The 55,968-nt window shown below is 65.8% G+C and carries 53 protein-coding genes (2 of these 53 only partly in view); 14 read left to right on the top strand and 39 right to left on the bottom strand.

Features of this window, described 5'->3' with window-relative positions; genetic code table 11:
- From ASC93_RS21865 to lptF, 4 genes are all read right to left on the bottom strand, one after another.
- A protein-coding gene (locus tag ASC93_RS21865; RefSeq protein ID WP_056447424.1) for a DUF4214 domain-containing protein crosses the window boundary here: on the bottom strand, positions 1-2,329 show its 5' portion. The gene continues 359 nt to the left of window position 1, outside the view; the window shows 2,329 of its 2,688 coding nt (coding positions 1-2,329); it begins with the start codon at positions 2,327-2,329; the stop codon falls past the left edge of the window.
- Between the two features lie 175 nt (positions 2,330-2,504).
- Positions 2,505-2,882, bottom strand: coding sequence for a sirohydrochlorin chelatase (locus ASC93_RS21860; protein WP_056447422.1), 378 nt, complete (start codon positions 2,880-2,882; stop codon positions 2,505-2,507).
- Positions 2,882-4,066, bottom strand: a complete 1,185-nt coding sequence (gene lptG / locus ASC93_RS21855) for an LPS export ABC transporter permease LptG (protein ID WP_056447420.1) — start codon at positions 4,064-4,066, stop codon at positions 2,882-2,884. Before lptG ends, ASC93_RS21860 begins: the two co-directional genes overlap by 1 nt.
- Positions 4,063-5,217, bottom strand: coding sequence for an LPS export ABC transporter permease LptF (lptF, locus tag ASC93_RS21850; RefSeq protein WP_056447419.1), 1,155 nt, complete (start codon positions 5,215-5,217; stop codon positions 4,063-4,065). The genes lptG and lptF overlap by 4 nt, the downstream gene beginning before the upstream one ends.
- A gap of 113 nt (positions 5,218-5,330) precedes the next feature.
- Here lptF and ASC93_RS21845 point away from each other — a divergent pair, with 113 nt between their 5' ends.
- Positions 5,331-6,827 (top strand): leucyl aminopeptidase, encoded by a 1,497-nt coding sequence (locus ASC93_RS21845; protein WP_056447416.1) that lies wholly within the window; start codon positions 5,331-5,333, stop codon positions 6,825-6,827.
- 57 nt (positions 6,828-6,884) lie between these two features.
- Here ASC93_RS21845 and ASC93_RS21840 read toward each other — a convergent pair whose 3' ends face one another.
- The 3 genes from ASC93_RS21840 to ASC93_RS21830 all read right to left on the bottom strand — a co-directional run bounded on the left by ASC93_RS21840 (position 6,885) and on the right by ASC93_RS21830 (position 7,991).
- A complete protein-coding gene (locus ASC93_RS21840) occupies positions 6,885-7,355 on the bottom strand; it encodes a hypothetical protein (protein ID WP_056447414.1) in 471 nt (156 codons plus the stop codon).
- A gap of 91 nt (positions 7,356-7,446) precedes the next feature.
- A complete protein-coding gene (locus ASC93_RS21835) occupies positions 7,447-7,641 on the bottom strand; it encodes a DUF1653 domain-containing protein (protein ID WP_056447412.1) in 195 nt (64 codons plus the stop codon).
- The gene (locus ASC93_RS21830; RefSeq protein WP_056447411.1) at positions 7,641-7,991 is read right to left on the bottom strand and encodes a hypothetical protein; all 351 of its coding nucleotides are present in this window, start codon (positions 7,989-7,991) and stop codon (positions 7,641-7,643) included. The genes ASC93_RS21835 and ASC93_RS21830 overlap by 1 nt, the downstream gene beginning before the upstream one ends.
- Positions 7,992-8,301: 310 nt before the next feature.
- Here ASC93_RS21830 and ASC93_RS31060 point away from each other — a divergent pair, with 310 nt between their 5' ends.
- Both ASC93_RS31060 and xth read left to right on the top strand, forming a co-directional pair.
- Positions 8,302-8,532 carry a hypothetical protein gene (locus ASC93_RS31060; protein ID WP_157202068.1) on the top strand — a complete coding sequence of 77 codons (231 nt, stop codon included), beginning with the start codon at positions 8,302-8,304 and terminating at the stop codon, positions 8,530-8,532.
- Positions 8,529-9,293 carry an exodeoxyribonuclease III gene (gene xth / locus ASC93_RS21825; RefSeq protein WP_056447410.1) on the top strand — a complete coding sequence of 255 codons (765 nt, stop codon included), beginning with the start codon at positions 8,529-8,531 and terminating at the stop codon, positions 9,291-9,293. The genes ASC93_RS31060 and xth overlap by 4 nt, the downstream gene beginning before the upstream one ends.
- Here xth and ASC93_RS21820 read toward each other — a convergent pair.
- The 5 genes from ASC93_RS21820 to prpB form a co-directional block, all read right to left on the bottom strand.
- Entirely contained in the window at positions 9,290-12,166 is a 2,877-nt protein-coding gene (locus ASC93_RS21820; protein WP_082548248.1) for an EAL domain-containing protein, read from the bottom strand. The two genes, xth and ASC93_RS21820, sit on opposite strands and share 4 nt — an antisense overlap.
- A 126-nt stretch (positions 12,167-12,292) precedes the next feature.
- Positions 12,293-13,495: a 2-methylaconitate cis-trans isomerase PrpF gene (prpF, locus tag ASC93_RS21815; RefSeq protein ID WP_056447406.1), complete on the bottom strand. Its 1,203-nt coding sequence runs from the start codon at positions 13,493-13,495 to the stop codon at positions 12,293-12,295.
- A 111-nt stretch (positions 13,496-13,606) separates the two neighbouring features.
- Complete coding sequence (acnD, locus tag ASC93_RS21810) at positions 13,607-16,207, bottom strand: Fe/S-dependent 2-methylisocitrate dehydratase AcnD (RefSeq protein WP_056447404.1); 2,601 nt, start codon at positions 16,205-16,207, stop codon at positions 13,607-13,609.
- A 169-nt stretch (positions 16,208-16,376) separates the two neighbouring features.
- Positions 16,377-17,537: a 2-methylcitrate synthase gene (gene prpC / locus ASC93_RS21805; protein WP_056447401.1), complete on the bottom strand. Its 1,161-nt coding sequence runs from the start codon at positions 17,535-17,537 to the stop codon at positions 16,377-16,379.
- Between the two features lie 9 nt (positions 17,538-17,546).
- A complete protein-coding gene (prpB, locus tag ASC93_RS21800) occupies positions 17,547-18,437 on the bottom strand; it encodes a methylisocitrate lyase (protein WP_056447399.1) in 891 nt (296 codons plus the stop codon).
- Between the two features lie 253 nt (positions 18,438-18,690).
- Between prpB and ASC93_RS21795 the strand changes: the two genes are divergently transcribed.
- On the top strand, positions 18,691-19,809 hold the full coding sequence (locus tag ASC93_RS21795) for an alpha/beta fold hydrolase (RefSeq protein WP_082548247.1): 1,119 nt from the start codon (positions 18,691-18,693) through the stop codon (positions 19,807-19,809).
- A 50-nt stretch (positions 19,810-19,859) separates the two neighbouring features.
- On the opposite strand, the gene ASC93_RS21790 is transcribed toward ASC93_RS21795, so the two are convergent.
- Together ASC93_RS21790 and ASC93_RS21785 are read right to left on the bottom strand one after the other, a co-directional pair.
- Entirely contained in the window at positions 19,860-21,527 is a 1,668-nt protein-coding gene (locus tag ASC93_RS21790; protein WP_056447397.1) for a cation acetate symporter, read from the bottom strand.
- Positions 21,524-21,853, bottom strand: coding sequence for a DUF485 domain-containing protein (locus ASC93_RS21785; RefSeq protein WP_056447396.1), 330 nt, complete (start codon positions 21,851-21,853; stop codon positions 21,524-21,526). Before ASC93_RS21785 ends, ASC93_RS21790 begins: the two co-directional genes overlap by 4 nt.
- Positions 21,854-22,020: 167 nt before the next feature.
- On the opposite strand from ASC93_RS21785, the gene prpR reads away from it, so the two are divergent.
- Complete coding sequence (gene prpR / locus ASC93_RS21780) at positions 22,021-23,640, top strand: propionate catabolism operon regulatory protein PrpR (RefSeq protein WP_056447394.1); 1,620 nt, start codon at positions 22,021-22,023, stop codon at positions 23,638-23,640.
- Positions 23,641-23,707: 67 nt separating this feature from the next.
- On the opposite strand, the gene ASC93_RS21775 is transcribed toward prpR, so the two are convergent.
- The 3 genes from ASC93_RS21775 to ASC93_RS21765 form a co-directional block, all read right to left on the bottom strand.
- Entirely contained in the window at positions 23,708-24,256 is a 549-nt protein-coding gene (locus ASC93_RS21775) for a hypothetical protein (RefSeq protein ID WP_056447392.1), read from the bottom strand.
- Between the two features lie 47 nt (positions 24,257-24,303).
- A complete protein-coding gene (locus ASC93_RS21770; protein ID WP_056447391.1) occupies positions 24,304-25,260 on the bottom strand; it encodes a sensor domain-containing diguanylate cyclase in 957 nt (318 codons plus the stop codon).
- Positions 25,261-25,342: 82 nt separating this feature from the next.
- Positions 25,343-25,780: a hypothetical protein gene (locus ASC93_RS21765; RefSeq protein ID WP_157202067.1), complete on the bottom strand. Its 438-nt coding sequence runs from the start codon at positions 25,778-25,780 to the stop codon at positions 25,343-25,345.
- Between the two features lie 160 nt (positions 25,781-25,940).
- Here ASC93_RS21765 and ASC93_RS31780 point away from each other — a divergent pair, with 160 nt between their 5' ends.
- Positions 25,941-27,563 carry a hypothetical protein gene (locus ASC93_RS31780; protein ID WP_200958384.1) on the top strand — a complete coding sequence of 541 codons (1,623 nt, stop codon included), beginning with the start codon at positions 25,941-25,943 and terminating at the stop codon, positions 27,561-27,563.
- 362 nt (positions 27,564-27,925) lie between these two features.
- Here ASC93_RS31780 and ASC93_RS31055 read toward each other — a convergent pair whose 3' ends face one another.
- From ASC93_RS31055 to ASC93_RS31050, 3 genes are all read right to left on the bottom strand, one after another.
- Entirely contained in the window at positions 27,926-29,281 is a 1,356-nt protein-coding gene (locus ASC93_RS31055; RefSeq protein ID WP_157202066.1) for a hypothetical protein, read from the bottom strand.
- Positions 29,282-29,387: 106 nt separating this feature from the next.
- Entirely contained in the window at positions 29,388-29,786 is a 399-nt protein-coding gene (locus ASC93_RS30135; RefSeq protein ID WP_082548246.1) for an N-acetylmuramidase domain-containing protein, read from the bottom strand.
- A 55-nt stretch (positions 29,787-29,841) separates the two neighbouring features.
- Positions 29,842-30,087 (bottom strand): hypothetical protein, encoded by a 246-nt coding sequence (locus ASC93_RS31050; RefSeq protein WP_157202065.1) that lies wholly within the window; start codon positions 30,085-30,087, stop codon positions 29,842-29,844.
- A gap of 180 nt (positions 30,088-30,267) precedes the next feature.
- On the opposite strand from ASC93_RS31050, the gene ASC93_RS31045 reads away from it, so the two are divergent.
- The 3 genes from ASC93_RS31045 to ASC93_RS21750 all read left to right on the top strand — a co-directional run bounded on the left by ASC93_RS31045 (position 30,268) and on the right by ASC93_RS21750 (position 33,507).
- Entirely contained in the window at positions 30,268-30,558 is a 291-nt protein-coding gene (locus ASC93_RS31045) for a hypothetical protein (protein WP_157202064.1), read from the top strand.
- A gap of 379 nt (positions 30,559-30,937) precedes the next feature.
- Positions 30,938-32,314: a cystathionine beta-synthase gene (locus ASC93_RS21755; protein WP_056447387.1), complete on the top strand. Its 1,377-nt coding sequence runs from the start codon at positions 30,938-30,940 to the stop codon at positions 32,312-32,314.
- 8 nt (positions 32,315-32,322) lie between these two features.
- Complete coding sequence (locus tag ASC93_RS21750; RefSeq protein WP_056447640.1) at positions 32,323-33,507, top strand: PLP-dependent aspartate aminotransferase family protein; 1,185 nt, start codon at positions 32,323-32,325, stop codon at positions 33,505-33,507.
- 122 nt (positions 33,508-33,629) lie between these two features.
- Here the strand turns inward: ASC93_RS21750 and ASC93_RS21745 are convergent, their stop codons facing one another.
- The 3 genes from ASC93_RS21745 to clpS form a co-directional block, all read right to left on the bottom strand.
- Positions 33,630-35,261 (bottom strand): methyl-accepting chemotaxis protein, encoded by a 1,632-nt coding sequence (locus ASC93_RS21745; RefSeq protein WP_082548244.1) that lies wholly within the window; start codon positions 35,259-35,261, stop codon positions 33,630-33,632.
- A gap of 179 nt (positions 35,262-35,440) precedes the next feature.
- A complete protein-coding gene (clpA, locus tag ASC93_RS21740) occupies positions 35,441-37,741 on the bottom strand; it encodes an ATP-dependent Clp protease ATP-binding subunit ClpA (RefSeq protein ID WP_056447385.1) in 2,301 nt (766 codons plus the stop codon).
- Positions 37,738-38,040 carry an ATP-dependent Clp protease adapter ClpS gene (gene clpS, locus ASC93_RS21735; RefSeq protein WP_027864722.1) on the bottom strand — a complete coding sequence of 101 codons (303 nt, stop codon included), beginning with the start codon at positions 38,038-38,040 and terminating at the stop codon, positions 37,738-37,740. Before clpS ends, clpA begins: the two co-directional genes overlap by 4 nt.
- 326 nt (positions 38,041-38,366) lie before the next feature.
- Here clpS and ASC93_RS21730 point away from each other — a divergent pair, with 326 nt between their 5' ends.
- A complete protein-coding gene (locus ASC93_RS21730; RefSeq protein ID WP_036165387.1) occupies positions 38,367-38,570 on the top strand; it encodes a cold-shock protein in 204 nt (67 codons plus the stop codon).
- A 161-nt stretch (positions 38,571-38,731) separates the two neighbouring features.
- On the opposite strand, the gene icd is transcribed toward ASC93_RS21730, so the two are convergent.
- On the bottom strand, positions 38,732-39,985 hold the full coding sequence (gene icd / locus ASC93_RS21725) for an NADP-dependent isocitrate dehydrogenase (protein WP_056447638.1): 1,254 nt from the start codon (positions 39,983-39,985) through the stop codon (positions 38,732-38,734).
- A 145-nt stretch (positions 39,986-40,130) separates the two neighbouring features.
- Here icd and ASC93_RS21720 point away from each other — a divergent pair, with 145 nt between their 5' ends.
- Positions 40,131-40,697: a pseudouridine synthase gene (locus ASC93_RS21720; RefSeq protein WP_056447383.1), complete on the top strand. Its 567-nt coding sequence runs from the start codon at positions 40,131-40,133 to the stop codon at positions 40,695-40,697.
- A 132-nt stretch (positions 40,698-40,829) separates the two neighbouring features.
- Positions 40,830-41,039 (top strand): hypothetical protein, encoded by a 210-nt coding sequence (locus tag ASC93_RS21715; RefSeq protein WP_056447381.1) that lies wholly within the window; start codon positions 40,830-40,832, stop codon positions 41,037-41,039.
- A gap of 184 nt (positions 41,040-41,223) precedes the next feature.
- Here the strand turns inward: ASC93_RS21715 and rpsT are convergent, their stop codons facing one another.
- Positions 41,224-41,490, bottom strand: a complete 267-nt coding sequence (gene rpsT / locus ASC93_RS21710) for a 30S ribosomal protein S20 (RefSeq protein ID WP_056447379.1) — start codon at positions 41,488-41,490, stop codon at positions 41,224-41,226.
- 199 nt (positions 41,491-41,689) lie between these two features.
- On the opposite strand from rpsT, the gene murJ reads away from it, so the two are divergent.
- On the top strand, positions 41,690-43,234 hold the full coding sequence (gene murJ, locus ASC93_RS21705; protein WP_056447377.1) for a murein biosynthesis integral membrane protein MurJ: 1,545 nt from the start codon (positions 41,690-41,692) through the stop codon (positions 43,232-43,234).
- Between the two features lie 115 nt (positions 43,235-43,349).
- Here the strand turns inward: murJ and ASC93_RS21700 are convergent, their stop codons facing one another.
- From ASC93_RS21700 to gspG, 11 genes are read right to left on the bottom strand one after another with little or no spacing between them, the layout of a single operon-like run.
- Positions 43,350-44,099 (bottom strand): type II secretion system protein, encoded by a 750-nt coding sequence (locus ASC93_RS21700; protein ID WP_056447375.1) that lies wholly within the window; start codon positions 44,097-44,099, stop codon positions 43,350-43,352.
- Complete coding sequence (locus ASC93_RS21695; protein WP_056447372.1) at positions 44,086-44,466, bottom strand: type II secretion system protein; 381 nt, start codon at positions 44,464-44,466, stop codon at positions 44,086-44,088. The genes ASC93_RS21700 and ASC93_RS21695 overlap by 14 nt, the downstream gene beginning before the upstream one ends.
- Before the next feature lie 4 nt (positions 44,467-44,470).
- Positions 44,471-44,950: a type II secretion system protein gene (locus ASC93_RS21690; protein ID WP_056447369.1), complete on the bottom strand. Its 480-nt coding sequence runs from the start codon at positions 44,948-44,950 to the stop codon at positions 44,471-44,473.
- Positions 44,947-47,046 carry a secretin N-terminal domain-containing protein gene (locus ASC93_RS21685; protein ID WP_307189023.1) on the bottom strand — a complete coding sequence of 700 codons (2,100 nt, stop codon included), beginning with the start codon at positions 47,044-47,046 and terminating at the stop codon, positions 44,947-44,949. Before ASC93_RS21685 ends, ASC93_RS21690 begins: the two co-directional genes overlap by 4 nt.
- Entirely contained in the window at positions 47,043-47,636 is a 594-nt protein-coding gene (locus ASC93_RS21680; protein ID WP_229412832.1) for a hypothetical protein, read from the bottom strand. Before ASC93_RS21680 ends, ASC93_RS21685 begins: the two co-directional genes overlap by 4 nt.
- Entirely contained in the window at positions 47,633-48,220 is a 588-nt protein-coding gene (locus tag ASC93_RS21675) for a hypothetical protein (protein WP_056447368.1), read from the bottom strand. Before ASC93_RS21675 ends, ASC93_RS21680 begins: the two co-directional genes overlap by 4 nt.
- Positions 48,217-48,768: a PilN domain-containing protein gene (locus ASC93_RS21670; protein WP_056447366.1), complete on the bottom strand. Its 552-nt coding sequence runs from the start codon at positions 48,766-48,768 to the stop codon at positions 48,217-48,219. The genes ASC93_RS21675 and ASC93_RS21670 overlap by 4 nt, the downstream gene beginning before the upstream one ends.
- Complete coding sequence (locus ASC93_RS21665; RefSeq protein ID WP_082548243.1) at positions 48,765-49,586, bottom strand: hypothetical protein; 822 nt, start codon at positions 49,584-49,586, stop codon at positions 48,765-48,767. The genes ASC93_RS21670 and ASC93_RS21665 overlap by 4 nt, the downstream gene beginning before the upstream one ends.
- Complete coding sequence (locus ASC93_RS21660; RefSeq protein ID WP_056447364.1) at positions 49,579-51,279, bottom strand: GspE/PulE family protein; 1,701 nt, start codon at positions 51,277-51,279, stop codon at positions 49,579-49,581. The genes ASC93_RS21665 and ASC93_RS21660 overlap by 8 nt, the downstream gene beginning before the upstream one ends.
- Positions 51,276-52,463: a type II secretion system F family protein gene (locus tag ASC93_RS21655; protein ID WP_056447361.1), complete on the bottom strand. Its 1,188-nt coding sequence runs from the start codon at positions 52,461-52,463 to the stop codon at positions 51,276-51,278. Before ASC93_RS21655 ends, ASC93_RS21660 begins: the two co-directional genes overlap by 4 nt.
- Positions 52,464-52,487: 24 nt before the next feature.
- Positions 52,488-52,931 carry a type II secretion system major pseudopilin GspG gene (gene gspG, locus ASC93_RS21650; RefSeq protein WP_056447359.1) on the bottom strand — a complete coding sequence of 148 codons (444 nt, stop codon included), beginning with the start codon at positions 52,929-52,931 and terminating at the stop codon, positions 52,488-52,490.
- A 493-nt stretch (positions 52,932-53,424) separates the two neighbouring features.
- Here gspG and ASC93_RS21645 point away from each other — a divergent pair, with 493 nt between their 5' ends.
- Positions 53,425-53,691 (top strand): hypothetical protein, encoded by a 267-nt coding sequence (locus tag ASC93_RS21645; protein WP_056447357.1) that lies wholly within the window; start codon positions 53,425-53,427, stop codon positions 53,689-53,691.
- Positions 53,692-53,707: 16 nt separating this feature from the next.
- On the opposite strand, the gene ASC93_RS21640 is transcribed toward ASC93_RS21645, so the two are convergent.
- The 3 genes from ASC93_RS21640 to ASC93_RS21630 form a co-directional block, all read right to left on the bottom strand.
- On the bottom strand, positions 53,708-54,463 hold the full coding sequence (locus tag ASC93_RS21640; protein WP_056447355.1) for a LuxR C-terminal-related transcriptional regulator: 756 nt from the start codon (positions 54,461-54,463) through the stop codon (positions 53,708-53,710).
- A 1-nt stretch (position 54,464) separates the two neighbouring features.
- Complete coding sequence (locus tag ASC93_RS21635; protein ID WP_056447353.1) at positions 54,465-55,163, bottom strand: winged helix-turn-helix domain-containing protein; 699 nt, start codon at positions 55,161-55,163, stop codon at positions 54,465-54,467.
- Positions 55,164-55,532: 369 nt separating this feature from the next.
- Positions 55,533-55,968 carry the 3' portion of an NF038129 family PEP-CTERM protein gene (locus ASC93_RS21630; protein ID WP_056447351.1) on the bottom strand. The gene runs 131 nt beyond the window's last position, so the window shows 436 of its 567 coding nt (coding positions 132-567); its start codon lies beyond the right edge, outside the window; it ends in the stop codon at positions 55,533-55,535.

Here is a 55,968-nt window from a genome sequence, read left to right as displayed (position 1 = left end):
CCTCGCCCGCCGTGCCGTGCACGTCCAGCGCGACCATGCCGTCGCTGAACGCGAGGCGCTCGACGTTCGACAGCGTCGCGTGATTGCCCGCCCCATCCGTCACCGAGACGCTGCCGCCATCGTCGACGATGGTCGCGCCGGCACGCGCGCTCGCGTACACGAGCGTATCGAGGCCGCCATGTCCCGCCACCTTGCTCTCGCCCGCCACGGCGGCCAGCGCATGCGTGGCGCCGCTGAACGCGAGGCTCGTGACGGCCGCCGGCACAGGCGCGCCGGCCACCGGCGTGGTGGTAGCGGACGTGCCGGTAGCGGACATGCCGGTAGCGGACGTGCCGGTCCCGGACGTGCCGGTGCCGGACGTGCCGGTCGCGGACGTGCCGGTCCCGGACGCGCTGGCGACGGAGCTGCCGGCCGCGGGCGTGCTGGCCGCGGGATGGGACACGGGCGCGGCGACGTCGCCCGCACCCGCCGTCTGCGCGCCGCCCTGGACCGTCGCCATGGCGCCGGTCGTGTCGGCCGCGCCCGACAGCGTACGCATCTCGATGGCCACGCCGGATGCCGACGTGTCCACCCAGGCGCCGGCGAAGCCGCCACCTGCCAGCGCCGTCACGTCCGGGCTGGCCTGGTCGCCGCTGCGCAGCTGGCTGATGGCGAATTCCTGCGTATCGATGGCCGTGCCGTCCGCGCCGAAGCGGCGGCCGAAAATGCCGTTGCCGTCGCCGTCGGCGCCCTGCCAGGCGATGAGGAACGTACCGTCCGACAGCGCCGCGACGTCGGCGTCGTAATGGCCGCCGCCCGAGTCGACGTTCGCCTGCGTGACGGCGCCGGCCTTGTTGCCGGCTGCGTCGAAGCGCTGGAAGAAGATGTCGCTGTTCGAGAAACCCAGCTGGTCGTTGGCATAGCTGTCCCACGCGACGACGAAGCCGCCATCGGCCAGCGCCGTCACGTGCGGCAGCGGCGCGGCCGTCGTGATGCTGGCCGCGTAGCCGTCGCCGCTCGCCACGACCACGGCGGACGGCGCCCGGCTCGATGCGGCGTAGACGTTGCCGTCGTTGATCTCGCCCCACGAGACGACGTAGCCGCCGTCCTTGAGACTCGCCACGGCCGGGCTGTAGGCCGAACCGAGCGCGCCGTAGACCTGCTGCGCGCCGATGATGCTGCCGTCCGCCGCGGCCTGCTGCACGTGCACGGCCGCGCCGCTGCGCCAGCCGACGGCGAACGTCCCGTCGGCGAGCGTGGCGACGGTCGGCATCGCTGCGTCGCCGCTGGCGCCCGCATCGAGCACGTGCTCGGCGCCGGCGCTGCCGTTCGCGTCGACGACGCGGTAGGCGATCTTGTTCGCGCCGCCGTCGTTCAGCGCGTAGGCGACGACGAAGCGGCCGTCGGCAAGCGCGCTCACGGCCGGCTGGCCTTCCACGCCGGCGTCGCCGTCCGGCGTCAGCGCGAACGCGGCGCCGAGCGCATTGCCGCCCGCGTCGCGCAACTGGGCCCACAGCCCGCTGCCCGCGCCGCCGGCGGCCGTATCCGGGCCGTGCCACACGGCGACGAAGCCGCCGCCCGCCAGCGTCGCGAGCGCCGGGGCGGAACCGTAGGCGTCCAGCGCGGCGCCGCCCTTCGCTTCGTTACCGAAACCGGGCAGGTCGCCCGTCATGCCGTTTTCCACCGAATAGATCAGGGTCTGCGTGACGCCGGAATTCGCGACCGGATTGCCGTTGGTATCGAGCTGGTAGCGGTCGTAGAAGTGCACGGTCACCGCGGCCGCCTGCCCGTCGGCCGGCAGCAGGCTCGCGTCGGCCACGACCAGCCGCGCGCTCGTGTCCACGGCCGGGTTGTAGTCGATGGCGAACAGCCCCGGCTGCGACTGGCCGTCGATGACCCAGCGGCCGCCCGTCTGGTCGCCGGTGTCGATCGGCTGGAGGACGTCGACGACGTCGCCCGCGTGCGCCGTCGTGAACACGATGTCGTTGCTGCCGACGGCGCCCACGGGCTGGCTGTCCGGGAACACGGTGTCCACCGCCGTGACGACGCTGCCGTCCGCCAGCTTGTAGTGGACGTTGAACATTTGCGGCGACGCCGCGTCGCTGCCCAGGTTGTCCTGGAAGCGCCACGAGGTGCCCGCCGTCGCCACGTAGGCGCCCTGGGCGTCGAGCGGCATCGTGTAGGCGATCCAGGTCCGGCCGCCGTCCTGGCTGTACTGCATGGCGCCGCGCGAAAACGTCTGGCCCAGCGCGGTCGAGGTGTCGAAGGCGACGGCGGTGACGCCGGTATAGCTCCAGGCCGAGCTGGCCCAGCCCGGGCGGACGTAGAGGGAAGTCGTGGGAGTGGTCATGGCGTCGGAATTGGGTGGCAACCCTGAACGCATATGATTCCTCACAGAAAATTAAAATGCAATGAGGAATTACTTTTCGAGCGTAGCCACCGCCAAAAACCAACGAATTCTTAGCACCGGATCAATCATATTGATACGAAGGGATGCATCCGCGACAACAAAGATGACGACCAGGTCAACTTGGTATTTCTGCCACACCCGCGCAATAGGCGGCCATGGCGGCCAGTACGCCCGGGTCCTCGCCGACGGCCGGCACCGTGCGGAACGTCGCCTGCGGATGGCTGGCGCGCAGCTGCTCCAGCAGCAGCGGCAGGTCGCGCAGCAGATGGCCGCCCTGCCCCAGGAAGATCGGGACGATGGTGACGTCGCGCGCGCCCAGCGCCACGAGGGCGCCCACCTCGTCGGGCAAGGTCGGCGTCATCAGCTCGAGGAAGGCCAGCGACACGGCGCAGTCGGGACGGCGCGCGGCGGTCAGGTCGCGCAGGCGCTGGAACGGCGCGGCCCACGCGGCGGCACGGGCGCCGTGGGCGAACAATACGAGTGCTTTTTCCATCAATGTCTCTCCACCCAGCGCAGGGCGCCGATCGCCAGCAGCAGGAACAGCAGGCTGGGCGCGGCCGCCGTCACGAAGGCCGGCCAGGTCGACAACATGCCCACGTGCGAAAACAACGAGTTAATCAACAGGAAGCTCACGCCGATCATGATGCCGATGAAGATCTTGAGGCTCACGCCGCCGCTGCGGGTGTGCAGGTAGCCGAACGGCAGCGCGAGCGCCATCAGCACGAAGATCGAGAGCGGGTCGAACAGCTTTTTCCAGAACGCGATCTTGAAGCGCTCCGTCTCCTGGCGGTTCTCGGCCAGGTGGCGCGTGTACACGGCCAGCTCGTTGGCCGACATCTGCGCCGGATCGGAACGCGACACGGACAGGATCTTGGGCGTGATCTCCGACACGAGGTCGAGGCTGGCGACCTTGCGCGTGGAGACGGACGCCGTGTCCTGGCCGAACCGGCTCTGGATGGTCAGGCCGGCCGCGACGGGCGTGTCCGGCGCCGGCAGCTCGCGGCTGTTCGCGAACAGCGTCTCCGTGACGTCGTTCAGGCGCCACGTGCTGTTGCCGCTGAACGTGGCACTGGCGGCCGTGATCAGCGACCGCATGCGCATGGCGGTGTCGAACTCGTACAGGCGCACGTCGACCAGCTGGCCGTCCGGGCGGATCTGGCGCGCGTTGAAGAAGCGCGAGCCCGTCACGGGGCCTTTCACGCCGTCCGCGTGGATCGTGTCCTTGGTCCACATGCCGGAGCGGAATTCGGCCGACACCGTCGCGCCCTTCGCGGACAGGCGCACGCGTTCCGCGATCGGCGCCGTGCGCGGCGTGATCAGTTCACCGAAGATGAACGTGAGCGCGACGAACAGCACGCCGATCTTGGCCAGGATGATGCCGGCCTGCTGCGTCGACATCGACGACGCGCGCATGATCGTGAATTCCGAACTCTGCGCGAACTGCGCCATCGTGTAGATGGTGCCGATCAGCGCGGCCACGGGCATCACTTCGTACACGTGGCCGGGAACGAGCAGCAGTACGTACAGCACCGCGTGCTGGATCATGTAGCCGCCCTTGCCCACCGCCGGCAGTTCCTGGGTCAGGTCCATGAACGCGATGAGGCCGAGGAAGGCCACGAGCACGAAGGCGACGGCCTGCGCGATGTTGACGAAGAAGTAGCGCTGCAGGATCTTCATTGCGCGCCTTCCCGCGCCGCGCTGCGCGCGTCGCGCAGCAGGCGGCGGCGCTTGAAGGCGCCCAGCAGCGCGAGCGGGTGCCAGCGGTGGTTGACGTTCAGGCGCCAGGCGAACAGCCCGGCCACGACGAGGATCGCGAACACGTGCAGCGGCCACCACGCCATGCCGAAGCCCATCTTGCCCTGCTTGACGCTGGCCTCGAACAGTTTCGACAGGTTGCTGTACGTGAAAAAGATCAGCAGCGCGAGGATCAGGTTCGCGGAGCTGCCGGCGCGCGGATTGACGAAGCCGAGCGGAATCGCCAGCAGCATCAGCACGACGCACGTGATCGGCGCCGAGATGCGGTACAGCAGTTCGGCGTTCGTGAAGCGGTTGTCCGGCAGCGCCAGCAGCGCGGGCGTGGACAGCGCGTCGGCCGGCGTGTCGGTGCCCATCATGGGCACCTGGCTGCTCACGCGCATGCGGTAGCGCTCGAATTCCATCGACTGGAAATCGGCCCGCCCCGGATGGCCCAGGTAGCGCCGGCCGTTCTTGAGCACGAGGTACTGGCCGCCCTTGCCGTCCGGCTCGATCACGCCCTCCTTGGCGACGACGATCGAGCTGCCGCTCTCGTCGACGGAATTCACGAACACGTTCTGCACGACGGTCGATCCGCGCGTGCTGCCTTCGACGAAGAACACGCGGTTGGTCGACGTCGACTCGCGGAACTGGCCGGGCGACACGCGCTTGAGGTCTTCGCGCTTCTCGAAGCGCTCGACGAACTCCGCGCTCTTCATCTTGGCCCACGGCGTCGCGACGAAGGACAGCACGGCCACCAGCGCCACGAGCGGCAGGCCGAAGACGAGCACCGGCCCCACCCAGCGCATCAGCGACCGGCCGGACGCGAACCACACGACCATCTCGGAGTCGCGGTAGCTGCGCGTGATGGTGACGATGACCGCGATAAAGCTGGTAAGAATGAGGATAGTTGGCAGATAATTCAGCACCGAAAAGCCGATCAGCGCCAGCACGTCGCTCGAGGCGACCTTGCCGCCCGCGGCCTTGCCGAGGATGGAGATCAGGGTCCAGGTGACGAAGATCGTAAACAGGACCGTGAAGGTGGCACCGGCCACACTGGCCAATTCACGCTGTAGGGCGCGTTGGAAAATCATTCGATAGTTATAATTGCTGGTTTGAAGGAACCCCGGGGAACCGTCACGAGCGGGCGCCATCACGAGGGTTCCTTGGACAGCACGCGCGTCAAAAACTCGAAACGGAGAATCAAATGGACTTTAGCATAAAAGCATTCGACACAAAAAACACGCTGACCGCAGCCAAATCGGGCTGTGTGGCAGTCGCGGTGTTCGAAAACAAGAAATTGTCGGAGGCGGCCAAAGCCCTCGATCTGAACGGCGCCGTCAGCGCTGCCGTCAAGTCGGGTGACATCTCCGGCAAGCCCGGCTCCACCCTGCTGCTGCGCGGCGTTCCCGGCGTGAGCGCTGCCCGCGTGCTGCTGGTCGGCATGGGTGCCGACGAAGCCGTCAGCGAGAAAAGCTTTGCCGGTGCCGTGTCCGCTGCCCTGAAAACCTTCGCTTCGCTGGGCGCGCAGGATGCCATTATCGCATTCCCGCTCGATAATGTGAAAGCGCGCGACCTGAACTGGGCCCTGCGCAGCATCGTCGTCGCCGCCAGCGACCTCGAATTCCGCAGCGACGCGCAAAAGAGCAAGAAGGACCCTGCCCCCACGGGCGTGCGCAAGGTGGCCGTCGCCGTCCCGCAGGCGACGCCCGCGCTGAAGGCCGCGCTGGCGCAGGCCCAGGCCATCGCGGGCGGCATGAACCTCACGAAAGAACTGGGCAACCTGTCGCCGAACGTCTGCACCCCGACCTACCTCGCGAACACGGCGAAGAAGCTGGCCGGCGACTACGGCTTCGACGTCGAAGTCCTGGACCGCAAGCAGCTCGAAGCCCTCAAGATGGGCAGCTTCCTGTCCGTGACCCGCGGCAGCGACGAGCCGCCGAAATTCATCGTCCTCAAGCACAACGGCGGCAAGAAGAACGATGCGCCGGTCGTCCTCGTCGGCAAGGGCATCACGTTCGACACGGGCGGCATCTCGCTCAAGCCTGGTCCGAACATGGACGAGATGAAGTACGACATGTGCGGCGCCGGCTCGGTGCTGGGCACCTTCCGCGCGATCGGCGAGATGGGCCTCAAGCTGAACGTGGTCGGCATCGTCGCCGCCTGCGAGAACATGCCGTCGGGCCGCGCCACCAAGCCGGGCGACATCGTCACGGCGATGAACGGCACCACCATCGAGGTCCTGAATACGGACGCCGAGGGCCGCCTGATCCTGGCCGACGCCCTGACCTACGCCGAGCGCTTCAAGCCGGCCGCCGTCGTCGACATCGCCACGCTGACGGGCGCCTGCATCGTCGCCCTGGGCCACCACACGTCGGGCCTGTTCACCCGCCACGACGACGCCCACGACGCCCTCGCCCAGGAACTGCTGGACGCCGGCACGCAGGCGAGCGACGCCGCCTGGCGCTTCCCCATCGGCGAGAACTACAGCGAGCAGCTCAAGTCGAACTTCGCCGACCTGGCCAACATCGGCACGCCGGGCGGCGCGTCGATCACGGCCGCGTGCTTCCTGGAGAACTTCACGCGCAACTACACGTGGGCGCACCTGGACATCGCCGGCACGGCGTGGAAATCGGGTGCGGCCAAGGGTGCGACCGGCCGCCCAGTGCCCCTGCTGGCCACGTTCCTGCTGAACCGCGTGTAAGCGGCGCCGTAGACGACGTCACGACGGACGCCGCGGCGTCCGTTGTTCATTGCGTGGTCAGAAGACGACGTTGCCGGTGTCCGAGGGCGCATCCGGCGCGCCGGACCGGGTCGCCGCCGGATGCATGAGCACGGTCAGGGTCGATTCGTACGCGACGCCCGAGCCGTCGTACGGGTCCGCATGGGTGCCGCCGACGCGCACGATGATGCTGCCGATCAGCCGGCCGGTGTCGAACAGCGAGGTGTTGCGCGCCTGCGTCACCTCGAGCGCACTGCCCGCGCCGTCGCGCGCGCAATCGATCGTCAGCGGACTGCGGCTGCGCTCGACCGTGACCCGGCCCGGCGCCACGACGAACCAGCGCCCGGCCGCGTTCGACAGCACGCAGCCGACGCCCGTCACCTCGCGGTGGTCGAGGATGGCGTGGACTTCCAGCTGCTGCGCCGATGTCTCGGCCGGAGCCGTCACACAGCCGCCCAGGACGGCGGACAGCGCCAGCGCGCAGGCGATACGGAAATAAAGATGGAACATGTCTTCACCGGGAATGCATACCTGTCCGTTTACGGCGGCAATCGGGAAGACATGAGGCGAAGCGCATCCCGGGATCGCCGGGATGGCATGGTCAGGCGGCGGCGACCGGCGTGAAGCGCGGCACACGCGCGCCGTCCACGTCGACCGATCCATAGAAAGCGTCGCGCGGGCGGACCCAGGTCTTGCCGTCCTGCCCGCGATACACGACCACGGCCGTGTGGTCGGCCTCGAGGGTGGCCTCGCAGACCACCTCGTACACCCCGCCCTTGTAGTGGCGGAAACGCATCAGGCCTTTTCTTCGACCGCGGCGCGACTCTTCTTCTTGAGGTTCTGGATGACCTTGACGATGCCTTCGACACCGGCGTTGTCGTCGAGCTCGCTGAAAGCGTCCAGCACCTCGTTGAGCACGCGATTGCGTACGCTCGCCTCGTCGGCCTGCATCTTCTGCGGCGGGTTCTCGGACGGCGCGAATTTCTGCGGCGCCTCGGCCGCAGCCTTCTGCCCGTGTGCCAGCGCGGCCTGCCAGATCAGCCAGCGGCGTTGGGTTTCGTACACGAGGTACTCTTCCGGCTTGTCTTCACGACGCCGGACAATGTGGCCATCGCGTTGGGCCCATGCTTCAAATGCTTGGCGCATTGTTGTCCTTTACAAAGCTGTGTGCAAATCCTGCTCTCGGATCCGCGATCGTTACACACCTACCTGAGGCGGTCGCTCGACCGACCAAGGCAACCATATATCAAAGCAACGGATTGCTTTCGAATACTTGGTCCCAGAGCAATATGCCAATAGTACAACGTAAGTTGGCCTACTGCAATTTTTTTCTTTTGAGAAGGAGACGATACGTAAATGCCGCTTCTCTTGCTGTGATTGTTACATCTTGTCACAGTTCGGCGCAACTTTCCAGCCTCGTTACGAATTTTTACTCTGTGGACAATAATTTTACGACATGTTTGTTGCAATCCGCACAAATAACGACAATCGTGTCGCGGCTTTGCGAGTCATGATGGGTAACAACAACGGTAACGGACGGCAAAAGAACAGCCATTTATGCAGGCTCGATATTGTCCGTGTGGGTCAGCGCCGGCGGGCACGGCGGATGATGGGTCCGCGTCCGGTACAATCTCTACTTGCCAAGCCGCAATTTACTCCCATTTTCACCGCAGAGAAAAAACAATGAAAATCGCCACCTGGAACGTCAACTCCCTGAAAGTGCGCCTGCCGCACCTGCTCCAGTGGTTGACCGCCAACCCCGTCGACGTGCTCTGCCTCCAGGAGACGAAGCTCACCGACGACAAATTCCCCGTCGCCGAGATCAACGCGGCCGGCTACGAAGTCGTGTTCAGCGGCCAGAAGACGTATAACGGCGTGGCGATCCTGTCGCGCCTCCCCATCGCCGACGTCGTGCGCAACAATCCGCATTACCAGGACGAGCAGCAGCGCCTGATCGCCGCGACCATCGGGGGCGTGCGCTTCATCTGCGCCTACGTGCCGAACGGCCAGGCCGTCGGTTCGGACAAATACGCCTACAAGCTGGGCTGGTTCGACGCGCTGCGCACGTGGGTCGGCGAAGAACTCGCGATCCACGAACAGTTCGCGATCCTCGGCGACTACAACATCGCGCCCGAAGACCGCGACGTGCACGATCCGGAACTGTGGGCCGGCCAGATCCACTGCTCCGACCTCGAGCGCGGGGCCCTGCGCGAGCTGTGCGGCCTGGGACTCGTCGACGCGTTCCGGCTGTTCGAACAGCCCGAGAAGCAGTACAGCTGGTGGGATTACCGCCAGATGGCGTTCCGCCGCAACCGCGGGCTGCGCATCGACCACATCCTGCTGTCGCAGGCGCTCGCCAGGCGTTGCGAGGCGTGCGTCATCGACCGCGATCCGCGCAAGTGGGAGCAACCGTCGGATCACACGCCGGTCATCGCGACCATCGTTTAATCCGCCGCGCTCTCGACCGCCAGCAGCGCCGGGACGGCGCCGGCCTCCACCGGCCGCGCGAACAGATAGCCCTGCGCATACTCGCAGCCGGCGCGGCGCAGCAGCGCCAGCTGCGCATCGTTCTCGACGCCCTCGGCCACGACGGCCATCTGCAGGCTCCCCGCCAGCGCCATGATCGCGGCGACGATGGCCTGGTCCTCGCTGCTGGACTCGAGGTCGCGCACGAAGGCGCGGTCGATCTTGATCTTGCGGACCGGGAAGCGCTTCAGGTACGCCAGGCTCGAATAGCCGGTGCCGAAATCGTCGATCGACAGGCGGATGCCCATGCGGTAGATCTGGCCCAGCGTCTCCAGCGTCTGGCCGCCGTGCTGCATCAGCGCCGTCTCCGTGATCTCGAATTCCAGCAGGCCCGGATCGATGCCGGTGTCGTCGACGATGTCGCGGATCGCCTGGATCAGGCCCCGGTGCATGAACTGGCGCGCCGACAGGTTCACCGCCAGCGGCAATGCCGGCAGGCCCGCGCGCTGCCAGGCCATCGCCTGCTCGCAGGCGCGCCGGATCACCCACTCGCCGACCGCCACGATCAGGCCATTCTCTTCCAGGATCGGGATGAACTCGTCGGGCGTCACGAGTCCCTGCTCCGGATGGCGCCAGCGCAGCAGCACTTCCAGGCCATGCACGCGGCCGTCCTGCGTGCCGACGATCGGCTGGTAGAACAGCGCGAACTCCTCGCGCGCCAGGGCGCCGCGCAGGCGCGTCTCCAGCTCGAAATGGCGCGCGGCCGCCGCGTTCATCGGCTCGGCGTAGAACTGGTAGTTGTTGCGGCCCGCCGCCTTGGCGTAGTACATCGCGGCGTCGGCCTTGCGCATCAGGCTCGCCGCGTCGGCGCCGTCGTCCGGGTACAGGCAGATGCCGATCGACGGCGAGATGTGCAGGCTGCGGCCTTCGAATTCGACGGGCGCCGCCAGCGCCTCGATGATCTTGTCGCCCACGCGGCCGCATTCCTCGGCCGCGCGCACGCCCGGCACCAGCACGACGAATTCGTCGCCGCCCAGGCGCGCGACGGTATCGCTGGCGCGCACCACGCGGCACAGGCGCTGCGCCACTTCCTTCAACAGGTAATCGCCGGTCAGGTGGCCGAGCGAATCGTTGATCGTCTTGAAGCGGTCCAGGTCGATGAACATCAGCGCCAGTTTGAGCTCGTCGCGGCGCGCCGCCAGCAGCGCGCGGTCGAGGCGTTCGGACAGCAGCGCGCGGTTCGGCAGGCCCGTGAGCGCGTCGTGGTAAGCCATGTGGTGCACGCGCGCCTCGGCCTGGCGCCGCTCCACGATCTCGGCCTGCAGCTCCGCAGTGCGTTCCTCGACGCGCACTTCGAGTTCGTCGCGCGCGCGCCGCAGCGCATCGGCGGCCTCGCGCTGGGCGGTGACGTCGTCGATCAGCCACACGCTGCGCCCACCCCGCTCGGCCAGGTCGAACGGCCGGCCCGACAGGCGCGCCCAGAAGCGCTTGCCGTCGCGCCGCACCAGTTCGTACTCGGCCATGTGCACGCGCCCCGCCTCGAAGTCGCGCCGGGTCTGTTCGCGCGCGGTCATCCACCCCGCGGCGTCGGGATACAGCTCGCGCACGGGCAGGCCCTCGATGCTGCCGCCGCGGTGCCCGAACAACTCTTCCATCTTGCGGTTGCAGTGCAAGGTGCGGCCGTTCTCGACGACGGCGATGCCCAGCACCGCGTTGTCGAGGATCGCCTGGTTTTCCAGCAGCGCGTTGCGCAGCGATTCCTCGGCGGCCTTCTGGCCGGTGCGGTCCTCGATCATCCAGATCATCGTGCCGGTGCCGAGCTCGCGCGGATTGACGGCATAGCCGATCAGGTTGACCCACATCGGCGTGCCGTCCCGGTGCACCATCGCCATCTCGGCCTTGAACGAGCCGCCCAGTCCCAGCACGCCGTAGGCCCGGTGTCCGGTCTCGACGAACGCCGCGTCGTCCGCGTACAGCATGCGCGTCGACATGCCCAGCGCCTCGCCCGGCCCATAGCCGAACATCGCGCCGAAGCAGCCGTTGTAGCGGGTGATCGTGCGCTCGCGCGTGAAGAAGATGCCGATCGTGGCGTTGGTCATGATCGCCTGGATCTCGGTGAGCGCCTGGCGCGCTTCCGAGACGTCTTCCACGATCCACACGGTGCCCGCCTCGCGCGCGCTCATGTCGACGGCCTTGGCGCGGATGCGGCACCAGATCGTGCTGCCGTCGCGGTGGCGCAGCGGCACGTCGTTCTTTTCGAACAGGCTCCCGCTCGTCAGCACGGTCACGGCTTCGCCGATGAACGCTTCGTACTGGGCGCGCGTGGCGAAGACCAGGGCCGGGCTGTGGTTGACCAGTTCTTCCGGCGCATAGCCCAGCATCTCGGCCATGCGCGGATTGCAGGACTTGACGAGGTCGGGCAAGGTGACGGCGATGCCGACCGGCGCATGCTCGACCACCGCGGCCTGTTCCAGCAGGCGCCCGCGCAACGCGGCCTGGCCGTCGCCGAACGTGAGCACGTCGCCGAACACGAAGACGGCGCCCGCGATCCCGGCGCCCGGCGGCAGCGGCTTGGCGCGCACCTCGACGGGCCGGCCCTGGGCACCTTGCGCGATCAGCGCGTCCCAGCGCCGCTCGCCGGCCAGCGACAGGCGGATCTCGACCGCCAGCGCCGCCGCCATGTGCGCGCAGAACAGCGACACCAGCGGACGGCCGTCGACCGCGCCGCCGGCCAGTTCGACGAGCGCCGCGTTCGCGGCCCAGATCCTGCCTTCACCATCGCAGGCGCAGGCCGGCGCCGCGATCAATGTCAATGCCTCGGCCACCAAGGCCGGTGTGCTCGTTCCCCGATCCATCCCTCTTCCTAAATAGGCCCTTTGACAGGGCTCTTTGTCGAATTTGAGTGGATCATAGCCGAAATTCAACGCAATTTATCGCTTATAAAGATGAATTTCAGCAACTGACGCGGCACAGCAACGGTCTCAGAACGCGTCGCCCGGCACGCGCACCCAGCCTTCCATCAGCACCCGGCTGCTACGGCTCATGACGGCCTTCGTGACGACCCAGTTACCGCCCTCCTGGCGTGCCTCGGCGCCCACGCGCAAGGTTCCGGACGGATGGCCGAAGCGCACCGCCTCGTGCGCCCGCCCGCCCGCGGCGAGGCTGACGAGCGTGCCCGGAATCGCGGCCGCCGTGCCGATGGCGACGGCCGCCGTGCCCATCATCGCGTGGTGCAGCTTGCCCATCGACAGGGCGCGCACGAGCAGGTCGACGTCGCCCGCCTCGACCCGCTTGCCGCTCGACGCCGTGTAGCCGGCGGGCGGCGCGACGAAGGCGACTTTCGGCGTGTGCTGGCGCAGCGCGGCCTCTTCCACGTGCGCGATCAGGCCCATGCGCATGGCACCGTACGCGCGGATCGTCTCGAACATCGCCAGCGCTTTCGGGTCGCCGTTGATGGCGTCCTGCAGTTCCGTGCCCGTGTAGCCGATGTCGGCCGCATTGACGAAGATGGTCGGGATGCCGGCGTTGATCATCGTGGCCTTCAGTGTCCCGACGCCGGGCACCTCGAGGTCGTCGACCAGGTGCCCGGTCGGGAACATCGAATTTTTCTCCCCCTTGCCGCCGTCGCCCTCCTCGGCAGCGGGGTCCATGAATTCCAGCTGGACCTCGGCCGCCGGGAACGTGACGCCATCCAGCTCGAAGTCGCCCGTCTCCTGGACCTGGCCGTTCGTGATCGGCACGTGGGCGACGATCGTCCTGCCGATGTTGGCCTGCCAGATCCGCACGGTGACGATGCCGTTGTCCGGGATGCGCGCGGGATCGATGAAGCCGTTGGCGATGGCGTACGACCCGACCGCGGCCGACAGGTTGCCGCAGTTGCCGCTCCAGTCGACGAACGGCTTGTCGATCGCGACCTGGCCGAACAGGTAGTCGACGTCGTGGCCGGGCCGCGTACCGGGAGCGACGATGACGGTCTTGCTCGTGCTGGACGTGGCGCCGCCCATGCCGTCGATCTGCTTGCCGTAGGGGTCGGGGCTGCCGATCACGCGCAACAGCAGGTTGTCGCGCGCCGCGCCCGGGACCTGCGCCGCTGCGGGCAGGTCCTGCAGGCGGAAGAACACGCCTTTGCTCGTGCCGCCGCGCATGTAGACGGCGGGGATTTTGATTTGGGGTACGTGAGTCATAAGAGTTTCCGTTTCCCCGTCGTTCCCGCGGCGGCGGGAACCCAAGTTTTGCATGCGCCGTCGAGGCACGTGCAAACTTGGGCCCCCGCCTGCACGGGGGCGACGGTGTTTTTATGCCGCCACTTTGGAAGACGCGAGGAAGTCCTGCGCAAACCGCTGCAGCACCCCGCCCGCCTCGTAGATCGACACTTCCTCGGCCGTATCGAGCCTGCAGATCACCGGCACCTCGACGGTCTCGCCATCGCGCCGGTGGATCACGAGCGTCAAGGTCGCGCGCGGCGTGCGCTCGCCGACGACGTCGAACGTCTCCGTCCCGTCAATGCCCAGCGTGAGCCGCGTGGTGCCCGGCTCGAATTCCAGCGGCAGCACGCCCATGCCGACGAGGTTCGTGCGGTGGATGCGCTCGAAGCCCTCGGCGGCGATGGCTTCCACGCCGGCCAGCCGCACGCCCTTGGCCGCCCAGTCGCGCGACGAGCCCTGGCCATAGTCCGCGCCGGCGATCACGATCAGCGGCTGCTTGCGTTCCATGTAGGTCTCGATCGCTTCCCACATGCGCGTCACGGTGCCTTCCGGCTCGATCCGTGCGAGCGAACCGGCTTTCACGCTGCCGTCCGCGTTGCGCACCATCTCGTTCTTGAGGGTCGGGTTCGCGAACGTGGCGCGCTGCGCCGTCAGGTGGTCGCCGCGGTGCGTCGCGTACGAGTTGAAGTCTTCTTCCGGCAATCCCATCTTCGCGAGGTATTCGCCGGCCGCGCTGTTCATCATGATCGCGTTCGACGGCGACAGGTGGTCGGTGGTGATGTTGTCACCGAGGACCGCGAGCGGCCGCATGCCGGCAAGCGACCGTTCGCCCGCGAGCGCACCTTCCCAGTACGGCGGACGGCGGATATAGGTGCTCATCGGGCGCCAGTCGTACAGCGGCGACACCGCCTCGTCGCCCGCTTCGCGGCGCGCGAACATGATGTCGTAGACCTTGCGGAACTGCTGCGGCTTCACCGCGCGCTCGACGACGGCGTCGATCTCCGCGTCGCTCGGCCAGAGGTCGGCCAGGCGCACCGGATTGCCGTCCGCGTCGACGCCCAGCACGTCCTTCTCGATGTCGAAGCGGATCGTGCCCGCGATCGCATACGCGACGACGAGCGCCGGCGACGCGAGGAACGCCTGCTTCGCATACGGGTGGATGCGGCCGTCGAAATTGCGGTTGCCCGACAGGACCGCCGTCGCGTACAGGTCGCGTTCCACGATCTCCTGCTGGATCGCGGGGTCCAGCGCGCCCGACATGCCGTTGCACGTCGTGCACGCGAAGGCGACGACGCCGAAGCCCAGCTTCTCCAGCTCCGGCAACAGCCCCGCTTCTTCCAGGTACAGCGGCACGGCTTTCGAGCCCGGCGCGAGGGACGACTTCACCCACGGCTTGCGCGCGAGCCCGCGCGCGTTCGCGTTGCGCGCGAGGAGGCCCGCGGCCACCATATTGCGCGGGTTGTTCGTGTTCGTGCAGCTCGTGATCGCCGCGATGATCACCGCGCCGTCCGGCATCTTGCCCGGTTCGTGGTCGATTGACCCCGTGATGCCGTGCTGCGCCAGCTCCGACGTCGCCACGCGCTTGTGCGGGTTCGACGGACCGGCGATGTTGCGCACGACGGTCGACAGATCGAAGCGCAGCACGCGTTCGTACATTGCATTGCGCAGCGTGTCGGCCCACAGGCCCGTCTCCTTCGCATACAGCTCGACCAGTTTTACCAGGTCGTCGTCGCGCCCCGTCAGCCTGAGGTATTTGATGGTCTGCTCGTCGATGGCGAACATCGCGGCCGTGGCGCCGTATTCCGGCGCCATGTTGGAGATCGTCGCGCGGTCGCCCAGCGTGAGGTTCGCGGCGCCTTCGCCGTAGAACTCGAGGTAGGCGGACACCACTTTCGACTTGCGCAGGAATTCCGTCAGCGCCAGCACGATGTCGGTCGCGGTGATGCCCTCGCCCGGCCTGCCGGTCAGTTCGACGCCGACGATGTCCGGCAGCCGCATGTACGACGCGCGGCCCAGCATCACGCTTTCCGCTTCGAGGCCGCCGACGCCGACGGCGATCACGCCCAGCGCATCGACCATCGGCGTGTGCGAGTCGGTGCCGACGAGGGTGTCGGGGAACGCCACGCCGTCCTTCACCTGCACGACGGGGCTCATGCGCTCCAGGTTGATCTGGTGGAGGATGCCGTTCCCGGGCGGGATCACGTCGACGTTCTCGAACGCCTTGCGGGTCCATTCGATGAAGTCGAAGCGGTCTTCGTTGCGGCGGTCCTCGATGGCGCGGTTTTTCGTGAAGGCGTCCGGATCGAAGCCGCCGCACTCGACGGCCAGCGAGTGGTCGACGACGAGCTGCGTCGGCACGACCGGGTTCACCAGCGCCGGGTTGCCGCCCTCCTGCGCGATGGCGTCGCGCAGGCCGGCCAGGTCGACGAGGGCCGTCTGGCCGAGGATGTCGTGGCAGACGACGCGCGCCGGGAACCACGGGAAATCGAGGTCGCGGCGGCGCTCGATGATCTGCTTCAGCGACGGCACCAGCGCGACCGGGTCGCAGCGGCGCACGAGGTTTTCGGCCAGTACGCGCGAGGTGTACGGGAGGGTGTCCCAGGCGCCGGGCTGGATCTCGTCGACGGCGGCGCGCGCATCGAAGTAATGCAGATCGGTGCCGTGCAGGGGTTTGCGGTAGTTGCTGTTCATGATGAGGAACCTCGTTAGACGGTATGTGTGCGAACCGTGGCATTGCTTGCGCTCGGCCGCGCCAACAGCACGTCGTCCCTGCGAAGGCAGGGACCCAATTCAAGTGCGCCGACCCGCATCGTAATTGGGCCCCCGCCTGCGCGGGGGCGACGGTTTTGCGTGTCGGGTTTTACTTGCGCTCCGCCAGCGGCACGAACTGCAGGTCTTCCGGTCCGACGTAGTTCGCGCTCGGGCGGATGATCTTGTTGTCGATGCGCTGCTCGATGACGTGGGCCGACCAGCCCGACGTGCGCGAGATGACGAACAGCGGCGTGAACATCGCCGTCGGCACGCCCATCATGTGGTACGAGACGGCCGAGAACCAGTCGAGGTTCGGGAACATCTTCTTGACTTCCCACATCACGGACTCGAGGCGCTCGGCGATGTCGAACATCTTCATCGAGCCGGCGCTGTGCGACAGCGTGCGCGCCACTTCCTTGATCACCTTGTTGCGCGGGTCGGAGATCGTGTAGACCGGATGGCCGAAGCCGATGACGACTTCCTTGTTCGCCACGCGGTTGCGGATGTCGGCTTCCGCTTCGTCCGCGTTCTCGTAGCGCTTCTGGATGTCGAGCGCGACTTCGTTGGCGCCGCCGTGCTTCGGACCGCGCAGCGCGCCGATCGCGCCGGTAATGGCCGAATAGATATCCGAGCCGGTGCCGGCGACGACGCGCGCGGCGAACGTCGACGCGTTGAATTCGTGTTCGGCGTACAGGTTCAGGGACGTGTGCATCGCCTTGACCCACTCGTCGGAAGGCTTGACGCCATGCAGCAGGTGCAGGAAGTGGCCGCCGATCGAATCGTCGTCCGTCTCCACCTCGATGCGTTTGCCGTTATGGCTGTAGTGATACCAGTACAGCAGCATCGACCCGAACGACGCCATCAGGCGGTCGGCGATGTCGCGCGCGCCGGCGATGTTGTGGTCGTCCTTTTCCGGCAGCACGCAGCCCAGCACCGACGCGCCCGTGCGCATCACGTCCATCGGATGCGCGCCGGCCGGCAGCGCCTCCAGCGCGGCTTTCACCGCATGCGGCAGGCCGCGCAGCGATTTCAGCTTGGCCTTGTAGCCCTTCAGTTCCGCCGCATTCGGCAGCTTGCCGTGCACGAGCAGGTAGGCGATTTCCTCGAACTCGCTGTTGCCGGCGACGTCCAGGATGTCGTAGCCGCGGTAGTGCAGGTCGTTGCCGGAACGGCCCACGGAGCACAGCGCGGTATTGCCGGCGGCGACGCCGGACAGCGCGACGGATTTCTTGGGTTTGAACGTTGGCGTCTCGGTTTTCACGTCGGTCATTTGGGTCTCCTATTTTGCTTTGTTCTGGGCGAACAGCGCGTCGAGCTTCTGTTCATAGCTGTGGTAGTCGATGCGCTCGTACAGTTCGGCGCGGGTCTGCATCGTGTCGACGACGTTCTTCTGCGTGCCGTCGCGGCGGATCGCGGCGTAGACGTTTTCCGCGGCCTTGTTCATGGCGCGGAACGCGGACAGCGGATACAGGACGATGTCGACGTCGGCGCCGCGCAGCTCGTCCACGGTGAACAGCGGCGTCGCGCCGAATTCCGTGATGTTGGCGAGGATCGGCACCTTCACAGCCTTCTTGAATTGCGCGTACATCTCCAGGCTCGTGATGGCTTCCGGGAAGATCATGTCGGCGCCCGCCTCGACGCAGGCGACCGCGCGCTCGACGGCCTTGTCGAGGCCCTCGACGGCCAGCGCATCCGTGCGCGCCATGATGACGAAGTCGTCGTCCGTGCGCGCGTCGACGGCGGCCTTGACGCGGTCGACCATCTCGCCCTGGCTGACGATCTCCTTGCCCGGACGGTGGCCGCAGCGCTTGGCGCCGACCTGGTCCTCGATGTGGCAGGCGCCCGCGCCGGCCTTGATCAGCGAGCGCACGGTGCGCGCGACGTTGAACGCCGACGAACCGAAGCCGGTGTCGATATCGACGAGCAGCGGCAGGTCGCACACGTCGGTGATGCGGCGCACGTCGATCAGCACGTCTTCAAGGCCCGAGATGCCGAGGTCCGGCAGGCCGAGCGACCCGGCCGCGACGCCGCCGCCGGACAGGTAGATGGCGCGATAGCCGGCGCGCTTGGCCAGCAGCGCGTGGTTGGCGTTGATGGCGCCGATGACCTGCAGCGGATGTTCTTCCTGGACGGCCTGGCGGAATCTGGCGCCGGCGGATTGTTGGGTCATGTCCTTACCTTTCATGTAGCGGGTCTATTGGTTATGACACATGCATTGCAAAGACCGTGCCAATCATTCCCGCACGTGGACAGCCCGGATTTTCAAGGACTTGGGCGCGCGCGGCAAGCGCGGCGTCCTATCATTCGTTGCACGTCGTTTCAATATGAAACAGCGATGAAGCATCGGTGAAACAACCGGCGGCGATTGACACGCCCCGTGAAATTGAACAGACTTCGCGCGACCACACATCACCGGGGAGACCATGTTCAGACACCCATCCAGGCTGTGCGCCCTGCTGCTGGCCGGCCTGTCCATCACCACGCCCGCCGGCGCCGCCGGCCCGGACAGCCGCGCGGACGCGGTCAAGATCATCGCGGACATGCGCCGCATCGTCACCCCGCATGGCATCGAAGAGACGCGGGCCGTGCGCATCGGGGGCATCGACCAGTGGATCAGCGTGCGCGGCACGGACCGGCGCAATCCGGTGCTGCTGATGCTGCACGGCGGCCCGGGTTATGTGTCGATGCCGACGAGCTGGTACTTCCAGCGCGGCTGGGAAGAATATTTCACGGTCGTGCAGTGGGACCAGCGCGGCGCCGGCAAGACGTATGCCGCCAACGATCCGGCCAAGGTCGCGCCGACGATGACCCGCGCGCGCATGCTGCTCGATGCCGAGGAGATGGTGGCGTGGCTGCGCAAGGAATTCGGCAAGGAGCGCATCTTCGTGCTGGGCCACTCGTGGGGCTCGTCGCTGGGCATCCAGCTGGCGCAGCGCCATCCGGACTGGCTGCACGCGTACATCGGCCTGGGCCAGATCACCGACGGCATGGAGAGCGAGCGCCGCGGCTGGCAGTTCGCGATGGATGCGGCGCGGCGCGAGGGCAACGCACAGGCCATCCGCGAGCTGGAATCGATCGCGCCGTATGCCGCGCCGGGCAAGCCGCTGGCGCTCAAGGATTTGTACCTGCAGCGCAAATGGATGGGCCGCTACGGCGGCGCCGTGTACGGCCGGACGGACTTCGACGCGGAATCGGCGGCCGCGAAGCTGGCGCCGGAATACACGGACGCCGACCTGAAAACCATGTGGGAAGGCACGGAGTTCTCGAGCAGCCGCATGCTGACGGACGTGCTCACGCAGGACTTCAGCGTCTACACGAAGTTCGACTGCCCCATCGTCATCTTCAACGGACGCCACGACTACAACGTCTCGTCGTCCGCGACGGCGGAATGGTTCGCGAAGGTGCGGGCGCCGTCGAAACAGCTGGTGTGGTTCGAGAATTCGGCGCACGAGATGTTCAACGAGGAGCCGGGAAAGACGCTCGTGTCCCTCGTGCGCTACGCGCGGCCGTTCGCGGAGAAAGCGGGCGACGTGGCGCCGTAAACAAAAAAAACCCGCACGCGTGCGTGCGGGTCCGGTACATCACGTTTCGATCAATGCGCCGATGCGGTCGAGGCGCCGATACCGGTCTCGGAACGCACTTCCTGCGCCTCGAAACCGGCCTTGTCGATCGCGGCACGCGGGCTCTTGTCGGTGACCGAGAACAGCCAGACGCCGACGAAGCCGACCGTCATCGAGAACAGCGCCGGCGAGGTGTACGGGAAGATCGCGGCCGTGTTGTGGAACACGTCGACCCACACGGACTTCGACACCACGGTCAGCGCCACGGCCGTGGCCAGGCCCAGGAAGCCGCCCACGGTCGCGCCGCGGGTCGTGCACTTGCTCCACAGGACCGACATGAACAGCACCGGGAAGTTGGCCGAGGCGGCGATCGCGAAGGCCAGCGACACCATGAACGCGACGTTGACCTTCTCGAACACGATACCCAGCAGCACGGCGGCGATGCCCAGGCAGACCGTCGTGATCTTCGAGACGCGCAGTTCGCTGCCCGGGGCCGGCTGACCCTTCTTGATCACGGTGGCGTACAGGTCGTGCGACACGGCCGAGGCGCCGGACAGGGTCAGGCCGGCCACGACGGCCAGGATGGTCGCGAAGGCCACGGCCGAGATGAAGCCGAGGAAGACGTCGCCGCCGACCGCGTTCGCGAGGTGCACGGCCGCCATGTTGTTACCGCCCAGCAGCTTGCCGGCGGCGTCCTTGAAAGCCGGGTTGGTGCTCACCAGCACGATCGCGCCGAAGCCGATGATGAAGGTCAGGATGTAGAAGTAGCCGATCCAGGTGGTCGCCCACAGCACCGACTTGCGCGCTTCCTTGGCGTTCGGGACGGTGAAGAAGCGCATCAGGATGTGCGGCAGGCCGGCCGTGCCGAACATCAGCGCCATGCCGAGCGAGATGCCGGATATGGGGTCCTTGATGAAGCCGCCCGGGCCCATGATCGCATCATGCTTGGTGTGCACTTCGACGGCCTTGGCGAACAGCGCTTCCGGGCTGAAGTTGTACATGGCCAGCACGGAGAACGCCATGAACGTGGCGCCGGCCAGCAGCATGACGGCCTTGATGATTTGCACCCACGTGGTCGCGGTCATGCCGCCGAACAGCACGTAGACCATCATCAGGACGCCCACGATCACGACGGCGATCCAGTAGTCCAGGCCGAACAGCAGCTTGATCAGCTGGCCCGCGCCGACCATCTGCGCGATCAGGTAGAACAGCACGGTCACCAGGGTGCCCGACGCCGCGAACATGCGCACCGGCTTCTGGGCGAAGCGGTAGGCGGCCACGTCGGCGAACGTGAAGCGCCCCAGGTTGCGCAGGCGCTCGGCCATCAGGAACGTGATGACGGGCCAGCCGACGAGGAAGCCGATCGCATAGATCAGGCCGTCAAAGCCGCTCGCGAACACGGCGGCGGAAATGCCCAGGAACGAGGCGGCCGACATGTAGTCGCCGGCGATCGCCAGGCCGTTCTGGAAGCCGGTGATGCCGCCGCCGGCCGTGTAGAAGTCGGAGGCGGAGCGGGTGCGCTTGGCGGCCCACTTGGTGATGAACAGGGTGAAGATCACGAACACGACGAACATGCCGATCGCCGTGTAGTTGGTGGCCTGCTTGGTGGCCTGGCCCAGGTCGGGCGAGGCGAGCGCGGCGCCGGTGGCGGCCAGCAGGGCCGTGGCGGCGGCACTGCGGATGAGGGTTGTCGTCTTCATGCGCGGACCTTTTCCTTGCCGGCGGCGGCGTTGCGTTGGATGGCATCGGTCAGCGCATCGAATTCGTTGTTGGCGCGGCGCACGTACATGCCGGTGATCGCGATGGTGAACAGGATCACGAACAGGCCGAGCGGCACGGCCCACGACATGACGCCGGACCCGATCTTCGAGGCCATGAACCCCTTGTCGAACGCGTTCAGCAGCGTGAAGCCGTAGTACACGATCATCACGGCCCAGGTCAGCATCCAGCCGTAGCGGGAGCGGGTCCGGACAAGTTTCTGGTAATTGGGGTCGCTCTTGACCCGCTGGACAATATCATCTTCCACTTTTGTCTCCGTTTTCTAGTCATACGCCGTTCAGGTTGACGGGCTGATATCGATCCTAAGTGGGTCGCCTTACCCGATTCTTACGGCAGGCGGAAATGTTTACGCCCAACAGTTTCAGCGTGAAACAAGGATGAAACGCCGGTTGCAGATTCGGTTACACTTGCAACATGAGCTATCCCACCCGCCCCGCGCCCGCGCCGGACCAGGGCGCCGGCAAGCCCGTGATCTGGACGGTGTCCGTGTCGCGGCTGTCCGACCTGTTCCGCCACATCACCCCCGAATACGACCACCTGGCGCACATCGAAGCGCTGCACCTGGGCTTCGACGAGGCCGCGCGCCACATCCGCGAGCGCATGGCGACGGAGCATTGCGACGTCGTGATCGCGGCCGGTTCCAATGCCGCGTACCTCAAGGGACGCGTGTCGGTGCCGGTCGTCGTCGCCACCGCGAGCGGTTTCGACGTCATGCAAGCCCTGGCGCGCGCGCGGCGCATGTCCGCGCGCATCGGCTTCGTCCACTACCAGCGCCCGGTGGCGGAACTGGCCGAGTTCACGGCCACGTTCAAGCTCGCCGTCGAACAGCGCACCTATGTGACGGAAGACGACGCGCGCGCCAGCATCGCCGAACTCAAGGCGGCCGGCGTCGAGGTGATCGTCGGCGCCGGCCTGATCGTCGACCTGGCCGAGGAAGCGGGCCTGACGCCCGTCTTCGTGTACTCGCTCGAATCGATCCGGCGCGCCTTCGACGACGCCCTCGAGATGGCGCGCCTGACCCGGCTCGAAAGCGGCCGCGGACGCCGCGCGGCCGCCGCCGACAGCCGCCGCGCGCGCCGCGGCCTCGCCGACCTGCGCGGCGAATCGCCCGCGATGGAGCGGCTGCGCCAGACCGTCGTGCTGTACGCGCGCTCGCCCGCGACGGTGCTGATCCACGGCGAGACGGGCAGCGGCAAGGAACTCGTCGCCCAGGCCATCCACCGCGAGAGCCCGCGGCGCGGCGCCAACCGGCCGTTCGTCGCCGTCAACTGCGGCGCGATCGCGGAGTCGCTGCTGGAATCGGAACTGTTCGGCCACGAGGAAGGCGCGTTCACGGGCGCGCGCCGCGGCGGCCACGCGGGCCTGTTCGAGGCGGCGGACGGCGGCACGCTGTTCCTCGACGAGATCGGCGAGATGCCGCTCGCGCTGCAGACGCGCCTGTTGCGCGTGCTCGAGGAGCGCGAAGTGATGCGCGTGGGCGGCACGCGCCCGATCCCCATCGACGTGCGCGTGATCAGCGCCACGCACTGCGACCTCGAGGCGCGCGTGCGCGAAGGCCGCTTCCGCGCCGACCTGTTCTACCGCCTGGCGGTGCTGCGCCTCGCCCTGCCCCCGCTGCGCGATCGCCACGCCGACATCCTCCCGCTCGCCGAATGGGCACTCAAGAATGCCCTCGCCGCGCTGGGCGCGCGGCCGCATCCGAACCTGGCGGCGGAAATCGCGGCCTGCGCGCCGCTGTTGCAGACCTATGCCTGGCCGGGCAATGTGCGCGAACTGCGCAACCTGATGGAACGCCTCGCGCTGTTCCTCGCGGCCGAGCCGCTGCAGGCGCTGACGCCGGCGTTCCTGCTGTCGGTGGCGCCGGAACTCGGCGCGCCGCCGACCGCGCCCGCCATCGCGCCGGTACCCGCCGCCCCGGCACGCGACACCGTGGCCGACGTGCTGGCGCGCTTCGGCGGCCAGCGCGACGCGGCCGCGCGCTACCTGGGCATCAGCCGGACGACGTTGTGGCGGAGGCTCAAGGCGGGAAACTGAGATCGCGGCCGCGCATCGCACGGCGCGCGGTCAGCCCGGGTCACGGACAGGCCGCCGGCTCGCCCGATCAACGGACGTCGCAAACGTCGCGATTCCGCTTGCAGTCGGCAGGATCGGAAAAATCCACCGCGCGCGACTTCGCTTCCCGATAGGCCTTCCCATCGAATCGATAGGTCGTTTGCGCATAGTGTCCCGCTGTCTGGCTGACGATCTGCAGGTCCCGGACGGCGCCTGCCCTCGCCTCGTTCAGGCCAACCGTCTGGCCACCGCTGAACAGCACCACGCGAAAGCCGTTCGACTCGCGCTTGAGAACCCATATCGCCACGGACGCGGCACCCCATGCGCAACCATCCGCCGTCTCCGCGATCCAGTCATCGGGCCGTCCATGGCCGGTGAGGTCGACGGCAGACCCGACAAACCCGCCTGCTGCACAGTCGCTGTATTCCGTCGTTCTGGCATGTGCGCGTACTGCGGAAAGCGCATCGGGCGGCAGGGGACGATGTGTCTGGTCTTCACTTCCGAACACCGGTTTGAAGTCCTCCGCGTGCAGCGGTCCGGCGCAAGCGCCTGATCCGACCGTCGCCACGGCAATCCACTGGAGTATCCGTTTCTTCATGACGTTACCGATGTCTTTCGCGTTGATTCAAAGTCGACGGGCGCCCGCTACGCCTCGACGTCGCAGAGCCGGTCGCGCCCCGCGGACTTGGCCTGGTACAGACGGCGGTCGATCCGGTCGAGGAAGACGCCGGGATCGTCCTGGGCGCCGGGAACGATGGTGCCGATGCCCATGCTGACGGTCACCAGCCGGCCGACACCCGAACGGGCATGCGGAATATCGTCCTGCTTCAGCAGCTTGCGGCAGCGCTCGGCCTTGCTGCGGGCGGCTTCCGCGTCCGTGCCCGGCAACAGCAGGACGAACTCCTCGCCGCCGAGTCGGGCGCACAGGTCGCCCGGATGCGACGCGGCCGCGTCCAGGGCCTGGGCCACGCGTCGCAGGCACTCGTCCCCCTGCACGTGACCATAGTGATCGTTGTACTGCTTGAAATAATCGATGTCGATGATGACGAGCGACAGCGGGTGGCCGGTGTCGCGCGCCTTGGCCCATTCCACGGGATAGAGCGTATCGAACATGCGCCGGTTGGCGACGCCGGTCAGGCTGTCGCGGTACGACAGCAGCTCGAGCTCGCGCTGCAGTTGCAGGATCTTGTCCTCGGCCTGTTTCCGCGCCGTGATGTCGAACATGAAGCCGACCAGGGAGTCGACGCTGCCGTCCGGGCGGCGTACCACGTGCACCACGTCCCGGATCCAGACATAGTCGCCCTGGCGCGTGACGGCCCGGTAGTCCGCCTCGTGGTCGACACCGCGCTGCGACTGCGCCACACAGAAATCGACCGTCTTTTGGCGATCTTCCTCGTGGATGCGATCGGCCCAGTCGTTCACGGACAGCCAGCTGGCCGGGCTCCATCCCAGCAGCGCTTCGATTTGCGGACCGATGTAGGTAAAGCGCATCGTGGCCCAGTCGATTCGCCACGGGATCGCCCTGGTCGATTCCAGCAAGGTGCGGTACACGCCGGGATCGTCGCAGGCGACGGGCTGGAAATCGGGAGGTAAAGGCGTCATGACGTGAAGGCGGTAGAAATGGCAACCATTGTGTGCCGAGCGTACCGTCTTTCGTCAAGAAAAAAAGCGCGGGGGCTGCGACTCAGCGCCGCCGCGTCAAGGTCCAATAACAGTAAAACGGCATCGTGACACCCAACTGCCCGTCAGGCAGCGGCTTGATCGCCACGCGATTCGAGTCCCACCGCATCCAGGAAGGTGTGTTCTGGGTATAGAACCGGGTGCCGTTGCGTTCGACAAGCCGAATGAATTTCATCGAACCGAGGAAGGATCGAAGCGCATCGCGTGACAGTCCGTCGACGACCCCATGCACCGGCAAGCACATCAAGACTGACGGGAGCATGCCGAAACATGCGCCGATCAATGTGATTCGCAAGTCCTCCCGGTCCATGAGTGAAAACAGCAGGACGAGTTCTCGCACACCCAGGACGCCCGCAACAATGACGGCGACAATCGCCCAGTCACGCGCCGAGGCGAGCGGAACAAATCCAATGGACTGCTTCTGAAAAAAACGCTTCTTCATCATGCTTCCGAAAACACTGAGGTTCGCAGCGTACACGATCCAGCAGCCCGATAATGCACACAAAGTCACAGCGGCCGCTTTTGGCCGACAATAGTCTGTCCGCATTGCGTCAGCCGTTTCGCATTCGACGCTCGAACCACGCAGTGATATTCTCCAGCCCATGCATAACAAACCCATCCTGTCCGGCTCGATCGCAGCCATGTCGCTGGCCGCAGCCTTCATCGGCAGCGCCTCTGCCGCCACCCTGTCCGTCGGCCCCGGTAAAACCTTTTCCGCACCGTGCGCGGCCATCGCCGCAGCCCGGGACGGCGACACGATCGAGATCGAAGGCGGCACCACGTACAAGGGCGACGCCTGCAAGATCGCCGGCAACAAGCTGACTATCCGCGGCGTGAACGGCCGCCCGCGGATCGACGCCGCCGGCAAGGAAAACAGCGGCAAGGGCACCTGGGTCGTCGCCGGCAACGACATCGTCGTCGACAACGTCGAGATGTACGGCGCCAAGGTGGCCGATCAGAACGGTGCGGCGCTGCGCCTGGAAGGCACCAACTTCACGCTGCGCAACAGCTTCCTGCACGATAACGAGAACGGCATACTCAGCAACCGCAACGAGAACAGCGACATACTGATCGAATACACCGAGTTCGGCCACAACGGCTTCGGCGGCGCCGGCCAGACGCACAACCTGTACATCGGCAAGGTCAAGAGCCTGACCTTCCGCTACAGCTATTCGCACGATGCGAACGTCGGCCACAACCTGAAGTCGCGCGCGATGACGAACACGATCGTCTACAGCCGCTTTTCCAGCACGAATCCCGGCGAAAAAGGCAGCACGGCCCCGGGCCAGCCGAGCTACGAGATCGACCTCCCGAACGCAGGCACATCCTACGTCATCGGCAACGTCATCGAGCAGCCGGCCGCCAATCAAAATCCGACGATCGTCGCATACGGGGAGGAAGGGCCGACCAATCCATCCCAGGACCTGTACTTCGTCAATAACACGGTGGTCAACGAGTTTGCCGGCGGGAACTTCCTGTTCGTCAGCGGCAAGGTATCGACGCCCGCGCTCATCCAGAACAATATTTTCGTCGGCGAAGGCGCATTGAGCACGCAGGCCACCGCGGTACTGAAGAACAATTATCGTGCGCTCGCGGCAGGCGCCGTCGACCATGCCACCGACAGCCTGCGGCGTTTTGCCAGCGCGCTCGTGATCGACGCGGGCGCCGACCCGGGCAGGTCCGCCGCCGGCGTGCCGCTGGCGCCTACCGGGCAGTACAAGGACGTCGCGTCGGGCGAGGAACGTCCGGTGGCCGGCGCGCTCGACGTCGGCGCGTACGAGCAACCGGGCATCAGGGCCAGCGCAAAACCGGTCACCTGGACCGAATGCGCCGTCGAAGGCAAGTCCTGCCACTTCAGCGGCACGCGTGAAGTGCGTTTCGGCGCCAAGGGGCTGTACACGTCGAAGATCGTGACCACATCGATGCCTTGCACGACCGCGGCGTTCGGCGACCCGGTCCATGGCCTTGCCAAGACCTGCAGCTATGCCAGCGTCACGGCGGCGGCGCCGGCCGCGACGCGGAAAGCCGCGGTTGCCGGCACCTGGACGCCTTGCGCTGGCGAGGGCGCGATTTGCCAGCTCAGCGGCACCAATCGCGTGCGCTACGGTACCGAAACCGAAAACGTGACCAAGGTATTCACGGGTCCCGTCACCTGCTCGAACGCCAGCTTCGGCGACCCCGCCCACGGTTCGCTCAAGACGTGCAGCTTTCGACCCGGTCGTTGAGCGCCTCGGAGCCGGGGACAAGCACTCCCCGGCGCCGGATGGGATAACGTCGATGCAACGCCACTCGCGCCCTCCTCCGTTTACTGCGATGCCTAGTCAGCCTATCGTCCGCGCGTAGGAGTACGCCAGCGACGCACGCCGGCCTGTGCCGCCACCGATTACGGCGGGCTTGTCGGGATGGTTGCTCGACGCGGCCCATGGACTGTGCCTGAGCTGCGCCGGCGTCATGCGTCAGCTTGTCACGAACGATCCGGTAGAGGCGCTGCTGGCCTGCCACGGATAGCTCAGGATCACCATGTGCGGTCCCATGCGGTGGTGCTGGAACCACTCCTTCAGCTCTGGAAAGAGACATAACAGTTCGTCTACGACATGGGCCGCCTTCCGTCTGGTGAATAAAAATATGATGAACCCAGAAACGGACTATCTCCGTATTGCGGTTCTTCCACACTAATAGCTTTATCGTTTACGATATCACTCAGCAATTGTCGACGATCCCCTATAGCACCTTGCCTGACCAATAAATTATAGTCTTTTTGCAATTTGCGCCCAATTATAGAACGTCCAGGCCCATCAAACGAGACCACCTCACCATCGAATTCATAAAATCGTTCTTTGCTTGAAAAAAAATAATGGCCGCCGCCTCTTTTGTCTGATTTATCTGCGGACCGCTTGTGAATATCTCGGAAAGTAAATGCCAGCCAAGGAGGATTTCCTTCCATATATAAGCTTGCAGAAGTTGACTCGAATGATCGATCGTATTCGAAGATATCATTCTTAAAATCAAAAACCCAGCCACTGACTTTAATATCACGCCCTTCGGAGAAGATAAATATTACTGCGCAATTAGCAAGGCGCTTCTTGCTTGAATCTTGACCTTGATTCGGCCCTTTGATTTTATCATCTCCATAACAAACACTTATCCACGCCCCTTCAAGGTACATTCTACCGATGGATTTCCAAGGTCTACTATCATTGTAGATGGCTTTAAAATATTCCTGAAAGTATCCGCAAAGATCGGGATCGCAGGTGCGAAACACTGGCCCGTTGTATCCGTCAAAAAAACCAAATCCAAACCACACTTCCGTCCTTCCATCGTCAAAATCGAATATCGCCATATTTACAACCGGATATGGCTTGGCTGTAACCATAGGGAAATAATAGATACTGTGCTCAACGTGTAGCTGGCGAATTTCTTTATTAAAGACAATTAAATCTTTTTCAGAATATATTTCAGTCCATGGGCGAGGTTTAGTCAGAACAGCTTCGATAATTTCGCGACGATTTATACTGGCCGGCGTGTTTGAGTAAATATCCGAGTCAACATTTTTGGTCGCAACATTGGAGTTGAAAAATATCAAGGTATTTTGGACCGAAACCGCCTTTTTGGCGATCGCTTTAAGTCGATCTGAGTGATTAATTAGAATGTCTTGAGCTAAACCAATATACTCCACGCACCTGGATTGACCGTTTTGAATTGATTCCAATTTTCCCGTAAGGCTTTCATATCTCTCATTACCCAACAGAATTAGCTCAACCCCGAATAGAATTGCTGCAACCAGTGCGTCTGCCGCAAATACGATCAAATGCCAGGTGTGATCGAGCGAGTTTCTGGTTTGCTCCAACGAGGGGACAAAATAAAGGTAGGCGGGAAGACCGATCTCTATCATCAGGAATAGTAAGTGACGAAATCTGAAGCGGCGTACAGTATTCCTTAACATAAGTGCTCCTTTTGACTATTTGTTGCTCGAAAGAAAGAGGTAAGGATGAAGTTTTGAGCTTCTTTCGATAAACCGAAAACAGGCTTCAAATTACTCTCTTCATCCGTCAAGAATGCAAGGACGACTCCTCGGCGTTTGGGCATTTCAAATCCTTGTCATCGAAGCCGATGATCTGTTCCATATCCAAGGATGCGCTCTCCAACACCGTGGCTCCGTCGAGACGCATGGCCCGCTCAAGGCGCTGGTATTCTGCCCGGCCGCGCTGTCGGCCACTGGATTTGACGGAACTGATATCGAATTGCCGCCGCTGTGGCGGCCGGCCGTTTCTGTGTAAAAAGCATGACGTTCGAAAAATTCTGGCAATAACTCCATGAGGAATGCCAACGCTGAGCAATACGTTCTCAGCACACCACACATCGAACTGTCCGACTATTAATGCCGTATTAACGTAGACGGCTTTGACCTGATCTCGCCGCCGGCACGGGCCGCCCTGACCAGTTGCCATATTCGCTTTCGTGAGGCGAAGCAGCGATAGCAGTCTAAAGGACGTGCTCAGCTACTCAATGGAAGAGTTTAGAAGGATAAGGTTCACGTGTTTCGACATAACGCCGTCGTTCAGGCTTTATGAGAACACGCAGCACAGCGTCCGGAGCGATGCCCTGCTCAACGAGCCCTTCCGCAACTGGAATCAGCTCATGTGATTGCGATGCATTGATGGCAGCATCGATAAGCAACGAACCGCGGTGATCGATACGTCGGTGTTCGCTGTGACGAACTGGCATCTCATAACGCGCTCCAGGCAGCATGTCTTCTCCACTAGACCTCTCTGCTTTCACGAAGTTCCTTCTTGTGTTCGAGTTGCGCTCGCGTAGCTAGACTGATTGATTCCGTTCGCTTTTGGCCCAAGCGGTGTAAAAACGTAGGTCCACGTAAACGGAACCGGCGCGGTAAACGTTGAGCAAATATCTCATCAATACGGATGCGACATGAAGCGCTTTATCGAAGGCGAGGGTCGACGACAACGTACGTTGCTGCCCGAGTTCCTGGACGATTATGTAGCTGAGGACAATCCGGTGCGTGCGGTCGATGTCTTCGTTGAAGAGCTGAACCTTGGCTGGCGTAGCGCAGCTGCCGAATCACGGCTTGAACGGATCGCTCCAGCCGGGCCGAAGTCCTGCCTCGTATTCTTTGCGTACGCAGGCCCGCGACTCCTCACATCCCATTTCTGCCTCGATAGCGCCTACGCAGCCCCAGCAATCTCCGCCGCAATTGCCTGAAAGCGGGTCTGCTGGGTTATCGAGTAAACGTCCGCAGATCAGGCAGTATCCCTGCTTTTGCTGTTTGTCCATAATTACGAGTCCTAAACGTCTGCTCTTGGCCGTGGATTCAACTGGTGAACGCCCCCCAGTGTACGAGCACGTTGCTCCCACAGCAAGTAAGCGGCGTTGCCACGCATTCCCAGGTCGACCCGCCACGCGTATGCCAGGTCCGCCTTAACGCGGCCCAACCCACGCGCGCGCGAAAAGCCGTATTATTATTTTTTTACTACGGCCTGGTGCCCGATCGGTGCCAGCTTTTCGCTCGCGGCGCCCACGAGGCCCGCGCACGGGCCCGGCGATATGCTGCGGCGCGCCCGCCCGTTCACACGGAGGCAATATGCAAGACTTGTCGCAAGCTGCACTGTTTTCTCTGATCGGCAATACCCCGATGGTGGAAGTCACCCGCATGGACACGGGCCCCTGCCGCCTGTTCCTCAAGCTCGAATCCCAGAACCCCGGCGGCTCCATCAAGGACCGGGTCGGCCGCGCCATGATCGAGGCGGCGGAACGCGACGGCCGCCTGCAGCCGGGCGGCACCGTCGTCGAAGCGACGGCCGGCAACACGGGCCTCGGCCTCGCCCTCGTCGCGCGCATCAAGGGGTATCGCGTCGTGCTCGTCGTGCCGGACAAGATGGCCTCCGAAAAAATCCTGCACCTGAAGGCGCTCGGCGCCGAAATCCACCTCACCCGCTCCGACGTCGGCAAGGGGCATCCCGAGTACTACCAGGACTACGCGGCCCGGCTCGCGCGCGAGATCCCCGGCGCCTGGTTCGCCGACCAGTTCAACAATCCCGCCAACCCGCAGGCCCACGAAACCACGACGGCCCCCGAGATCTGGGACCAGATGCGCCACGAGCTGGACGCCATCGTCGTGGGCGTGGGGTCGTCCGGCACGCTGACGGGCCTGTCGCGCTTCTTCGCGCGCGTGCAGCCGGACCTGGAGTTCGTGCTGGCCGACCCGCAGGGCTCGATCCTCGCCGACTACGTCAAGACCGGCAAGGTGAGCGAGGTCTCCGGCTCCTGGGCCGTGGAAGGCATCGGCGAGGACTTCATCCCGTCCATCGCCGACATGTCGCGCGTAAAGACGGCATATTCGATCAGCGACGAAGAGAGCTTCAACACGGCGCGCGACCTGCTGCGCCAGGAAGGCATCCTGGCCGGCTCGTCGACCGGCACCCTGCTCGCGGCCGCGCTGCGCTTTTGCCGCGCGCAGACGACGCCGAAACGCGTCGTGACGTTCGTGTGCGACACGGGCACGCGCTACCTGACGAAGGTGTACAGCGACGGCTGGATGGTCGACCAGGGCCTGCTGCACCGCCCGCGCATGGGCGATCTGCGCGACCTGATCGGGCGCCGCTTCGACGACGGCGAAGTCGTGACCGTCGCCCCGTCCGACACCCTGCTGACCGCCTTCAACCGCATGCGCAGCGCGGACCTCGCGCAGATGCCGGTGGTGGAACGCGGCAAGCTCGTCGGCCTGATCGACGAATCCGACCTGCTCCTGCACGTAACGAGCGAACGGGAGCGCTTCAAGGCGCCCGTCTCGGGTACGATGACGTCCGACCTGCAGAAGCTGGCGCCATCCGCGAGCATGCAGCAGCTGCGCGACATCCTCGACCGCGGCCTGACCGCCGTCATCGCCGACGGCGACCATTTCTACGGCCTGATCACCCGCTTCGACCTTCTCAACCACCTGCGCCGGACCCTGACGTGAGTTATCCCGTGAGCCATCCAGAAGACACCCAAAAACGCCACATCGCCACGCGCGTGATCCACGGCGGCCAGGCACCCGACCCGGCCACCGGCGCCGTGATGCCGCCCATCTACGCGACCTCGACCTTTGCCCAGGAAAGCCCGGGCGTGCACAAGGGCCTGGACTACGGCCGCTCGCACAACCCCACGCGCTGGGCGCTGGAGCGCTGCGTGGCCGACATCGAAAGCGGCGGCGCCGCGTACGCGTTCGCGTCCGGCCTCGCGGCCATCGCGGCCGTGCTCGAACTGCTGCCGGCCGGTTCGCACATCGTGGCCGGCGACGACATGTATGGCGGCACCTACCGCCTGTTCGAGCGCGTGCGCCGCGTGAGCGCCGGCCACGAATTCACCTACGTCGACCTGACGGACCCGCTCGCGCTGGCAAACGCGCTGCGGCCGGAGACGAAGATGGTGTGGGTCGAAACGCCGACGAACCCGATGCTCAAGCTCGCCGACCTGCACGCGATCGCGCAGCAGTGCCGCGAGCGCGGCGTGATGACGGTGTGCGACAACACGTTCGCGAGTCCCATCAACCAGCGTCCGCTGGAACTGGGCATCGACATCGTCGTGCACTCGACGACGAAGTACATGAACGGCCACTCCGACGTCATCGGCGGCATTGCCGTCGTCGGCGGCCAGGCGCACCAGCAGGCCTGGCGCGAACGCCTCGGCTTCATCCAGAACGCCGTCGGCGCCATCCAGGGACCGTTCGACAGCTTCCTCGTGCTCAGGGGGATCAAGACGCTGGCGCTGCGCGTCGAACGCAGCAACGCCAATGCGCTCGACCTGGCGCAGTGGCTGCAGGGCCAGGCCAAGGTCCGGCACGTCTACTACCCGGGCCTCGCCGCGCATCCCCAGCATGAACTGGCAAGGCGCCAGATGCACGGCTACGGCGGGATCATCTCCATCGATCTCGACACCGACATCGCCGGCGCCCGCCGCTTCCTCGAACAGTGCGAAGTGTTCACGCTGGCCGAGAGCCTCGGCGGCGTCGAGAGCCTGATCGAGCATCCGGCCATCATGACCCATGCGACGATTCCGGCGGACCAGCGCGCGCGGCTGGGGATCGGCGACGGGTTGATCCGGCTGTCGGTCGGGATCGAGCACGTCGACGACCAGCGGGCGGACCTGGCGAAGGCATTGGCGGCGATTTAGGCCGCGCAATATGAACGTCGTCCCTGCGCAGGCAGGGACCCAATGTCGCGTGCGCCGCGGCGATGCACGCAATACTTGGGTTCCGCCTGGGCGGGAACGACGGTAAGGATGGCGCCGGCGACTCAGGCGTACGCCGGCGCCGGCAATGCCAGCCCGCGGCCTTGCTCGTCCTCGTCTTCCACGACCAGCACGTGACGCCCCGCCTCCTCGCTGCGCACGCGGAACGTGGCCACGACCTCCGTCAACCCCTCCGCCTGCGCGCGCAGCGTCGCCGCGGCGGCCGCCGCCTGTTCGACCATCGCCGCGTTCTGCTGCGTCGCTTCGTCCATGTCGGCGATGACGCCGCGCACCCGGGCGATGCCGGCCGCCTGTTCCGAGCTGGCGCCGTCGATCGCATGCAGCAGGTCGGCCACCTGCTGCACGCGGTCGAGGATCTCGCGCATCGTGCCGCCCGCGGCGCTGGCGATGCCGGCGCCGGATTCGATGGCGCCCGTCGATTCGCCGATCAGGTGCTTGATCTCCTTCGCCGCCGCCGCCGAGTGCTGGGCCAGGTTGCGCACCTCGGCCGCCACGACGGCGAAGCCGCGTCCTTCGGTGCCGGCGCGGGCCGCTTCGACGGCCGCGTTCAGCGCGAGGATATTCGTCTGGAACGCGATGCCGTCGATCATCGCCGTGATGTCGCCGATGCGCGCGGCCGACTGGCGGATCGTTTCCATGCGCTCGACCATCTGCTCGACGGCGCCGGCGCCCTGCCGCGCCACGCCGGATGCGGCCAGCGCGAGCCCGTTGGCGTCGTGCGCGTTGACGTGGTTCTGCTCCACGGCCTCGGTCAGGTCGGACATGGCCTGCACGGTCGCATGCAGGCTGCACGCCTGGGCTTCGGTACGTTGCGACAGGTCGCGGTTGCCGGCCGCGATCTCGGCCGATGCGTCGTCGATCATCTGCGCACTGTCGAGCACCTTCACGACGGTGGCCGACACGGCGCCCGTCATATCGTTCAGCGCGTCGAACAGGCGGCCGATCTCGTCGCCGCGGTCGTGCGCGATGGTGGCCGACAGATCGCCCTTGGCGACGCGCTCGGCGAGCACGACGGCATCCTGCAGCGGCGTGACGATGCTGCGCGTGAGCAGCCAGCCGGCCGCGCAACCGATCAGCAGCGCGGCCGCGCCGAACGCCGGCAGCAGCACGCGGCTGAGCGCGAAGGCTTGCGCGGACGTCGCCGCCATCGCGTGCGCCTCGCGCGTCTGCCAGGCGAGCAGCGCGTCGAGGGCGTGCGTGTAGGCGTCGAACGTCGCCGCCAGGTCGCCGGCCGCCATCTGTTCGACTTCCTGCGTCTTGCCGAGATCCTTGGCCTGGAACACCTGCGCGCGCACTTTCAGATAGGCGGCCTTGCGCTGCGCGACGCCGTCGATCAGCGCGCGCTCATCCGTCCTCGAGGCCAGCGCGCCCAGTTTCGCTTCCAGCGCGGCCGCGTTCTTGTCGCCCTGCGCGAGCAGGCCCTGGAAATAATCGGCGGCTTCGAGGCTGTCGCTGCGGGCGATCGCGACGGTGCGTACGCCGTTCAGGCGCGTCACGCCCAGCAACTCCGCCGTCAGCTGCTGGCGGGCCAGTTTATCGTTGACGAGATCGTTCGTGATGGCGTCGGCGGCCTGCATGCGCCACAGCGCGACGAAGGAAATGATGACGATGGCAAGAGACACCACGGCAAAGGCGCCGATGATCTTGGTGCCGGTCTGGAGGTGCGCAAGTCGCATGGGGCAATGTCCGGATGGGAGGGATGCGACCGATTATAGGAATGCCATATGACATCAAAATGAATATATGTGACACACACGCATTCTTTTGTGACATGCGAATGACAAGGCGCGCGTCCTGATCCGGGACGAAAAAAAGCCCGCACGAGGCGGGCTTTCGTTGCAGCGACCGGGATCGCTTATTCGATTTCGACGGTCTCGACCGGCTCCGGCGGCGGCGGGACGTCCCCTTCCGGGAACTCGAGGAACACGTCGTCCTTCTCGTTCAGGTCGACCGTGACGCGGCCACCGTTCACGAGACGGCCGAACAGCAGCTCGTCGGCCAGCGCCTTGCGGATCATGTCCTGGATCAGGCGCGACATCGGACGGGCGCCCATCTGCGGATCGAAACCTTTCTTCGAGAGGAACTTGCGCAGTTTCTCGGTGAAGATGGCTTCGACCTTCTTCTCGTGCAGCTGCTCTTCCAGCTGCATCAGGAACTTGTCCACGACGCGCAGGATGATGTCCTCGTCCAGCGCACGGAAGCTGATGATCGCATCCAGGCGGTTGCGGAACTCCGGCGTGAACATGCGCTTGATGTCGGCCATCTCGTCGCCCTGCGCCTTCGAATCCACGAAGCCCACCGAACGCTTGGTCAGGCTTTCCGCACCTGCATTCGTGGTCATGATGATGATCACGTTGCGGAAGTCCGCCTTGCGGCCGTTGTTGTCGGTCAGCGTGCCATGGTCCATCACCTGCAGCAGGATGTTGAAGATGTCCGGATGGGCCTTCTCGATCTCGTCCAGCAGCAGCACGGCATGCGGCTTCTTCGTGATGGCCTCGGTCAGCAGGCCGCCCTGGTCGAAGCCGACATAGCCCGGCGGCGCACCGATCAGGCGCGACACGGCGTGACGTTCCATGTACTCGGACATGTCGAAACGTACCAGCTCGATGCCGAGGATGAACGCCAGCTGCTTCGCGACTTCCGTCTTGCCGACGCCGGTCGGGCCGGAGAACAGGAACGAACCGATCGGCTTGTCCTGCTTGCCGAGGCCGGCACGGGCCATCTTGATCGCGGACGCCAGCGCATCGATGGCCGGGTCTTGCCCGAACACGACGTTGCGCAGGTCGCGGTCGATGGTCTGCAGCTTGCTGCGGTCGTCCTGGTTGACGGTCTGCGGAGGAATCCGCGCGATCTTCGCGATGATGTCCTCGATCTCGGTCTTGCCGATGGTCTTCTTCTGCTTCGACTTCGGCAGCACGCGCTGGGCCGCACCCGCTTCGTCGATCACGTCGATCGCCTTGTCGGGGAGGTGGCGGTCGTTGATGAAGCGCGCAGCGAGCTCGGCCGCAGTCGACAGCGCCGACGCCGAATACTTCACGCCATGGTGCTCTTCGAAGCGCGACTTGAGGCCGCGCAGGATCTGCACGGTCTGCTCGACCGACGGCTCGTTCACGTCCACTTTCTGGAAGCGGCGGCTCAATGCATGATCCTTCTCGAACACGCCGCGGAATTCCGTGAACGTGGTCGCACCGATGCACTTCAGCTGACCGTTCGCCAGGGCCGGCTTGAGCAGGTTCGATGCGTCGAGCGTGCCGCCCGACGCCGAGCCGGCGCCGATGATCGTGTGGATCTCGTCGATGAACAGGATGCCGTTCGGCGTGTCCTTGAGCTGCTTCAACACCGCCTTCAGGCGCTGCTCGAAGTCGCCGCGGTACTTGGTGCCCGCCAGCAGGGCGCCCATGTCCAGCGAATACACGACGGCATTCTGCAGGATCTCGGGCACGTCTTCCTGGACGATGCGCCATGCGAGGCCTTCCGCGATCGCTGTCTTGCCGACGCCGGCCTCGCCCACGAGCAGCGGATTGTTCTTGCGGCGGCGGCACAGGATCTGGATCACGCGGTCCACTTCCTCTTCGCGCCCGATCAGCGGGTCGATGCGACCGTCGGCGGCAGCCTTGTTCAGGTTCGTGGTGAACTGATCCAGCGGGCTTTCCTTGGCCTGGCCTTCGACCTGCGCTTCTTCCACGCCTTCCGACGCCTTCTGGCTGTCGATCTGCTGGTCCTTGCGCACGCCGTGCGAGATGAAATTGACCACGTCGAGACGGGTCACGCCCTGCTGGTGCAGGTAGTAAACGGCATGCGAGTCCTTCTCGCCGAAGATCGCCACAAGCACGTTCGCGCCCGTGACTTCCTTCTTGCCGTTCGACGCCGACTGGACGTGCATGATCGCCCGCTGGATCACGCGCTGGAAGCCCAGCGTCGGTTGGGTATCGACTTCGCCGGTGCCGGGCACCGTCGGAGTGTTGTCGCCGATGAAATTCGTCAAGGTCTTACGCAGGTCTTCGATATTGACCGCGCACGCACGCAGGACTTCAGCGGCCGACGGATTGTCGAGCAGCGCCAGCAGCAGGTGTTCGACCGTGATGAACTCGTGCCGAGCCTGCCGCGCTTCGACAAAGGCCATGTGTAGTGATACTTCAAGTTCCTGCGCAATCATACTTCCTCCATCACGCACTGCAGGGGGTGGCCTGCCTTGCGCGCATGCGTTAATACAAACTCCACTTTGGTACACGCTATATCTTTGGAAAACACGCCGCACACGCCTTTGCCATGGCGGTGTACAGAAAGCATGATCTGCGTCGCCGTCTCGCGATCCTTGTTGAAGTACTCCTGGATGATGGCGACCACGAACTCCATCGGCGTGTAGTCGTCATTGAGCAACGCCACCTGATACAAGGGAGGTGGCTTGACTGTCTGCCGCTCCAGCAGCTGTTCGGTATCGTGCTTGGTTGCCATAGGGGTATTCTAAATTGCTTTCGATCTTCGTGTGTGCGGAAACTAACGCTCAGGGTAATCCCATTTGCTTTCCATCTTACGCGTTTTCCAGTTGGTGCGCAGATGGCGGTTCCGTTGCGAAAATCAAGAGCTTGATTTTTGGCCACTATGTAAATTTTTACAACGCGTGTTCAAAACCGCTTGACTTACAAGATTATTGCACCAACAATGCAGTTATTGACATGTACTTATGTACTTGTTGATAAGAAGTGAGCAGGCTGAGGAGGGGGCAAGAAGCTTCTTGCTTTTATGGCTCGTGTGATTTGTTTTTAATCGAAGGTTATTTTATGGCAACAGGTACTGTTAAGTGGTTCAATGATTCCAAAGGTTTTGGCTTCATCACCCCTGATGACGGCGGCGAAGATTTGTTCGCACATTTCTCCGCGATCAATATGAACGGTTTTAAGACCCTCAAAGAAGGTCAAAAAGTCCAATTCGAAGTCACGCAAGGCCCGAAAGGCAAGCAAGCTTCCAACATCGTCGGCGCGTAAGCACCCTCGGAAGCAGAAAGCCCCGCTACGGCGGGGTTTTTTTATGGCGCAACGCACAAAATACGCCTGCCTCACGCGCCCTGCATCGCACTCTCTATATATTAGTGGAGAAAACAAAAAGCCCCGCATGGACGGGGCTTGATGTGCGTCAATAAAACTGCTTACATATTCTCGATCATGACCTCGCCAAAGCCCGAACACGATACCTGGGTGGCGCCCTCCATCAGGCGCGCGAAGTCGTAGGTGACGCGTTTCGACGCGATCGCCTTTTCCATCGAACTGATGATGAGGTCGGCAGCCTCCGTCCATCCCATGTGGCGCAGCATCATTTCGGCCGACAGGATCAGCGAACCCGGGTTCACGTAGTCCTTGCCCGCATACTTGGGCGCGGTGCCGTGCGTCGCTTCGAACATGGCGACCGAATCGGACATATTGGCGCCCGGCGCGATGCCGATGCCGCCGACCTGCGCCGCCAGCGCGTCGGAGACGTAGTCGCCGTTCAGGTTCAGCGTGGCGATCACGCTGTACTCGGCCGGGCGCAGCAGGATCTGCTGCAGGAACGCGTCCGCGATCGAATCCTTGACGACGATGTCCTTGCCCGTGCGCGGGTTCTTGAACTTGCACCACGGACCGCCATCGATCAGCTCGGCGCCGAATTCGCGTTGCGCCAGCGCATAGGCCCAGTCGCGGAACCCGCCTTCCGTGTACTTCATGATATTGCCCTTGTGGACAATGGTCACGGACGGCTTGTCGTTGTCGATCGCATACTGGAGCGCCTTGCGCACAAGGCGCTCCGTGCCGTCGCGCGACACCGGCTTGACGCCGATCGCCGAGGTCTCCGGGAAGCGGATCTTGCGCACGCCCATCTCGCGGGTCAGGAACTCGATGACCTTCTTCGCCTCGGGCGACTCGGCCGCCCATTCGATGCCGGCGTAGATATCTTCCGAGTTCTCGCGGAAGATCACCATATTGGTCTTGTGCGGCTCGCGCAGCGGCGACGGCACGCCGGTGAAATAACGCACGGGGCGCAGGCAGACGTACAGGTCGAGTTCCTGGCGCAGCGCAACGTTCAGCGAGCGGATGCCGCCGCCGACGGGCGTCGTCAGCGGGCCCTTGATCGACACGACGTACTCGCGCACGACGTCCAGCGTTTCGGCCGGCAGCCACACGTCCGGGCCATAGACCTGCGTCGATTTCTCGCCGGCAAACACTTCCATCCACGCGATCTTGCGCCGGCCGCCGTAGGCCTTCGCCACGGCCGCGTCGACGACCTTGAGCATCACGGGCGTGATGTCGACGCCGGTGCCGTCGCCTTCGATATAGGGAATCACCGGCTGGTCGGGGACCTTCAGCGTGAAGTCCGGGTTGACGGTGATCTTTTGACCATCGGTAGGTACTTTGATATGTTGAAGCATCATGTTCTCCGAAGTGGGCGCACGGCGGGTCGCGAAGGCGGCGTCAGCCCGCCAGGTCTGCGATCTCCATTAGAATAGTGATATGGCCGTCGGTCTTGTCTAAGACGCAACACTGGCACAACATTATGCACCAAATCCATTCTTCATGTCCCTCATCCTGTTCAACAAACCCTTCCAGGTACTGTGCCAGTTCTCGCGCGAGGACGACCGCGAGACCCTCGCCGACTACCTGACCATCCCGAACATCTATCCGGCCGGGCGCCTCGACGCCGACAGCGAAGGCCTGATGCTGCTCACGGACGACGGCCGCCTGCAGCACCAGATCGCCCACCCCGACCACAAGGAAGCGAAGACGTATCTCGTGCAACTGGAGGGCGTCGCCGACCGCGCCGCGCTCGATCGCCTGCGGGCCCCCATCGACCTGGGCGACTTCACGACGAAGCCGTGCCACGCGAGCCTGATCGCGGCACCAGACTGGCTGTGGCCGAGAAACCCGCCCATCCGCGTGCGCCAGGACAAGCCGACCAGCTGGGTCGCCATCACGCTCGAGGAAGGCAAGAACCGGCAGGTGCGGCGCATGACCGCCGCCGTCGGCCTGCCCACGCTGCGCCTCGTGCGCTCGAGCATCGGCCCGTTTTCGCTGGCGACGCATCCGCTGATGCCCGGGGAATGGATGGAAGTGCCGGAGGCGGCCGTGGGCGGCAAGGGTTGACGGGTTGAGGAAAATCAACCTTTCTAAAAGTTAATGTGGGAGCGACAAAAGCCTGTCAACCGGCAACTCTTGGGCATCGTTAAGGGAACAGATTCACCGTTGTGGATCACCTTCTTCTTAAAGGAACCCGAAATGTCCAAACTGATCGCTGGCCTGGTTGCTTCCCTGTTCGCCGTTTCCGCATTCGCCGCGCAAGCCCCGGCCCCGGCCGCAGCCGCTCCGGCCGCATCGACCACCGCCGAGCCGGCCGCCGCTCCTGCGAAGAAAATGAAGAAGCACCACAAGAAAGCCAAGAAGGCCGCTGCCGCCGACGCTGCTGCTGCCGAGCCGGCAACCAAGTAAGCTTCTCGACATCCAGCAGGCTCCGGCCTGCCAGGAAGCAGCCTGCCAGGCTGCTTTTTTATTGCCCAAAACCGGGCCCTGACCCCGGTTTCAGGCAACAAAAAACCCGCCGGACGTAGTCGGGCGGGCTTTTCATCCACGCTGGACGCGGCCTGCGGCCGCGCGTGCGTTGCTGTCGGGTGTATTAAGCCGACAGTGCCTTGAGGGCGGCAGCCAGGCGGCTCTTGTGGCGAGCGGCCTTGTTCTTGTGGATGATTTTCTTGTCAGCGATGCTGTCGATGGTCGACACGGATTGCTGGAAGATTTGCGAGGCAGCGGCTTTGTCGCCAGCCTGGATGGCCTTGCGGACGGCCTTGATTGCGGTACGCAGGGTCGAGCGCTGGGCCGAGTTGTGTGCGTTTTGCTTGACTGCTTGACGAGCGCGCTTGCGTGCCTGTGCGGTATTTGCCATGGAATTTCCTAATCGGGGTCAAGTTGCGTTTGCAAACATTCAAACCGGCCCATTCCAGTGCCTGCCAAACGAGTGTCTGCTAACAGAATTCAATACAGCCCTCGATTATAGCGAAGGTTTCATCGCAGGGCAAATCCTCGTTCGCATTTCGTCAGCGCAAAGGGTTCTGGAGGCACTAGCCCAGCTATAATCGCGGGCTATGAACCTACTCAAGACCCTGGCAGCCATCTCGAGCATGACGATGCTGTCCCGTATCACCGGCCTGCTGCGCGACTCCCTGTTTGCCCGCGCCTTCGGCGCCAGCGACTACACCGACGCCTTCAACATCGCCTTCCGCCTGCCGAACCTGCTGCGCCGCCTGTTCGGCGAAGGGGCGTTCTCGCAAGCCTTCGTGCCGATCCTGGCCGAATACAAGAGCCAGAAAGGCGACGCCGCCACCCGCACCCTCGTCGACCACGTGGCCAATACCCTCGTGTGGGCGACGCTGGCGACCAGCATCATCGGCATCATCGGCGCGCCCGTCGTCCTGTACGTCATCGCCAGCGGCCTCAAGGGCGCGGCGTTCGATGCCGGCGTCGTCATGACCCGCCTCATGTTCCCGTACATCCTGTGCATGTCGTTCGTCGTGCTGGCCGGCGCCGTGCTGAATACCTGGCGCGAATTCAAGATCCCGGCGTTCACGCCCGTGCTGTGGAACCTGTCCTCGATCTTTTTTTCGCTGTTCATGGTGAAGTATTTCGAGGTGCCCGTCTATTCGATGGCCGTGGCCGTGATGGTCGGCGGCGTCCTGCAGGTCGGCATCCAGATTCCCGCCCTGCAACGCATCGGCATGCTGCCGCGCCTGTCGTTCAATCCCCTCGCCGGCCTGGCCGATCCCGGCGTGCGCCGCATCCTCAAGAAGATGGGTCCGGCCGTGTTCGCCGTGTCGGCCGCCCAGATCAGCCTGCTCATCAACACGAACATCGCGTCGCGCCTGGGCGCCGGCAGCGTCTCCGTGCTGCAGTACGCGGACCGGTTGATGGAATTCCCCACCGGCATGCTGGGCGTGGCGCTGGGCACGGTGCTGCTGCCCAGCCTGTCGAAGGCGAACGCGGACGGCGACACCGCCGAATACTCCGCCCTGCTCGACTGGGGCCTGCGCCTCACGTTCCTGCTCGCGCTGCCGGCGGCCGTCGGCCTGGCCGCGCTGGCCGAGCCGCTGATCGCCACGCTGTTCAACTACGGCGCCTTCAACGCGCATGCCGTCACCGCCGCCACGGCGCCGCTGATGGCCTATGCGGCCGGCCTGCTGGGCATCATCCTCGTCAAGATCCTCGCCCCGGCCTTCTATGCGCGCCAGGACATCCGCACGCCGGTGAAAATCGCCGTCGGCGTGCTCGTCGCCACGCAGCTGATGAACATGGTGTTCGTGCCGGTGCTCGGCGTGGCGGGACTCGCGCTGTCGATCGGCCTGGGCGCCTGCATCAACGCGACGTTCCTGTTCACGGGCCTGCGCCGGCGCGCGATCTACGTGCCGCATGCGGGCTGGCTGCCGTTCTTCGTGAAGGTCGTCGTGGCCGTCGCGCTGATGGGCGCCGTGGCGTGGTTCAGCCAGGCGCAGCTCGACTGGGCCGCGCTGCGCGCCCACGCCGTGCTGCGCGCCGGCGCCCTGTTCCTCATCATCGGCGCCAGCGCGAGCGTGTATTTCGCCGCGCTGCTGGCGCTGGGCTTCCGTCCGCGCCAGTTCATGCGCCGCGCCAAGTGACGGGCCGGTCCGCCTGGGCACTCCTTGGCGGGGACCCACTTTACGCAGGCGGCCTTTCAAACTTGGGTTCCCGCCTCCGCGGGAACGACGTAAAACTGATGCCGCTGGCTTTTCGTTAGTCAGATAGACCCTGGCGGCCGTCGTCCGCGGCGGACGGCGCGGGCTCCCCGTCTTTCTCCAACGGTGCCGGTGCCGTCACGGCCGGCTCGGACGGCGCGGGCGCCGGACTGTCGTCCGGCCGCGCCGTGTCCGACTGCGTCGCGCCCCGCCCGGGAAACAGCGACGGTTGCTCCGGCGGCGCGCCCGCGGGCGGCGCCTGGAACAGCGACGGCTGGCCCTGCGCCTGGGGCTTGCCTTGTGCCAGCACCTGGCCCTGCACGAGGCCCTGCCCGGTCGCCACGAATTTCCAGTCCGAGATGTGCTGCTTGTTCTCGAATCCGGAAAAGCGCGCGTCGAAATGCGCCACCTTCAGCGGCTTCGCCTTCGACAGGCTGTACACGGCCAGCACGCCGCGCCGCTCGCCCGGATTGGCCCACACGATGCCCCACTCGGCCTTGCCGGTCAGCGGGTCGACGTAGATCTTGCGCAGGTGCCGGCGCACGCCGGGAAAGCGCGGGTCCTTCAACAGTTCCTGCAGCGACGGCGGCTGCGACGGCTGGCCCTTGGGCGTCGCCTCGGCATACGTGCGCAGCGCTTCGCTGAACGCGGCGCCCGTCTCCAGCAGGTCGTCCTCGGCCTGTGCCCTGCGCAGCAGCGAGTCGACCTTCAACGTGGCCGCGCCGACGAGGCCGATCACGGTCACGAGGATCACGAGGCCGAGGTAGGTGAAGCCGCCCTCGCGCCGGAGCGCTTTACCATTCCGCATACGGTGTGCCGTTGCGCCCCGAGCCCGGCGCGCCGCTGCGGATGTTGTAGACGCCGCCCTTGTCGCCGTCTTCCGGCGGGACGACGATCCAGGCCGAGTCGCTGTCGGCGATGGGGTCGAACGGCAGCGCCGGCAGGTATTTTTTCTCGACGAGCTGCTGCAGCGATTCCGGATAACGCCCGGTGTCGTCATGAAACTGGTCGATGACGGCGCGCGTGTTGCGCAGGTTCTCGGCCAGGATCGTCTCCTTGGCGCTGTCGACCTTCGGGAAGAAGCGCGGCACCGCGAGCGTCAGCAGCAGCGCCACGATGCCCAGCACGACCAGCAGTTCGATCAGGGTGAAGCCCAGCTTGCGTTTCATCTTCATGCGCTCACCAGCGGTCGTAGGGGATGCCGTTCAGCCCGACCTTGCCCGAGGTCGAGTAGACGTCGTACACGTCGTCCCCTTCCTTCGGCTCGTCCGGCTCGCTGGCGTAGCTGCGCTTGCCCCAGGTCTCGGCGTCCTTCAGGTCGGCGTCGCCGTTGAACGGGTCGCGCGGCAGGCGGCGCAGAAAATAGATCTTGGCTTTCTTCGGGCTCCGCTGGTCGGGCACGCCCTCGACCAGCACCTCCAGTTTCGGCGGATACCCGGAAGCGCCCGCCGCGCGCGCGACGCGGCCCTCGTCGCCCGCCTTCTTGTAGGCGTCGATGGCGGCGCGGATCTCGCGCAGCGCGAGGCGCAGCGCCTGTTCGTGGCGGCGCTGCAGCACGACCTGGGCGGTCGGCACGACGAGCGTCCCGAGCAGCGCCAGGATCGCCAGCGTGACGAGCAGCTCGATCAGCGTGAAGCCGCGCGGGCGCCGGGCGTTCATTTCTGGTTCGGGAACGCGGCCTGCGATGCCGGCACGCGGTTGGCGGCCGGCTGGGGCATCGGCATGACCTCCGGCTGCGGCAGCGGCGTGATCTGGATCGGCGGCGCGGACGGCAGTTCCGACGGCGCCACGGACGCCGGTGCGGGCGGCAGCGCGGCGCTGGCGCCGACGCTGCTGGCCGGGACCATCCCGCCCTGCACGTTCGCTGCCGCGGGCGGCGGCGCATGCGGTTGCGCGGGCGCCTGCGCGGGCTGCGCCGGCACCGGCACGCGCGCAGGCATGCCCGGCAACGCCCGCGTGCCCTGGGCCGGCAGCTGCACCGGCGAGCGCACGCTCGTGTCGGGGCGGCGCCGGAAGCTGGCCTCGGTGCCGGCGCTGAATTCGGAACTGGATGCCGGCGGGCGCTGCAGGTTGCGGATCAGGTGCGGCGTAATCGACAGCACCACCTCGGTCTTGTTGCGCGTGTCCTGCTGGCTGCCGAACAGGCGGCCCAGGATCGGAAAGTCGCCGAGGCCAGGCAGCTTGGTGCTGCTCGACCGGTCCTCGTTCTTGATCAGGCCCGCCAGCACCTGGTTCTCGCCATCCTTCAGTTGCAGCATCGTGGACGCCGAGCGCGTGCCGATGCGGTAGGCCGTCGTGCCGCCCTTCGTCGTGACCGTGTCGACGAGGTTGCTGACTTCGAGCGAGATGCGGATGCCAACCTCGTTGTTCAGGTAGATCGTCGGTTCGACGTCCAGCTTCAGGCCGACGTCGACATAGTTCACCGACTCCGACGCGAAGCCGCCCACGCCCGACGAAATCGTCGTCGTGATGGTCGGCAGCTTGTCGCCGATGACGACCTTGGCCTTTTCCTTGTTGCGCACGCGGATGCGGGGCGCGGCCAGCGTTTCGGAATCGCCGTCCGTCTTGCTCGCGGTGATGGAACCGGCGACGCCCGTCACGCCGATCGTCTGGCTGTTCAGGTGGTGCAGCTCGTCGATCGTGATCGCGCCGCCCGTCGCCGACAGCAGCGGCGCGAACGCGAGGCTCGTGGGCCAGTCGACGCCCAGGTCGAGCAGGCGGTTGCGCTGCACTTCCAGCACCTCGACGTCCAGCATCACCTCGGCCTCCGGCACGTCCTGCAGCGCCACCAGCTGCGACGCCAGCTTCACGGCTTCCGGGGTGTCGCGCAGGATCACGAGGTTGAGCTTCTCGTCCACCACCACGTCGCGCGATTTCAGGATCGTCTTGAGCGTGTTGCCGATCGTCTTGGCGTCCGTATTCGCCAGGTAGAAGGTCTTGACCGTCATCTCCTGGTATTCCTTCTGCTTGGCCGCGATGTTCGGGTAGATCAGGATCGTGTTGCCGTCCATGACCTGCCGCTCCAGCTGGTTGGTCATCAGGAGGTAGTAGATGGCCGCTTCCACCGTGCTGTTCTTGAGGAAGATGGACGCGCGCTGGTCCGTCTTGACGTCCTTGTCGAACAGGAAGTTGAGGCCCGAGTGGCGCGCGATGACTTCGAAGATCTGCTTGAGGGGCGCGTCGTGGAATTCGAGATTGATGGGCGTCCGGAACACGGCCGCCAGCGCCGCCTCGGGCGAGTTGGCCGCGATCTTCTCGTTGACTTCGGCCAGCAGCCGGCGCGCCGCTTCATGGGTCGGGCGCTCGGTCAGGATGGCGGTGAGCTTGGTTTTCGCCGTGTCGTAATCCTTGCGCTCCAGCGCGGCGCGCGCTTCGCCCATCAGCACGCCGTGGCGATGGTCCGCCTCGACCTGGCGCAGGCCGGCCCGCGCGCGTTCGTTGAGGGGATCGATCGCCAGCACGCGCTCGTAATCGGCCACGGCCAGTTCCGGCTTGCCGTCGGCCAGTTCATGGTCGGCCTGGGGCAGCAGGCGGTTCGTCGCGGCGTCGCGCGCGCGCAGGAAGGCGGCCTTGTAGACGACGTTGGCCGGATCCGCGGCCAGCGCTTCGCGGTATTTCGACAGTCCCGCCTCGACCTTGTCCTGGGCCACGAGCTCGTTTCCTTCGCGGTAGGCCATTTGTGCCGCGCAGCCGGACAGCAGGAGGGCGAGCAGCGCGGGGAGCAGGCGGCGGGCCAGAATGGGGCGAGCGATCAATCGAATACTCCAATATTGAGCTGTTGAACCTGGTTCAGCGGCAGGTAGGTCAGGGTCAGGACCGGCGGGGCGATCGAATCGACGCGGTACGTCCCGTCGATCACGGCACCCTTCTCGCGCACGACATAGGTGCGTGCGCCGCGCGCCAGGTAGACCTCCCAGGCGCCGTCGCCGACGGACTTGCCGATGAAGGTGAAAGGCAGCGGCGGCGCGGTGGGCGGCGGTGGCGGCGGGGGCGGCGGCGCGGGCTGTGGCGGCGGCGGGGGCGGCGTCCAGTCCTGGTGCGCGAACGGACCGGCGCCGTTCTGGCCCTGGCCGAACGCGGCGTCGCCGTCGCCGATCAGCGTGTCGCGCGGCACCAGCGCGAGGATCGCCTGCGCTTCGCCCGCATCGCCGGCCTTCGCGGCCGGCGCCGCGGCGGGCGCCCGCGCGGGCACCGGCGTGCGCACGAGCGCCGGCTGCGCGGGACGCACCAAAGGTTCGGCGATGCCCCCGGTTGGCGCCTTGTCGCCGAACGCGGCCAGCAGGCCCGCGCCGGCGAGGGCCAGCGCGAGGATCGCGTGGCGCGGCTTGATCCCGCCCGTCTTCATGGCTGCGGCTTCCCGTCGCGCAGGTACAGCGTCAGGCGCAGGCGCGCTTCCACGGTCGCGTCGCCGATGGCGTCGCGGTGGAAGGTGATCTCGTCCAGCGAGGCGAACGGGATCGCGCGCAGCGCCGCCATCGCGAACTGCCAGATCGACGCATAGCTGCCTTTCACGGGCAGGTTCACCTGGTACGTGTAGACGTGCGCGTTGCGGTCGTAGCCCGGTTTGTACTCGCCCTGGCGCAGCACGAGGCCGGACTTGGCCGCGAGGGCGAACAGCGTCTTGACCTGCTGCTCGGCGCCGTGGCGCTCGCCCAGCGCGCCGTAGAACGCGGCGAGGTTGTCCGGGGCCGGGGCGGGCGCGGGTGCCGGCGCGGGCGCGGGTTGCGGCACGCGCGCCGCTTGCGCTTTCTGCTTCGCCTGCGCGGCGTACGCTTCCTGCGCGCGTTCCATCGCCCACACGGCGTTCAGCGTCCACGCGAGCCCGCCGGCCATGACGGCCAGCGCGATTGCGGCCGCCAGCACGATCGGGTTCGCGCGCAGCAGCGTCAAACGCAGCCGCAGCATGGGCGAGGCGAACGTCGTCTTCATTGGGCGGCCCTCCACTGGGCGTCGACCTGGAAGCGGATCGGCCGGTTCGGGTCCTGCTCGTTGATCTCGTGGCGCGCCAGCAGCACGGTGGTGAACCACTCGATGCGCTCCAGCTGCTCGACGTAGGCGATCATGTCGTCGCTGCTCTTCGCTTCCGCCGTGATGCGCACGGTGCTCTTTTTCGCGTCCGGCTCGAGCGCCAGCAAAGCGATGCTGGCGGGCGTCGCCGCCTGGACCGCGTCGTGCAGGCCGCGCCACGGCAGGTTCAGCTGCTGCACGGACGCGTTCACGGCGCCGGCCTGCGCGGGCGGCACCGTGCGCGCGGGCGCCGCCACGGGCGCGCGCGCGGCCGCGCGTGCCCGCGCCTCGGCCACCTGCGCCGTGCGTTGCGCCTCCATGCGCTGCAGGCCGCGGTACTGCGCGACCGTGCTGGCCAGCGGCCCCACGAACGCGACCGCCGCGATCAGCAGGCTCCACGTCCCCGGCGGCGCGCGATACCAGGTCCGGGAGAGGCTCGGCGGCGCGAAATCGATGCGGACTTTCTTCATGGCGCCCTCCCCGTCAGCGCGAGCCGCGCGCAATCGGGCCACAGCGGATCGGTCTCGTCCTCGAACAGCGTGCAGGCGAATTTCAACCGTCCCGCGCTGCTCGCCCAGCCCGTCGGCGCCGGCCCGCAGATCTGCAGGCGTTCCGGCCGCGACAGGCCCACGCGCAACGCCTCGCGCGCCACGTGGCCTTCCAGCCAGTCGCGGTCGGCGCCGGCCGGTATCGGGGCCGTGCGCACCGCGGCGAGCAGGTCGCCGTCGAACGCGGCCACGGACAGCACGCCGCCGTGCACGACGCCGAACCACGCCCCCGCGCGGCGCACGCGGCGGTGCTGGTTCATCGCGGCGACGAACTGCGGCACGATCTCGACGAGCCTGAAACGCTGGCTGGATGCCGCCGCCGTCAGCTGTTCGAGCAGCGCCAGCGGCAGCGCGGCCGCGAGGAACGGGCGCGCGGCGTCCCAGTCGGCGCTGATGCTCCAGCCGCCGAGGCCTCCGCCGAACAGCGCCTGGTAGCGCAGCGCGGCCGCGGCTTCCAGGTCGGCCAGGCGCGCCGCGCCCTGCGGCGGCGTCACCTGCCACAGGCGCACGAGATCGTCCGACAGCACCACCGTGGCCGGCAGGCCGGCCACGTCATGCTCGCCCAGCAGCATGCCGAGTGCGGCGCCGAGCGACACCGGATCGGCTCCCGTCGCCGCGACCTGGCCCAGCAGGCGCGCGCGCTCGTGCGGCCAGATGCTGGTGCGCACGAGCGCCAGCGCGTCCGGGGCGATCCCGATGCGCAGGGACTGGCCGAAGCCGGACTTGAACGAACTAAGCATGCAGCGTGACCCTCCGGATTTCCTCGATCGTCGTGGCGCCGCGCTTGACGAGATCCAGCGCCGCCATGCGCAGGCTGCGCGTGCCGTTGGCGGCGGCCGCCGCCTTGATGCGGCGGATCGGCTGCTTGTCGACGATCAGTTCGCGGATCTCGTCGTTCAGCGTGAGGATCTCGGCGATCGAGCGGCGCCCCTTGTAACCCGTGCCGCGGCAATCGCCGCAGCCCTGGCCGCGCATGAAGACGTAGTCCGCCACGTCCGCGCGCGCCAGGTGGGCGGACGCCAGTTCCTCGTCGGCCGGCGTGTACTGCACGGCGCAGCGCGGGCAGTTCATGCGGATCAGGCGCTGCGCCCAGATGCCGTTCAGCGCCGACACGAACGCATACGGATCGATCCCCATGTGCGTGAAGCGCCCGAACACGTCGAACACGTTGTTGGCGTGGACCGTCGTCAGCACGAGGTGGCCCGTCAGCGCCGACTGCACAGCGATCTCCGCCGTCTCGCGGTCGCGGATCTCGCCGACCATGATCTTGTCCGGATCGTGGCGCAGGATCGAGCGCAGGCCCTTCGCGAACGACAGGCCCTTCTTTTCGTTGACGGGGATCTGCAGGATGCCGGGCAGCTGGTATTCGACGGGGTCCTCGATCGTGATGATCTTTTCGCGGCCGTTGTGGATCTCGGTGAGCGCCGCGTACAACGTGGTCGTCTTGCCGGAACCCGTCGGCCCCGTCACCAGCAGCATGCCGTAGGCCTCCTGCGCGAGCGCGCGCAGGGTGACCAGCGACGGCGCGTCGAAGCCCAGCGCTTCCAGCGTCAGCGAGCCGTAGGCTTCGATCATCGCGCGCTTGTCGAGGATACGGATGACGGCGTCCTCGCCGTGGATGCTGGGCATGATCGACACGCGCAGGTCGATGTCGCGCCCGGCCGACTCCACGCGGAAGCTGCCGTCCTGCGGGACGCGGCGCTCGGCGATGTCCAGTTCCGCCAGCACTTTCAGGCGCGAGATGATGTGCTCCGCCAGCTCGACGCCGCCGACCGAGGCCGCGTGATCGAGCACGCCGTCCACGCGGTATTTGACGGCGAGGCCGCCGGCAGTGCTCTCCAGGTGGATGTCGGAGGCGCCGGCCTTCAGGGCGTCGTACAGGGTCGAGTTCACGAGCTTGACGGCGGGGCTCGCGGCTTCCGACACGGACGCGAACGACAGCACCGTCGCGCTCTTGCCGTCGCGCCGGTCGGAGGCGTTCGCGCCGGTGTCGCCGCCGAGCGTGTCGACGGCGCGCGCGGACTCCTCGTGCTTGCCGAGGTAGGCCTGGATGTCGGATTGCAGCGCGAGCCGCAGGTGCAGCGGCGCCGCCGCCGTCGCGCCGGCCTGCGCCTGCAGCCATGTCTGCAGATCGAGGTCGAACGGGTCGGCGATCACGCCCGTCAGGCGTTTCGCGTCGTCGCGCAGCAGCACGCAGTGGCGCGGCAGCGCCTGCGCCAGCGGCAGCAGGTCGAACGCGGGCTGCTGGCCGAACATCTCGGGCGTTTCCATGACCGTGAGGCCGAACGGCCCGGCCAGCAGGCCCACGATCTCGCGCGGTTCCAGGCCGGACAAGCCTTGCAGTTCCTCCACGAGCGAACGGCGCGACTGCCGGCTCTGTGCGCGGGCGCGGGCGAGCAGCGCGGCGTCGAGACTGGCGAGGGGCGCGTTCACGACATGTCTCCGGCCAGGTCGAAGATCGGCATGTACAGCAGCACGACGATGGCGCCGACGACGAGGCCGATGGCCGCCATCAGCAGCGGTTCGAACGTGCGCGTGAAGCGGTCGATCCAGCGCCCGATCTCGCCATCGTAGAACGCGGCCGAGCGCGTGAGCATCGTGCCCATCGCGCCCGTGCGCTCGCCCACGCGCAGCATGCGCAGCGAGATCGGCGTCGTGAGGCCGTTGGCCTCGAACGCGTCGGACAGCGGCCGTCCCGCCTCGATCGCGGCGCGCGCCGCGCGCAGGCTGCCGGCCACCGCCGGGGACACCATGCCCTGCACGGTGTCGATCGCATTGACGAGCGTGATGCCGCCTTCGTTCAGCATGCCCAGCGTGAGGTACAGGCGCGAGAGTTCGTAGATGCGGGCGCGCTCGCCGATGCCGGGCAGTTTCGCCAGCAGGCGCGCGGCGCCGCCACGTTTCAACGCGCGGCGGATCGCCACCGTGGCGCCGGCGACGGTGGCCACGAAGCCGATCAGCAGTCCGGCCGCGTGGCGGCCCGCGAACTGGCCCCACTCGAGCATCATCCGCGACATCCACGGCAGGTTGCGGCCCGCGCCCTGGTACACCTCGGCGAAGCGCGGCACGACGTACGACATGAGGAAGATCGACACGCCGCCGCCCACGAGCAGCAGGATCGCCGGATAGATGGAGGCGCTGACGACCTTGGCGCGCACGGTGTCGATGCGCTGCTGGTATTCGATATAGCGTTCGAGCGCGCGCGGCAGGTCGCTCGTGCCTTCCGCCGCCCGCACGATGCCCACGTACAGCGGCGGAAACAGCGCCGGCTGCGCGGCCATCACGGCGGACAGGCGCTTGCCTTCGCGCAGGCCGGCGAGCAGGCGTTCCAGCACGCCGCGCGTGGCGGGACTGGCTTCCTTTTCCAGCAGCGCTTCCAGGCCTTCGACGATGCCCAGGCCCGCCGTCAGCAGGGCCAGCAACTCCTGGCTGAACAGCACGAGCGACAGTTTGCCGCCGCGCTGGCGGCGCAGCAGCGGCGCGTGCACGGGTTCGATGGCGCTGACGAACAGCCCGCGCGCCTCGACCTGGCGGCGCGCGTCCGCCTCATCCGGGGCGTCGACGAGCACGCTGGCGATGTGCATGTCCGGTGCTAGGGTGCGTACCGCGAACTGCATGGAATGGCCGGTAAAAAGAGGGACTTACTGGGAGCTGATGTCGGCGTTCTCGCCTTCACCGCCCGGCTGGCCGTCCTTGCCGAGCGAGATGATCTCGTACTCGCCCTTGCTGCCGGGCGCACGGTACTGGTAGGGATGGCCCCATGGATCGAGCGGGACGGCCTTCTTCAGGTACGGGCCGCTCCACTTGCCGCTCGCCGCGGGCGGGGCCGTCAGCAGGGCGTTCAGGCCCTCTTCCGTCGTCGGATAGCGGCCCACGTCGAGCCGGAACGTGTCCAGTGATTTTTCGAACGCTTCGACCTGGGCCTTGGCGACGGTGACCTCGGACTTGCCCAGTTGCGAGAAATACTTCGGCCCGACATAGGCCGCAAGCAAACCGATGATAACGATAACTACCAAAAGTTCAAGCAGGGTAAAACCGGCCTGGCGGACCCGCGCCGCGGTGTCCTGGTTCTGCACACGATACATCCAACCGACTCCTTTATTGCTCTAATGTAAAGCCTTGCGTGAAGGCTACCATGGCCCCGTCATGGCGACAAATCATTTATGAATCGCTCGCTCGCCGGCGGGACGATCGTCGGTCGAAACACCGCAGACAGATTTCTTGCTCGCAAAATTCTAACCGCGTTCCGCTGGCCGGAACAGCGTCGGGACGTTCGTTCCGTGCTTTTGGGAATGGAGATGACGGATCGCCTAGCATAACCCGTTGACTGTGTGAAATCCTTTGTGGGTTTCCCGTCAATTGAAGAAAAATCTGCGTCGTTTTTGTGCGACTCATTTCCCAGTTGCATTTAAAGTTTCCGCTGGGATATTTCCTGGCATCATCGCTTATCTTCGCTTATTTCCACACGAAAATATTTCAAAACCATAATATTTGCACGAAAATAACAAAAAAAAAGTTGAGTTGCGGAAAAACGGACGCTACAGTGGCGCATCGATGACCGCAATATTGCCCCCAATCATGAAAAACTTCGCTCTCCGTACCGCTCTCGGCCTCAGCCTCGCCACCCTCCTCGCCGCCTGCGGCAGTGGCGCCCAGATCGACCAGCCGACCCAGACCGCCGCCATGATCGAGACCGGCAACGCCGCCCAGGTCGCCACGGCCAACTCGCCCGCGCCGGACTGCGCGGCCGACGGCTGCAAAGGCCTGCGCATCATCGATGCGAACGCCGAAGCCTACCGTTACGAAGCCATGCGCCGCGCCGCGGCCGACGCGCCGCAGTCCTGATCCCGCGGCTGCCGGATCATTCTTCCAGCAGCCGTAAATCCATGCAGCGCGCCAGCGCATGCGCCCGGTTGCTGACGCCGAGCGTGCGGTAGATGCGCTGTAAATGGTTCTTGACGGTCAGCGCGCTGATCCCCAGCAGCCTCCCCATCTCGTCGTTGCTCTTCCCCGCCCGCAGCCAGCCGATGATCTCGGCCTCGCGCGCGCTCAGCGGACGCGCCGGCGCCCCGCCCGCAGGCAACTGCGATGCCGGCAGGCGGCCCAGCGCCAGGTGCAGGTGCGGCAGCAGCAGTTCCAGGAAATAAGCGTGACGCGGATTCGGCCGCAACGGCAGGCCGAACAGTACGAATACGCTGCCGCCCGCACTCGTCGGCCCCGTGCCGTGCACGAGCACGCTGTCGAATCCCATCCTCCTCGTCTCGTCGCGGAACCCCTCCAGCGGCTGGTCCGCGGCCGTGCCGAAATCGGCCAGCGCCGGCAACCGTCCGCCCTGCGTGCAGTGGCGCGCGATGCGCAGCGCCAGGCCGTCGTGCGGGTCCGTCAACGCCAGTTGCGCGGCCGGGGCCAGCACCGTGCCGTGCACGCATTCCAGCCGCACCAACGCAGCGCCGGGCCCCAGCTGGAGGCAGACGAGCACCTGGTGGGGCAGCAGCGCCTGCACCTGGCCCTGCGTCCACAGGAAGAACTGGCGCGGGCTGGCCACGCGCAAGCCGGACTCGATGGCGCACAGCAGGTATTCCTGCTCCTGGCGGCTGAGGATGACGACGGGTTCCACGTCAGGCCGCGCCGTGCCAGGCGACGAAGCGGTAGCCGGTGCCGCGCACCGTCTCGATGTGCTCCTGGTGTCCGCTCGGCTGCAGTGCGTGGCGCAGCCGGCCCACGTGGGCGTCGACGGTGCGCTCGTCGAGCACGGCGTGGCGGCCCCAGACCTTGTCCAGCAGTTGCGACCGTGTATGCACGCGCTCGGGATGGTGCATCAGGAAGTTTAGTAAACGGAATTCGACGGGTCCCAGCGTCACCTGGCGCGTCCCTGCGACCACGCGCTGGGTGTGCGGGTCGAGGTGCAGGCCCGCCATCTGCACGGCGTCGATCGACACATGCGGCGCGCGCCGGCGCAGCACGGCCTGCATGCGCGCCAGCAGTTCGCGCGGATTGAAGGGCTTGGTCAGATAGTCGTCGGCGCCGGATTCGAGGGCCAGGATCTTGTCGTGCTCCCCTGCCCGCGCGGACACCATGATGATCGTCATCTCGTGCGTGCGCGCCTGCGCGTGCAGGCGCCGGATCAGCGCTTCGCCCGACTGGCCGGGCAGGTCCCACTCCAGCAGCAGCATGTCGGGTACGCGCTCGTCGATCGCGGCGAGGGCCGACTCGGCGTCGGGACACAGGCCGACGTGGTGGCCGGCACGGGTCAGGTTCAGTTCCAGCAACTGGCGAACGAAGGGGTCGGGATCGACCACGAGGATGTGTGCGCTCATCGATAAATCCTTGTCTCGGCGACAACAGGATCGAATATGCACTAAGCAAAGTCAGCTGAACAATATGATTTCTATTTGGAATTCATATGTTTGGCGAATAAATCCGCGGAAAGGGGAGCTGCGGGGCGGACGGCGGGAGGAACTGCGAGGCGGAGAGGAAGGGAGACACGGCGTCATCACACCGTCGCCCCGCGGCGGGGGCCCAAGTTTGCGCGGCAGTATCGCACGCGGCCTTGGGTTCCCGCCTGCGCGGGAACGACGGATGGAGGGCGCCGATCCTGAATGCAGCGGCGTTGTTGCATCGGGTTCCCGCCTGCGCGGGAGGTCGTTTCCGGCAGTGCCGGAAACGACGGGGCGAACGCGCCGGCCTTACGTGCGGCGGCGTTGCTGCATCGCGCCCAGGAGGATCAGCCCGGTGGCGACGAGCATCCAGTCGGCCGGTTCCGGCACCGGGTTCACGGTGGCGAACGCGGGATCGGTCACCACGGCCGGCGCCTCGCCGGCCACGAGGCTGATCTGGACCGCCGGGTCGGGCGACAGGTAATTGCCGGCGCTGTCGAGCAGGCTGACGGTCAGGCCCGTGCTGCCGGCGTCGGACGGCGTTCCGCCGAACATCACGTCGAAGCCGAACTTGCCGCCGAGCAGGATGCTCTGGAAGAATTCCGAGAACGCATCGCTCTTGAACGTGAGCGCGCCGCCCGCTTGCGTCACGTTGACGAGATCGGGCGTGCCTGTGAATGCGCCGTCGAGGTTGCTGATCGTCGCCGTCAGCACGTCGCTGGTGCCGAACGGCAGGAAGTCGATC

This window comes from Massilia sp. Root335, from assembly GCF_001425685.1.
GTDB classification, from domain to species: Bacteria; Pseudomonadota; Gammaproteobacteria; order Burkholderiales; family Burkholderiaceae_D; genus Telluria; species Telluria luteola.
This window is presented reverse-complemented; position numbering and strand designations above follow the sequence as displayed.

Excerpts from the sequence above, each read along its gene's own strand:
- ASC93_RS21860 (WP_056447422.1), bottom strand. The coding sequence starts at position 2,882 with ATGGAAAAAGCACTCGTATTGTTCGCCCACGGCGCCCGTGCCGCCGCG.
- lptG (WP_056447420.1), bottom strand. The coding sequence starts at position 4,066 with ATGAAGATCCTGCAGCGCTACTTCTTCGTCAACATCGCGCAGGCCGTC.
- lptF (WP_056447419.1), bottom strand. The coding sequence starts at position 5,217 with ATGATTTTCCAACGCGCCCTACAGCGTGAATTGGCCAGTGTGGCCGGT.
- ASC93_RS21845 (WP_056447416.1), top strand. The coding sequence starts at position 5,331 with ATGGACTTTAGCATAAAAGCATTCGACACAAAAAACACGCTGACCGCA.
- ASC93_RS21840 (WP_056447414.1), bottom strand. The coding sequence starts at position 7,355 with ATGTTCCATCTTTATTTCCGTATCGCCTGCGCGCTGGCGCTGTCCGCC.
- ASC93_RS21835 (WP_056447412.1), bottom strand. The coding sequence starts at position 7,641 with ATGCGTTTCCGCCACTACAAGGGCGGGGTGTACGAGGTGGTCTGCGAG.
- ASC93_RS21830 (WP_056447411.1), bottom strand. The coding sequence starts at position 7,991 with ATGCGCCAAGCATTTGAAGCATGGGCCCAACGCGATGGCCACATTGTC.
- ASC93_RS31060 (WP_157202068.1), top strand. The coding sequence starts at position 8,302 with ATGTTTGTTGCAATCCGCACAAATAACGACAATCGTGTCGCGGCTTTG.
- xth (WP_056447410.1), top strand. The coding sequence starts at position 8,529 with ATGAAAATCGCCACCTGGAACGTCAACTCCCTGAAAGTGCGCCTGCCG.
- ASC93_RS21820 (WP_082548248.1), bottom strand. The coding sequence starts at position 12,166 with ATGGATCGGGGAACGAGCACACCGGCCTTGGTGGCCGAGGCATTGACA.
- prpF (WP_056447406.1), bottom strand. The coding sequence starts at position 13,495 with ATGACTCACGTACCCCAAATCAAAATCCCCGCCGTCTACATGCGCGGC.
- acnD (WP_056447404.1), bottom strand. The coding sequence starts at position 16,207 with ATGAACAGCAACTACCGCAAACCCCTGCACGGCACCGATCTGCATTAC.
- prpC (WP_056447401.1), bottom strand. The coding sequence starts at position 17,537 with ATGACCGACGTGAAAACCGAGACGCCAACGTTCAAACCCAAGAAATCC.
- prpB (WP_056447399.1), bottom strand. The coding sequence starts at position 18,437 with ATGACCCAACAATCCGCCGGCGCCAGATTCCGCCAGGCCGTCCAGGAA.
- ASC93_RS21795 (WP_082548247.1), top strand. The coding sequence starts at position 18,691 with ATGTTCAGACACCCATCCAGGCTGTGCGCCCTGCTGCTGGCCGGCCTG.
- ASC93_RS21790 (WP_056447397.1), bottom strand. The coding sequence starts at position 21,527 with ATGAAGACGACAACCCTCATCCGCAGTGCCGCCGCCACGGCCCTGCTG.
- prpR (WP_056447394.1), top strand. The coding sequence starts at position 22,021 with ATGAGCTATCCCACCCGCCCCGCGCCCGCGCCGGACCAGGGCGCCGGC.
- ASC93_RS21775 (WP_056447392.1), bottom strand. The coding sequence starts at position 24,256 with ATGAAGAAACGGATACTCCAGTGGATTGCCGTGGCGACGGTCGGATCA.
- ASC93_RS21770 (WP_056447391.1), bottom strand. The coding sequence starts at position 25,260 with ATGACGCCTTTACCTCCCGATTTCCAGCCCGTCGCCTGCGACGATCCC.
- ASC93_RS21765 (WP_157202067.1), bottom strand. The coding sequence starts at position 25,780 with ATGAAGAAGCGTTTTTTTCAGAAGCAGTCCATTGGATTTGTTCCGCTC.
- ASC93_RS31780 (WP_200958384.1), top strand. The coding sequence starts at position 25,941 with ATGCATAACAAACCCATCCTGTCCGGCTCGATCGCAGCCATGTCGCTG.
- ASC93_RS31055 (WP_157202066.1), bottom strand. The coding sequence starts at position 29,281 with ATGTTAAGGAATACTGTACGCCGCTTCAGATTTCGTCACTTACTATTC.
- ASC93_RS30135 (WP_082548246.1), bottom strand. The coding sequence starts at position 29,786 with ATGGCAACTGGTCAGGGCGGCCCGTGCCGGCGGCGAGATCAGGTCAAA.
- ASC93_RS31050 (WP_157202065.1), bottom strand. The coding sequence starts at position 30,087 with ATGCTGCCTGGAGCGCGTTATGAGATGCCAGTTCGTCACAGCGAACAC.
- ASC93_RS31045 (WP_157202064.1), top strand. The coding sequence starts at position 30,268 with ATGAAGCGCTTTATCGAAGGCGAGGGTCGACGACAACGTACGTTGCTG.
- ASC93_RS21755 (WP_056447387.1), top strand. The coding sequence starts at position 30,938 with ATGCAAGACTTGTCGCAAGCTGCACTGTTTTCTCTGATCGGCAATACC.
- ASC93_RS21745 (WP_082548244.1), bottom strand. The coding sequence starts at position 35,261 with ATGCGACTTGCGCACCTCCAGACCGGCACCAAGATCATCGGCGCCTTT.
- clpA (WP_056447385.1), bottom strand. The coding sequence starts at position 37,741 with ATGATTGCGCAGGAACTTGAAGTATCACTACACATGGCCTTTGTCGAA.
- clpS (WP_027864722.1), bottom strand. The coding sequence starts at position 38,040 with ATGGCAACCAAGCACGATACCGAACAGCTGCTGGAGCGGCAGACAGTC.
- ASC93_RS21730 (WP_036165387.1), top strand. The coding sequence starts at position 38,367 with ATGGCAACAGGTACTGTTAAGTGGTTCAATGATTCCAAAGGTTTTGGC.
- icd (WP_056447638.1), bottom strand. The coding sequence starts at position 39,985 with ATGCTTCAACATATCAAAGTACCTACCGATGGTCAAAAGATCACCGTC.
- ASC93_RS21720 (WP_056447383.1), top strand. The coding sequence starts at position 40,131 with ATGTCCCTCATCCTGTTCAACAAACCCTTCCAGGTACTGTGCCAGTTC.
- ASC93_RS21715 (WP_056447381.1), top strand. The coding sequence starts at position 40,830 with ATGTCCAAACTGATCGCTGGCCTGGTTGCTTCCCTGTTCGCCGTTTCC.
- rpsT (WP_056447379.1), bottom strand. The coding sequence starts at position 41,490 with ATGGCAAATACCGCACAGGCACGCAAGCGCGCTCGTCAAGCAGTCAAG.
- murJ (WP_056447377.1), top strand. The coding sequence starts at position 41,690 with ATGAACCTACTCAAGACCCTGGCAGCCATCTCGAGCATGACGATGCTG.
- ASC93_RS21700 (WP_056447375.1), bottom strand. The coding sequence starts at position 44,099 with ATGCGGAATGGTAAAGCGCTCCGGCGCGAGGGCGGCTTCACCTACCTC.
- ASC93_RS21695 (WP_056447372.1), bottom strand. The coding sequence starts at position 44,466 with ATGAAGATGAAACGCAAGCTGGGCTTCACCCTGATCGAACTGCTGGTC.
- ASC93_RS21690 (WP_056447369.1), bottom strand. The coding sequence starts at position 44,950 with ATGAACGCCCGGCGCCCGCGCGGCTTCACGCTGATCGAGCTGCTCGTC.
- ASC93_RS21680 (WP_229412832.1), bottom strand. The coding sequence starts at position 47,636 with ATGAAGACGGGCGGGATCAAGCCGCGCCACGCGATCCTCGCGCTGGCC.
- ASC93_RS21675 (WP_056447368.1), bottom strand. The coding sequence starts at position 48,220 with ATGAAGACGACGTTCGCCTCGCCCATGCTGCGGCTGCGTTTGACGCTG.
- ASC93_RS21670 (WP_056447366.1), bottom strand. The coding sequence starts at position 48,768 with ATGAAGAAAGTCCGCATCGATTTCGCGCCGCCGAGCCTCTCCCGGACC.
- ASC93_RS21665 (WP_082548243.1), bottom strand. The coding sequence starts at position 49,586 with ATGCTTAGTTCGTTCAAGTCCGGCTTCGGCCAGTCCCTGCGCATCGGG.
- ASC93_RS21655 (WP_056447361.1), bottom strand. The coding sequence starts at position 52,463 with ATGCAGTTCGCGGTACGCACCCTAGCACCGGACATGCACATCGCCAGC.
- gspG (WP_056447359.1), bottom strand. The coding sequence starts at position 52,931 with ATGTATCGTGTGCAGAACCAGGACACCGCGGCGCGGGTCCGCCAGGCC.
- ASC93_RS21645 (WP_056447357.1), top strand. The coding sequence starts at position 53,425 with ATGAAAAACTTCGCTCTCCGTACCGCTCTCGGCCTCAGCCTCGCCACC.
- ASC93_RS21635 (WP_056447353.1), bottom strand. The coding sequence starts at position 55,163 with ATGAGCGCACACATCCTCGTGGTCGATCCCGACCCCTTCGTTCGCCAG.